Here is a 57671-nt window from a genome sequence, read left to right as displayed (position 1 = left end):
AACAACAGATGCATCACAATCTACATTTGGTTTACTTCCAAATAATGAAGACAGAAATCCACCTGATTGCCCAATTGGATCCCAGCCTAAGCCAACCTGTAGTTTTGCTACTTTTGGTTGTCCTTTCGTTAAATCGATCTTTTGACCTTTTTCTAAAATAATAGGCATGAAGTTTCTCCCTTTCTACAAAGCATTTTCCAAATCGGAAAATATTGTATTCTTCTCTTATATTGTAGCATTATTTACCTAGCGATAAAAAGGATAAATTCTCAGTTATATGAAAACATTCATATAACTTACTTATGATGATGTAAGAAGTGGTAAATAGCACCAATCATTCCTGCACAATTACCGTTTTGCGCAAGTTCAATCTCACAATTATTATAAATCTCTTGATTTAAGTATTTACTGATTTCTTCTTTTACTTCTTTTAAAAACTCATTTCCTCTATCGGTAATTCCTCCACCAATAATAATCGTTTCTGGATTAAAAATATAAGCAAGATTACTAATTCCGATTGCCAAATGTTTAAAAAAAATCCCAACTGCTTGAGCAACTTCTCTATCTCCTTTATCATACAACTCAAAAATTGTTCTCCCATTCCACTCGCCTTTGCCTTTATATTTTCTTACAAGCCGAATTAATCCTGAAATCGAAGCAACCTCTTCAAACGTTTTTCCTTCTATTAACATATTCCCCCATTCACCAGCACTAAATGAATGTCCTCGGTACAATTCTCCATCTATAAAAATTGCTCCCCCAATTCCTGTTCCAAGGGTGAGCATAATAAAGTTCTCTTTCTCTCTTCCACTACCATTCCACTTTTCTCCAAACGCTGCACAATTCACATCATTGTCAATCGATACTGGAACTTTTAATATCTCTTGCAATCTATCAATAATAGGAATAGTACTATATCCCGGAATATGATCCGCACCTCCCGTCACAATTCCTTTATTAATATCAACAATTCCCGTAGTGCTAATACCAATTCCTGCAATAGTATGTTCATTCATTATTTTTTTGGATACATATATAAGTTTTTGAATAATTTGTTCTCCGCCTAAATGAATTTCTGTTGCAACTGTTTTACACTTTAATACTCTCCCTATTTCTGAAACAATGCCATACTTAATTTGCGTACCGCCAATATCAAACGCTATGTACTCTTTCATCTACTGCCACTTCCTCTACCGTTATGAATGTAAATTCCCCGCCTCTACTATTTGTAGGAAATCTACATTAACTCTTTTCTGCTTTGACAAATACACCACCTTTTTCTATATATAGTTTTTTTTGCATAAAACTCTTTTTCCTAAGAAATATTACAAAGGGATGTATTTTAGATGGAATATTAATTTCTTAGGAGGAAAACCATGACGAAAATCTTCATTTTAGCATCAACACTCTCATTATCTTTTTTTAGCGGTTTAAATATCGGTAATGCTGCAACTGAAAACTTCCAACCATTAACAAACGCTATTGTACAAAATAGCGATCATTTTGCCGAAGGAAATTTAAAGGATAATAATAAACCTCCAGGAAATAACGGTTCTCAGGACGATAGTGATTCTGGCGGCAATGATTCCGGCGGTAACGGTTCTGGTGGCAGTGGCTCTGGCGGCAACGGTTCCGGCGGTAACGGTTCTGGTGGTAGTGGTTCTGGTGGCAGTGGCTCTGGTGACAATGGTTCCGGCGGTAACGGTTCTGGTGGTAGCGGCTCTGACGGCAGTGGTTCCGGTGGCAACGGTTCTGGTGGTAGCGGCTCTGACGGCAGTGGTTCCGGTGGCAATGGTTCTGGCGACAGTGGTTCTGGTGGCAACGGTTCTGGTGGTAACGGTTCTGGTGGCAGTGGCTCTGGCGGCAATGGTTCCGGCAGTAACGGTTCTGGTGGCAGTGGTTCTGGTGACAATGGTTCCGGTGGTAACGGTTCTGGTGGCAGTGGCTCTGGCGGCAATGGTTCTGGCGGCAATGGTTCCGGCAGTAACGGTTCTGGTGGCAGTGGCTCTGGTGACAATGGTTCCGGTGGTAACGGTTCTGGTGGCAGTGGCTCTGGTGACAATGGTTCCGGTGGTAACGGTTCTGGTGGCAGTGGCTCTCACGGCGGTAATGGCTCTCACGGCGGCAATCGTGTTAAAGGTGATAGCAGTTCTCAAGGGGGTAATGGCTCTCAAGGTGGCAATCGTGTGAAAGGCGATAGCAATTCTCAGAAGGGCAACGGTTCTCAAGGGGATAATGTAAAAGATAATACAAAAAAACAAGGTGATAAATTACCTAATACTGCAACGCATTACCCTATATCTATTTTAATGGGTCTTTCAACATTCCTAATTGGTATGTTACTGTTTATTCGTCGTAAAAACGTAAAATAAGAACAACATCCTTCCATCTAAAGAATACATGAAATACTGTATAAAACCAAAAAGGGCTTTGGATTGCATTTTATTATGCAGCCCAAAGTCCTTTTTATCACCTATCAAAAGAGTATTAATATGCTTTTCCCCAATACACCATTTGTTTAGCTTCTTTACCACAACAAATACATTCTTTAGCTAAATGCTCTTGCTCAAAAGGCATACAACGTGAAGATACTCCCACCTCTTCTTTTAGTTTCTCTTCACAAGCCAATTCCCCGCACCACATTGCTTTAATAAAGCCTTGCTTTTCGTCAGCTACTTTTTTCATCTCTTCGAAATTTGTCACAGCATACGTATTCTCATCGCGAAATGCTTTTGCTTTATTAAATAAAGCAATATGAATTTCTTCAAGTAATGCTGGAATACGTTCTTCTAATTGATCCATTGGTACAAACTCTTTTTCCTTCGTATCTCTTCTTACAAGTACAACTTGATTCTTTTCAATATCTTTAGGGCCAACTTCTAATCGAATTGGAATACCCTTCATTTCATACTCATTAAATTTCCAACCAGGCGTTTTATTATTAGCATCTATTTTTACTCGTGCAACCTTTTGAATATGTCCTTGTAACTCTGTTGCTTTTGCTAAAACTCCTTCTTTATGCTGAGCAATTGGTACAATAACAACTTGCACTGGAGCGACTTTTGGTGGCATTACAAGTCCACTATTATCGCTATGAACCATTATTAGCCCACCTATCATTCTTGTTGATACACCCCAAGATGTTTGGTGCACATATTGCCATTTACCGTTACGATCTAAAAACTTAATATCAAATGCTTCTGAGAAATTCGTCCCAAAGTTATGAGAGGTTCCTGTTTGAAGCGCTTTTCCATCATGCATTAAACTTTCAATTGTATAAGTTGCCTTTGCTCCAGCAAACTTCTCTTTTTCTGTTTTTTGTCCTTTAATAACTGGTATCGCTAAATAATCCTCACAGAAAGAAGCATATAAGTTTAAAATATTTAATGTTTCAGCCTGCGATTCTTCTGCCGTTTCATGGATTGTATGACCCTCTTGCCATAAAAATTCAGTCGTACGAAGGAATGGTCTAGTTGTCTTCTCCCAACGAACTACTGAACACCACTGATTATATAACTTTGGCAAATCATTATAGGATTGCACAATTTTTGAAAAGTGCTCACAGAATAAAGTTTCAGATGTAGGACGTACACAAAGTCTTTCCGCTAACTTTTCATCCCCGCCATGCGTAACCCATGCTACTTCAGGAGCAAATCCTTCAACATGATCCTTCTCTTTTTGCAATAAACTCTCTGGGATAAACATTGGCATATATACATTTTCATGGCCAGTTTCTTTTAACTTCTCATCCATCACCTTCTGCATATTCTCCCATAAGGCATAACCATACGGACGTAAAATCATGCACCCTTTTACACTTGAATAATCAACAAGTTCGGCTTTTTTTACAATATCGGTATACCACTGCGCAAAGTCCTCTTCCATCTTCGTAATGGCTTGCACTTGTTCTTTTGCCATAGTCAGTCTTCCTCCTTCTAGAAAATACAAAAAAGCCCGCGTCCCTAAATAGGGACCGAGCTTTGCCGGCGTTACCACCCTGATTCATGCACAAAAATTGCGCATGCTCTCTTTTTGATAACGGGAAATTCCCGCTGCATATGCAGAACTCAAAGGCAGGTTCCATATTGCCTTTTTAAGAATCTTTCAGCCTGGCGGATTCTCTCTCTGCTAAAAAGGTTGAATATGTACTAGTCCTTTTTCATCGTTATAACGAAATAAATTTGTTGATTATCATAATACAAATTCTTTTTTAAAACAATAGCTAATTTTCTTATTATTATATATTCTTTTCATTTTTTACAGTTTTATACGTAGCTTTTTCGAGAGATTTTTACAAGTTGATGTGCAATCATACCAATAAGTGTACCTAGTAGAACGAAGAAACCAATAAATCCATATCCCATTCCTTCCCACCCACCAATAACCATCATGGTAACAGGAAATGATGCTAAGCAAAGAAGTATTACAATCAGTGCAAATATAATATCAAACTGTTTGTCTGGAAAACGTTTCTTTAGTAAATATGAAATAGCAAATACAAGGAGAATTGTGATGCCACCAATGATGTAAAATATACCGAATCCATCTAACCAGTCCATACTATTCCCTCCGTCCATAGATTCCCTTATACTTATTATATGTTTAATTTTTCTGAAAATAAACAATAAATTTTATTCAGAAACATATTTTTATCACTAGGTATTAATAGTAATATATAAGAATAGGTTTTATATAATTAGGAGGATTACTTTATGGATAAAGCATTAACGAATCGTGTCATTATTTTATCATTCGACTGTTTATCAGCTTTAGATTTTCCTATACTACAAAAACTACCTCATTTCCAATCTCTAATAAAAAAGGGCACGGTTGTCGAAAAAGTAGAACCAATTTATCCTTCTGTAACATATCCAAGCCACTCAACAATCGTAACCGGTAATTACCCTAACAAGCACGGTGTTGTTAGTAATACGTTACTTCAACCGGGACGTGAATCACCTGATTGGCATTGGTACCGAAAATCGATAAAAGGAACAACATTGTATGATGAAGCGCGTAAAGCAAATTTAACGACAGCTGCCCTTCTATGGCCTGTTACTGGGAGAGCAAACATTGATTACAATTTACCAGAAATTTTCCCCAATAGACCGTGGCAAAATCAAGTGTTAGTTTCCTTATTTAGCGGTAGCCCACTATACCAATTAGATTTAAATCGTCGTTTCGGCCATATAAGAAATGGTTTATCACAACCAGAGCTGGATGATTTCGTCCTCGCCTCTGCTGTACACACCATTCAGACGAAAAAGCCTAATGTTATGTTCGTACATTTCACTGATTTAGACACGCAAAGACATTATCATGGCTTTGAATCTAACGAAACAATTGCTGCAATTCATAGACATGATGAGCGGCTCGGGAAAATTATTCAAACTTTAAAAGACAGTGACCTATACGAAGAGAGTACAATTATCGCTCTTGGTGACCATAGCGCTTTAAGTGAAAACAAAGCAATTCAATTAAATGTGCTATTCCAACAAAAAGGCCTCGTATCTATAAATAAAAAAGGGCTATTAGTAGATTGGAAGGCCTATTGTCAAAGTTGCGACGGGTCTGCCTATGTATATGTGAAAGACAAAAATGATACGGATACAATTCGAGAAGTACAACTACTCCTTGAAGAACTGCTGCAAAATAAACAGAATGGAATTGAATTTATACTTCATGATGAAGCTGCGAAAGACTGCGGTGCAGATGGTAATTGTTTATTTATGTTAGAAGCGCAAGAGGGGTATTATTTCACTGAAAACTATACAGGAGATTTTATAAAAGAAATTACTGAAAAAGATGTTACTCCTAGTAAAAAATATACATTTGGTACGCATGGATACTCTCCAACAAAACCTAACTATGAAACAATTTTTATCGCTGCTGGAAAAGGAATAAAAACCGGCGTTACCGTCCCGTATATGAGACTTATTGATGAAGGTCCAACTATCGCTAGACTACTCGGTTTACACTTAGGCGAAACAGACGGATCAATTGTAGAGGATTTACTCCAATTGTAAAGAACTGTGTATATATGTAAAAGTTCTGTAAAAATCATCACTGTTTCTCTTTTTATAATTTTTATTTTTGTACACTGTTAGTAGAACAAATTTAAGGGGGAACACTATATGAAAAAAATGTCCAGACAAGAAAAAAGCTGGATATTATACGATTGGGCGAACTCGGTATATTCGCTCGTCATTACAACTGCATTATTTCCAATTTACTTTAAAGCAGCTGCAAAAGAAGCCGGGCTATCTGGTGCAACTTCAACAGCATATTGGGGATATGCAAACTCGTTCGCTACACTTTTAATTTCTATACTTGCTCCTATTCTCGGCACAGTTGCTGATTATAAAGGATTTAAAAAACGATTTTTCACATTCTTCTTTGGACTTGGTATCGTATTTACAAGTATGTTAGCAGTCGTTCCAACATCTCAGTGGTACTTATTATTAGGATGCTATATGCTCGCCTTAGTTGGTTTTGCTGGAGCCAACATTTTCTATGATGCATTTTTAGTAGATGTCACTTCTGAAGATAGAATGGATCGAATTTCTACAAGAGGTTTCGCTTTAGGCTATATTGGGAGTACTATTCCTTTTATCGGTTGTATCGCTCTTATTATTCTTGCTCAAAAAGGAACTATCCCTTTATCAGTTGGCATTGCTAGTCAAATTTCATTCGCGATAACTGCTCTTTGGTGGGGGTTATTTACAATTCCAATGCTTAAAAACGTAGAGCAAACACACTATATTGAGCGTCATCCAAGGCCTATTAAAATGAGCTTCAAACGTCTTGCTGATACTTTTAAAAATATTAAAGAATATAAAACTGTATTTATGTTTCTAATTGCTTACTTTTTCTATATTGACGGAGTCGATACAATTATTACTATGTCTACAGCTTACGGAACCGACCTCGGTATCAGTGCAACGAATCTATTAATCATATTATTTGTAACACAAATTGTCGCTTGTCCATTTGCGTTACTATACGGAAAACTATCTGAAACATTTACTGGTAAAAAAATGTTATATGTCGGTATCATTATTTATATCATTATTTGCACATATGCTTATTTCTTAAAAACGACACTTGATTTTTGGATTTTAGCAATGTTAGTTGCTACATCTCAAGGTGGTATTCAAGCACTAAGTCGTTCATACTTTGCAAAACTAGTACCAAAAGAATCTGCTAATGAATTCTTCGGATTTTATAATATATTTGGGAAGTTTGCCGCAATTATGGGTCCGGTATTAGTCGGTGTTACAACGCAATTAACAGGAAAAACAAACGCTGGTGTTCTTAGTATTATTGTTCTGTTTATTATCGGAGGATTCTTACTAACTAGAGTTCCAGAAAATAATACATCCGTTACACCACCTAGTCCAAAGACTAAAACGCTCTAAAAAAAGATCCTCTTCTCATAAGAAGAGGATCTTTTTTATTTTTAAAGGTGCGCCTTATAATGAACGACTCTACTGCTTGTACAAAAATAATTTATCAACAGTTGTTCCTAATACTTCAGCTAAACGGAATGCTAACGCTAAACTTGGATCATATTTATTATTCTCAATTGCATTTATCGTTTGTCTAGAAACCTTACATTTATCAGCTAATGCGCCTTGTGAAATATTATTTTCAGTGCGTAATTCATAGATTTGATTTTTCACACCATTGCTCCTAACCTGTAAAATCGTTTTTACAACATCAGTATATAATTGGCTCATATAGTTGTCAAAAGTTCCTCAAAGAAAAAGGGAGCAATATTGCTCCCTTACAATAGTTATTTTGAAGCTAATGAATTTGTTAGTGCCTCTTTATTAGCAATATCTTCTTTCTTTATTTGCATACGTAGAACTGGCCCTATCGCTAATAAAATAAGTGCCATTGCTATACAAAACACAGTAACTAGCGAAGTTAGTTCCTTTAATCCTCCAGCTAATGAAGTTCCAATTAGCATTGCCCCCATAAACAGTGGTAAAATCGTCCCATTTACTCTTCCAACCATATTTTCTGGTACAAGTTGAATCATAAGCGTACCGACAACAATATTAACACAAGCTAAACAAATACCTGTTCCAAATCTCATGAAACTAGTAATCCAAAATGATGTAGATAGCCCTTCTACTAAAAACGAAATCGCTAATATACCCATACCGAATACAAACATCTTTTTCGGATTCACTTTTGAAGCGAAAACTGCAGCAACAATACCACCAAGTAACATACCTATTCCATCAGCTGCCGCTAAATATTGAACAGCTTCTTTTTCCATGCCTAAACGTTCAATTACAAGGAATACTTCTAATGGATTCGTTAATCCAACAGCTAAACCCATAATTGTAAAAGTAATCGTAATCATACGTAAATTTTTCGTATGAAGAACATACTTCCAACCTTCTTTTATATCATTTTTTAATGAATCTCTCGCCACTTGCTCTTTTTCAACCCATTTTGGTAAAAATGAAAGGGCGATAGCAGATAACAAAAATAAAATGATTAAGCTATATAGTGACGTAAATAAACCAAGTTGTGTATACACAAGCGATCCTACCACTGGCCCAAAAATTAGAAATAATGACTGTAATGTTTGGTTAAATGCAATCGCATTTGCTACCTGTTCTTCTTTTACATAGCGCTTAAATATACGCGAAGATGAGGGCTGAGAAAACTGACCTACAATCGCGGAAATGAGTGTTGCAAAAAATATAGCCTGCCAATAATCCAGCTTTAACAACAGGACAATTCCTATAATAGACAGTACACTCAACACATCTCCAGCGACCATTGTTCTTTTCGGATTCCAACGATCTGCTAATGCACCACCAATGAACGAGAAAATAAAGATAGGTGCATACTCCATGACAGATAATAGAGACACTGAAACTGGATCATTATTTGTCCGCTCCATTATGAAATATAAAAGAGCCATATTTCTGATCCAAATTGCAAATTGTTGTAAAATATCAGATGCCATAACGAGCATAAATGCTCGGTTTTTAAATAAAGCTTTCACTTTCATTCCCCTTCCATAAACCGACCGTTCGGTCTAATTTGTTTTGTAAGAAAAGCAACTGACTTATTATTCAGCTGCCATTCCTTTTAACAATACATCTATTGCCTTTTTATAAATACGTTTCAGCTCTTTATAATCTAACTCGTAGTAAAGTACTCCAAGCCCTGATAATAATCCGTTCACAATATACATAAGATCACGAGTATTATCTTCACGGAACTCTCCAGACTGTATACCTGCTTCAATTAATTTCTCAAACATAACATATGATTCTCTAGTTAAAGCTAACAGTTCATCCAGAATCTCTTTACTTACAACTTGGCTCATAGAGAATTCCTCTATTGCATTTGAAATTGGTTGCTGTATGTCCTCTACATGATATTCCGCGAGACCATATAGTTTTTCAGTACTAGTACTATACAACTTCTCTTTTTCATTCCATTTTTCAACCCAATCATACGTATGCTGTTTCACTACAAATAAAAATAATTCTTCTTTACTTTTAAAGTGATAATAAATGCTTCCTTTACTTCGCTCTGTAATTTCACAAATCTCTTCCATAGATGTAGCTGCATAGCCCTTCTGTGAAAATAGACTTTCTGCTTTATATGCAATTTCTTTCTTTATCTCTTCTGCGCTTCTTCTCATATTCACACCTCTTTAAACCGACCGTTCAGTCTAATAATAACAAATCAAAAACCTCTATCGCAAGAGGATATATTCCTTATTTAAGAAAACGTACTTTCAAACCAAGTTCGAATCATATGTATCGTTCCAAATTTAAATGCTAATTTAACAAGAAATACGCCTCCCGCAGCTAATAAAAATAACACTACTTTCCCCTTATTTTTCACTTTCGGTTCCCTTTTCATTTCCATTCCCCTTAGTATATTAAAAATATTAAACAAACGTTTGTTTAACTGTGTTTATGCAATATGTAAGCCAACTAATCAAACGTTTGTTTAAAAAGAAATACGCCTATATAAGGCGCATTTTCATCAATCACCACCGCCACCGCAGCTTCCTCCGCTATCTCCCCCAAAAGACCCTCCACAATCATGTGAGCCACCATCATGCGAGCTATCATTATCAGATCCAGCAAAGAAAAATAATGGTGATGAGCTGTTAGATGAATTATGAATGTTATTTTGTTTTGTAAGATTTACCTTCTTTTTGTTCGATCGAACTGCTGTTACGATTATTCCAACTACAACAAATAATAGTATGACAATAATAAATTCCATATAAAAGCCTCCCTTATTCCTCGAATAATTGAATGGTTCTCTCTAGATTTTCAATTGAAATGAAGCGCGATTCCCGAAGGATCTCTTTTCCATTATAAAATAATAAAATTGTCGGTCCTGTAAATACGGCATATCGCCCCGCAATCTCTTGCATGTCTTGTAGTAATATCTCTATTTTCTCTAAGTAATCATAATTCTCTAATACGCAATTTACTTTTCTTAGCATAACATCACAAACACCACAATTTTCCGTTTTAATAAACAGAAGTACCAATTGTTGTTCTTCGATATAGGTCGCTAATTCTTCTATCGTTTTAAATGTAGTCATCTTATCCCTCTTAGCGTAGTTTACGAAATACTTTGTCTTGATACATACGAAAAGCTGAACTATCTTTAATCTTTCTCTTTTCCATTACCTGCTGAAAACGAAGCGTTTTTACTGTTAACTCTTCTCTTAATTTCTTTCTCTCTTCTTCATCATAACAGCAAGCAATTAGATCCTCTATTTTTAATATATCTTTTTGTAGTTCCATCTCTGGTGGAATCATTCCCGCATTTTTTAAAATTTTATAACTCATTCTAAGTTCTGGAGGTACCATTGAAAGATCTTCTAATTGTAGTGGTTTTCCTTTTCCCGGAAGATAATCAAGATCACCATTCCGTATCGCTTGTCGAATTTTTTCTTCAGCAATGTTCAAAAACACATCCACACTGTTCCCTCCTTTACATATTTTTACTATTATTTTACATGATATTTCCTTATCTTTCTACGTCTTTAATAATTGGCTCCATACAATTTTTTCTCAAATTTATTTATAATGAGCTATTTCCTCCCATACCGACCTTTCGTTTTCATATATAGTTTGTATTCAAGCCTTTTTGTATTGAGAAAGTCTTTTACAACTGAATAAAGCGTTTACACTAAATCTTACATTTGTTACGATTTAATCACCCCCAGCTCCCTTGTATAGACTTCGTGATGTCTGATCATTTTATCTAGACGTTTCATACGTCTAGATTCATTTTGATTTATTGGCGTATGCCTTTAAATATATCTTTTATTTTGAAAGGAGAAATGGCTATGAGGTCTCAAAAATTCACACTGCTATTACTATCTCTACTACTTTTCTTACCTCTTTTTCTCACAAATTTTATTACTCCAAATCTCGCATTAGCAGATTCACCAAAGCAAAGTCAAAAAATTGTTGGGTACTTTCCTTCGTGGGGCGTTTACGGACGTAATTATCAAGTTGCTGACATTGATGCATCAAAACTTACTCACCTTAACTATGCTTTCGCGGATATTTGTTGGAATGGAAAACATGGAAATCCTTCTACCCATCCGGATAATCCAAATAAACAAACGTGGAACTGTAAAGAATCTGGTGTACCATTGCAAAATAAAGAGGTTCCTAATGGTACTCTCGTACTCGGTGAACCATGGGCTGATGTTACCAAATCGTATCCTGGCTCAGGTACAACTTGGGAAGATTGCGATAAATATGCCCGTTGCGGAAATTTCGGAGAACTAAAACGATTAAAAGCTAAATATCCTCATTTAAAAACAATAATTTCCGTTGGTGGCTGGACTTGGTCTAACCGCTTTTCTGATATGGCCGCTGATGAAAAGACAAGAAAAGTATTTGCCGAATCTACAGTAGCTTTTCTTCGCGCATATGGATTTGATGGCGTAGATTTAGACTGGGAATATCCGGGCGTTGAAACGATTCCTGGTGGTAGTTATCGTCCTGAAGATAAACAAAATTTCACTCTTCTTCTTCAAGACGTCCGAAATGCTTTGAATAAAGCAGGTGCTGAAGATGGCAAACAATATTTACTAACAATCGCGTCAGGTGCAAGTCAACGCTACGCTGATCATACAGAGCTAAAGAAAATTTCTCAAATACTCGATTGGATTAATATTATGACATATGATTTCCACGGTGGATGGGAAGCTACTTCTAATCATAATGCAGCTCTATACAAGGATCCAAATGACCCAGCAGCAAATACGAATTTTTACGTAGATGGTGCTATAGACGTTTATACCAATGAAGGTGTTCCAGTGGATAAACTAGTATTAGGCGTACCTTTTTATGGACGTGGCTGGAAAAGTTGTGGAAAAGAAAATAACGGACAATATCAACCTTGCAAACCAGGTAGTGATGGGAAACTTGCTTCTAAAGGTACTTGGGATGATTATTCTACCGGTGACACAGGTGTGTATGATTACGGTGATTTAGCAGCCAATTACGTTAATAAAAATGGTTTTGTACGCTACTGGAATGACACAGCTAAAGTACCTTACTTATATAATGCGACTACAGGCACATTTATTAGCTACGATGACAATGAATCTATGAAATATAAAACAGACTATATAAAGACGAAGGGTTTAAGTGGAGCAATGTTTTGGGAACTAAGCGGGGATTGCCGTACAAGTCCAAAATATAGTTGTAGTGGTCCAAAATTACTTGATACGCTAGTAAAAGAATTACTTGGTGGACCTATTAGTCAAAAAGATACTGAGCCACCAACAAATGTTAAAAATATTGTAGTTACGAATAAAAATTCAAGCTCAGTTCAATTAAGTTGGACTGCATCCACTGATAACGTAGGCGTTACTGAATACGAAATTACTGCCGGAGAAGAAAAATGGAGTGCAACAACAAATAGCATTACAATTAAAAACTTAAAACCTAATACGGAATACACATTTTCAGTAATTGCCAAAGATGCTGCTGGAAATAAATCACAACCTACCGCTCTTACTGTCAAAACAGATGAAGCTAATACGACACCTCCTGATGGAAATGGCACTGCTACATTTTCAGTCACTTCGAATTGGGGCAGCGGTTATAACTTCTCGATTATAATCAAAAATAATGGAACGACCCCTATTAAAAATTGGAAATTAGAATTTGATTATAGCGGCAATTTAACACAAGTTTGGGATTCTAAAATTAATAGTAAAACAAATAATCATTATGTAATTACGAACGCAGGATGGAATGGCGAAATTCCTCCTGGCGGATCTATTACAATTGGTGGTGCAGGAACAGGTAATCCTGCCGAACTTTTAAATGCCGTCATTAGCGAAAACTAGACGTAATATCCATTAATTATTTCACTAAAGTTTGAATTTAGGTTCGAGCAATACCTCCTAAATTCAAACTTTTAATTTTACGAAAAATAAAAAACATTACAATAACTTATTATAATTATATTTAGTTTCTAATATGAAGTTTATATGAAGTTCATTTGAATTTTACATGAATTTCCTTTAATTTCTATTGTCTTCCTATAATATCCACATTATCCTTTACATATAGGAATTATTTTCATTCCATTTTGAACTATCTATATATATAAAGAAAGATAGTCACCTGTTAGGGAAAGGCTTTCGTATTATTATAAATATAACAAAAGAAAAAGCACGCTTATAAGCGCACCATAAGAGTGCTTCTTCATACAATTCTCATGTAAGAGTTCTCGAAAATCATGTTAATCACAAAGAAAAGGCATTAGCTCATAAAAGCTAATGCCTTTTCTTTATTCATATTGTTCAGCATTCCAATCTTCTATATTCCACACTTTTGTTATCCACGATTCATAGAAAGAAGGTTCATGTGAGACAATTAAAACTGTTCCTTTGTATTGTTGTAACGCTTCCTGTAAAGCCATCTTAGTTTCTACATCCAAATGATTAGTCGGTTCGTCTAAAATTAAAACATTGCTTTTCGTTACGATAAGTTCACATAAACGCACTTTCGTTTGCTCTCCACCGCTTAATAAACGAATAGGTTTTAATACGTGTTCTTCTTTCAATCCACACTTCGCTAATGCTTGGCGCACTTCTTTCTTTGTCATATCTGGTCGTTCTGTCCAAACTTTCTCTAACGGTGTTATTTCTGAAGCAAACTCTTCCTGTGCAAAATAAGCAGGATTTACTCGTTCCCCAACAAAAATTGAACCGCTTAGCGGCTTTATTTGACCTAATAACGTCTTTAACATTGTCGTTTTTCCAATACCATTATGACCAACAACAGCTATCTTTTCTCCTTTTTTCACTTGTAAATTCAAGTCTGGAAATAACGGCTCACTATAACCCACTCTTAGTTTCTCAGCCTGTAATATACGACTTACTGGTTCATTATAAACAGTAAAAGCAAAACGGGACCGAGGTACATTATTAACCTTTTCAACCCTTTGCATTTTCTCCAATACTTTCTCTCGACTTTTTGCCTGTTTTGCTTTTCGAATTTTATTTTTTTGAATAAATGTTTCTAACTGAGCAATTTCTTTTTGTTGTTTCGCATACGCCGATTGTAATTGTTTCCTTTGCAATTGATAACTTTGTAAAAACTTTTCATAATCCCCTACATATCGCTTAACTTTTCGTTCTTCTAGATGGTAAATGACATTCGTAATATTGTTCAAAAATACTTCGTCATGCGAAATGATAATATAAGCTTTTTCATACAACTTCAAGTACGATTGCAACCATTCTATATGTGCTGTATCTAAATAGTTCGTTGGTTCATCTAGCAATAAAACATCAGCTTTTTCTAGAAGAAGCTTTCCTAGTAATAACTTTGTCCGCTGTCCTCCACTTAACTTTGAAACATCCTTTTCCAATCCTATTTCAAACAGCCCTAAACCAATTGCCACTTCTTCAATTTCTGTATGAATTTGATAGAAATTAGAGTTTTCCAATATAGTTTGTAACTCTCCATACCTTACTAACAATTTTTCTACTTCTACTGCTTCAGCCATCTCTTCTGCAATTTTTAACATTTCGTATTCAATCGCATACAAGTTAGAAAATGCACTTTGCAAGTATCCTTCAATTGTTATTCCTTCTTGTAAATCTATATGCTGCTGCAAAAATCCAACCTTCACATGTGGAAACCATTCAATGTTCCCATCATCATGTATAAGTTCTCCTGTTAAAATTCTTAGCAGTGTTGATTTTCCAATCCCATTTTTCCCTACTAACCCAACATGCTCCCCCTTTAATAATCGAAAGCACGCATTATATAAGATGGTTTTCTCACCATACGAATGACTTAAATTTTCTACTGTTAATATACTCATTTTTTTCTCTCCTTTACTTATCGTCCATAAGCTAAATAGAGAGACCAACAGTATGAAGCCTTATTTAATTATGCATATAAAAATGGGTAAGGTGAATACACCTTACCCATTACATATTATCGTAAAAAAGGATTAAGGTTCTTTACCTGCTGTCTTCAATTTAGCTTAATCTTAAAAAATGGGCAGACTTCTCCCATATCAAGCTAAAACCATTTGAAGAACAGTTGATAAAGTCATTTTATCCTTTCACTCCTTTAACATTTGTTATATTAAGAGTATAAACTACTCTGTTATATTCTATTCTCTATTTTCCCTTTTGTTCCTTCTCCATCTTTTCATATTCTAAAAAAAGCCTCTTAACAGTAATTATACTAAAAACTGTTAAAAGGCTTTTTCTATTTTTTCATATAAGGAGCTAACACACTTAAAATCTCTTCTTTATCCTTTTTTAATTCGAGTGATGTTAACATATCCATCGTTCTCGGTCTAGGTAATTTCACTTGTACCTCGCCAACAATTGACGCTGGTCTTTGAGATAAAATAAATACGCGATCTGAAAGTAAGATTGCCTCATCTAAGTCATGTGTCACCATAACGATTGTTTGCTTCTCTTGATGCCAAGAGTTTAAAAGCCAGCTATGTACTTCCATTTTTGTAAATGCATCTAACTTTCCAAAAGGCTCATCAAGCAGCATAATTGGCTTTTCACATAAATATGTGCGCAGAAAACTAATTCTTTGACGCATACCACCAGACAATTCATCTGGATAATGGTCTGCATATTCATCTAGTTCGAACTGCTTTAATGCTTCCATTCCTTCTGTCAGCCTTTGTTTTTTCGGCTTTCCTTCAATTTCTAACGGAAGAACGATATTTTGCAAAGCTGATCGCCACGGTAGTAATAAATCTTGTTGTGGCATATAACTAACAACATCTTGCTCTTGTACTTGCTTATCTTTATACATTACGTTCCCGCTTGTTGGTTTTTCAACATTTGCAATCATGTTTAATAATGTGCTTTTCCCGCAACCACTCGGTCCTACAAAAGAAACAAACTCTCCCTCTTGTATAGAGGCACTAATATTCTCTAATACATTCTTTCCGTCGAAAGATTTCACTATATTTTTTATTTGTAATCCGCTCATTTTTCACTTGGAAGGAATTCATTTGTAAAAGCATCTTTTACATCGATTTTCTTTTTAATAACTTTGTTGTCATATAAGAAATTCATGTAATTCGTCCAAATTTCTTCCTTCTGTACTCCCCATGCTTTCGCATCATCTTGATACTTCGTACTTAACCATTTCTGGCTTTCTTGAACTAAATCTTTATTTACATCTGGAACAGCTTTAATTAGAATATCAGCAGCTTCTTTCGGTTCCTTAATTGCAAAATTATAACCTTCTGTTGTTGCACTCATAAACTTTTTCACAAAGTCTTTATCTTGCTTCGTATGTTTTTCACTCGTAATAATAACAGGACTATAGAAATCAAGCGCTGGATCTAAGTCCTTCACCATAATCGTATTTAACTCTTTTCCTTGGCGCTTCGCTTCAATACCATCCCAACCGTAATAAATCCATTCGAAATCTGCATCACGGCCGATTGATTTAAAGAAATCTGTTTGTCCTAAGATAATTTTTTCAACTTTATTAAAATCAGCTTGATGCTTATCCATAATCGTCTTTAATGTCGCTTCTTCCGCTGGTCCTCCCCAGCCGCCATAACGTTTACCTTCAAAATCTTTTGGTGACGTCATATTATCTTTCTTAAGCGATGCAAACGCTGAAGTGTTGTGCTGAATAATCGCTCCTACAGATACAACAGGAATTCCTTCCACACGAGCTAATGTTACATTTTCTTGTGCGCTTATTGCGAAGTCTGCTTTTCCTGATGCTATCATTTGCTCTGCTGTTACATTGTCACCTGGTTGAATAATTTCTACATCTAATCCTTGCTTTTTGTAATAATCTTTCGTTTGCGCTACATACAAGCCAGTATGATTCGTATTTGGAAACCAATCTAATACTACTTTTACTTTTTGATCTTTACTTGCACTTTCTTCTTTCTTCGCCGGATTACATCCAGCCACACCTACCGCTACTAAGGCAGCTAACATAACTTTCAAACCTTTTTTCATTTTCTGCCGTCCTTTCTATATATCCATGGTGCTGTTATTCTTGCCATAAACTCTACGATAAAATACAGGCATAATGTCACTATAACGATGATTGCTGCAACACCAAATACTCGGGCAGTCAAAAAGGATTTTGTAGCCCTCGTAAGCATAACGCCTAATCCTTCACTTGCACCGAGCCATTCTCCGATAATTGCCCCCATTACGCTATATGTAACTGCAATTTTTAAACCGGAGAAAAAGTATGGAAGCACTGCTGGAAATTTTACTTTCTGGTAAATTTGCCATTTTGTCGCCTTCATTGTTTGTAACAGCTTCAACATGTTTTTATCTACTGTTTGAAAACCTTCTAAAATACTAAGCGCAATTGGGAAGAAACAAACGAGTATTACGACCATTACTTTCGGCAACATCCCATATCCAAACCAAATAATAAATAGCGGTGCAAGTACAACAATTGGAATTGTTTGCGAAATAACGAGCAATGGATTTATTAAAATACGAAATAAAGGTATAACGTCCATAATAATTGCGATGCTCGTCCCCAATAAAATTGCAAAGAATAGTCCAATTATAACTTCCTGCAGTGTTTGCATCGTATTTGGTAATAGTAAATCTTTCATCCCAATTAATTCTTGAACAATGGCAGAAGGCTTTGGTAAAATCCACGGTTCGATTTTAAATAATGAAACCGATCCTTCCCATATCGCAATGAGAAGGATAAGCCAAATAGTTGTAATAAGTTTAGATTGCTTCTGGTTTTGCATATTCATCACGGTACTTCCAAACCTTTTCATCTATCGTTACACCAGTGCTTGGACGATAATGGATTTTAATAGAAGTAATCACTTCTTCTGCTCCAGCATCGACGCAAGCTTGTTGCGCACGTTTAACGACATCAAGAAGTACATCTAATTCTCCTTCCAAAGTTGTTTCCATTGCCCCTACTTCATAACGAACTCCCGATTGTTGCACAACTTCAATTGCTTTATCGACAACAGAATATACATCTTTCGTTTTCGCTTGTGGTACTACTGAAAATGACATTGTAACTTGTTGTGACATAATAAAATCCCCCTTATAAAATTAGATTTCAAAAATAAGAAAAGGCTTTCCTACTGCGTAGGAAAGCCTTGTATGCAAGTTATTATAGAATAACATATGCTACATCACTTTAAGTAACTCCCTACGCTGGCATTATCCAGATCAGGTTGAGGGTCGATGTTTACTTACATCCTCTCAGCCAATTGGCTCCCCGGTCCTTAATTCGTTTTCATTGTAGCATGATTTATTTTATTGAACAAACAAAAGCATGCATAATCATTTCATTATTTTTGGAAAATATCCAACTTTTTCACCATGAGCTAATAACTGCTGTATAAATTCTTTATTGATTGCTGGTACTATCAATTCTTTTTTCTTAATCCATTCATTCGTTCTACGCGTACCCATTACAATTTCAGATTGCTGCGCTCCATCTCCTGCAACTTGAGAAGCAATTAACTCTGCTATTACTTCATTTTCCTTCGCTAATTCAAGTCCGGTATTTACATATTCTGAAAGTGGAACCATTTTAAGATTGTATCCACACTCTCCAATTAACTGTATAAATTGTTCAAACTCAATTTGATGTGGATGACAAATATGTAACGTCTCTCCTACAATTTGCGAATCTTTTAAATACGATACAATTGATTTACTAGCAAAATCAATTGGTGTGAAATCAACTTTCCACTTCACATTTGGTGCTTTCCCAATTAATAGCATTGTTTTAATAAGACGATAAAATGCGTTTCCTTCAATATTTTGTTGGAACGAACCTGTTTCTGAATGACATGCTAAATTACCTGCACGATAAATATTTCCGCGCAAACCATTTTTCATTGCTTCACGAACAATGTTTTCCGCTTGTAGTTTACTATTTGAATATACATTCTCTAAGTCTACACTGTAATTAAAATCACCAGTTTTCATGTATGTATCCCATTGATCTACCGCTAATTCTAACGGGATACCAATTGTAGAAATAAAATGGAATGTAGCACCTTTCTCCGCTAATGCTAGCATACGGCTAGTTCCTTGGACATTTATATTTTCAAATTGTTTTCCATCTCCAAAATGTCTTACATCTGCACCGCAATGAATTATCGTATCCATCTTAGAACTGATGAACATAAATTCTTCTTCGCTCATCCCAAGATACTCTTCCCCCAGATCACCAGCTACGGCCTGTATACGCTGTAACCATTCTTCACATATATCACTAAAGTAGCCTGTTAATGTATCTATAATTCTTTGTTGCACATCTTTGGTTGGTCTTACTAAACAATAAATAGTAGCAGATGTATCTCTCAACAATTCATATAATATGTGTGATCCTAAATAACCAGTAGCTCCTGTTAAAAAGACATTTAAAATCTGGGTTTCTTCTAAAACGTTTGCATACGTAATAGTATCTGGTTCGTGAATCACTTTATATTCACGAAATACTTCTTCTTTCTCTACTTTTACTTCTCGCTCAATTCGAGCTAATCCATATATCGTTCTTTCTTTAAAGAAATCTTGAATTGTTAAATGTGAAAAATCTTCTTTTAACAATGTTAAGACTCGTAATACTTTTAATGAATGTCCACCAATTGTAAAGAAATCATCATGTACTCCAACTTTTGAAATTCCTAATACTTCCGCCCAAGCGCGCGCTATTTGTTTCTCTGCTTTATTACAAGGTGCAACATATTCTTGTAGACGAACCGGTTCATACTTTTCTTCTAGCTGAGCTAACTTCTTAACATCAATCTTTTTATTAGGTGTAAGTGGCAATTCATTAATATAAATTAGTTTAGATGGCACCATATAATCTGGTAATTGCTCTTGTAACTGATAAACTAATTCTGGTATTTCTTTTTTATTTAAAGTTGTATAGAACGCGATTAAATATTGGCTACCTTCCTTACTCTTCTTAGCAAAAACAGCATTTTCTTTTATATTATGATTTTGAGAAATTTTACTTTGGATTTCTCCTAGTTCAATACGATGTCCTCTAATCTTTACTTGATCATCTTTCCGATGTAAAAATTCTATATTTCCATCCTCTAACAACTTAGCAATATCACCTGTTTTATATATATTAACTATAGGATTGAAAGGGTTCTGAATAAAAGCTTCAATTGTTTTATTAGGCTTATTAAAATACCCTTTTGCTAATCCTACTGAATCTATATATAATTCACCAGGTACACCAATTGGACAAAGATTCATATTCTCATCCAAAATCATAACTTGATAATTAGCACATGGTTTACCAATGGGAATACTCGCAACATCCTCATTTAACTGACTAGGTATTTTATAGGTTGTCGTCACTACAGTACATTCTGTCGGTCCGTATACATTATGAATTTCAACATTTGTACCTATTCTTTCTCTCCACAATTTAATAACCTCTACAGGCAACATTTCACCGCCAATCGCAATTCTTTTTAGGGAAGCTAGCTTATATATATCTTCTTCTGCTAAATAAGTTGCTACTTGTCGAACAAAAATTGTTGCTAATGCCAAGATCGAAGTTGCTTTCACTTTATAGATTGCATTTGCAAATGCTTCTACAGACAATCGCTCTTCCTCTAATAATACATACAAGTTTCCTCCGCAGAATAAAGAAGCAAATAACTCCCATACAGAAGCATCGAAACTAAAGGAAGGAAATTGGGCAAATACATCCTCTTCTGTCAATTCATATTGCTTTTGCATCCAAGTGTACAGATTAACAACGCCTCTATGTGCTAACATCGTTCCCTTTGGATTCCCTGTTGAACCAGATGTATAAATCATATAAGCTACATCATCACAATGAATAGACAACTTTACATCTATATCTTCACAAGTTTCACTATCATACATTGAAACTGTTTGAACCCCATCACATGTTATAGGTGTCTCTTTCATCAATATAACTTTCGCTTGGCTATCTTGAATAATGTACTGTATTCTACTTTCCGGATAATCTGGATCAATCGGAACATACGCTGCACCAGCTTTTAATATAGCTACCATACTTACTACTGTGTCTATGCTACGTTTCATAAATATTCCAACATAGTCTCCTAATTGGACGCCGTTTTTAATTAACATATGAGCTATTTGATTACTTTTTTTATTTAGCTCCTCATAAGTTAAAGTACCTTCCCTTGAAGATAAAGCTATACGATTTGGAAATTGAGTAACAGTATTATAGAACATATCGATGATACTTTTCTCAGGATATACCGCTTTCGTATCATTCACTTGACTATAAAGTGCCATCTCGGCCTCTGTAATAATATTAAAATTATTTATATGATTATTCTTATTTTTAGATACACTAATTAAAACACCTTGTATTTGCTGTACATAACGAGTAATCGTTGTTTCTTTCCAATTAATACTATTAAATATTATTTCTACACTTTGCATATTTTTACTAAATACAAATTGTAATGTACTCGTGTCTTGTAGCTCATAATATGTTTCACCAATAATAATAGGTGACATTTCATATAATGTATTACCGTTTTGAAACTCTTCTATTTCTTCCTCATTCATTTCTTTAATTTGTTCCAGTTGCCCTTCAATCTGTAAATTCAAACTTTCATAGGAGAGAAAATTAGAAACTTCAATAGTAATTGGAAATAAACTTCCTCTTACATGATAAAGCACGACAATATGTTTTTCTTTAGAAATATGATATAACCACGTTGCAGTCGCTCCTATTAAATCTACAATGTGAGTCAAATTTGGAAATAGTTCAGTTTTCCTTTTTATCCTAAGTTCCGTTCCTTGCACATCTTTAGGTATTTTAATACTTCCTTCTACTTTCCCTAAAAATTCTTTTACCATCTCATTATAAGAAATTGCTAATTTCATATTTATGTAAATTCCTCTCTTAAATATAATAAAGGTGTGAAAATTCACACCTTTTTCATCCCTTATTAACGGGCAGATTCGTTCAATTCATAATCAGTAGCGGAGATATCCCCTTTGATTAGAATTGAACTTTCTCCTTATTCGCTTTTAAACTCACCAATAAGCTCTTGTAATTCCTGAGAAAGCCAACTTAAAGAAGTCGCTAATTCTGCAATATCTTGTACTGATATTTCTTGCTCTTTCATGCTTTCTTCAACATTACTACTGCTGTTGGCATAAGTATTTGCAATATGTGATAATTCATTTACGACTTGAACGATATTCTGGCTATTTTGTAAAATGTCACTCGAATTACCCGAAACAGCTTTTACTTGATCTGTAACAGATTGCGCTGATTTGGAGATTTTTTCGAAGAAATCTCCACTACTTTGAACAAGTGAAATTCCAGTTTCTACTTCTTTTGAACCTTTTTGCATTGAAACTACAGCATCTTCTGTCTCAGCTTGTGTTTCACCAATTAATTTCGCTATATCTTTAGCAGACGCTTCCGTTTGTTCTGCTAATTTTCGTACTTCATCAGCAACAACTGCAAACCCTCTCCCAGCTGCTCCAGCACGTGAAGCCTCAATAGAAGCATTTAAAGCTAATAAATTTGTTTGATTTGAAATACCTGTAATTACAGTTACGATATCACTAATTTCTTTTGACCTTGTTTCTAACGAATAAATGATGGAAGATAAATCTTGTACTGCATTTTGAATTAAACTCATTTGATTAATAATTTGTTCAATCACTTCATTACCTTCAATTGAATGTTGCTCCATACCTTCAGAAGCAACCGCAACTTGTTTCGCAGCCCCAGTTATCTCTTCTACCTTATCTTCCATTCCATGTACAATCCCTAAACATTGTTGTACTGAAGTTTTTTGAGACTGTGCCCCTACTCTTAAACCTTCAATAGAACTTGCAATCTCTTGAACTGCCATGCTGTTTTCCTCTGTACTCGCCGACAATTCTTGTGAAGAAGAAGAAACTTGCTCAGCAGTTTGCCTTACTTTATCTATAATCCCTTTAAACTTTTCAATCGTGTTATTGAAATAAACATTAATAATTCCAATATCATCTGGTCTTTCTTTTAATTTAATACTCAAGTCACCTTCACCAATTTTACGTAACCCTTCTCGTAAATCTTTTAATGGCGCTAATGAGTGACGCACGATAAAGAATTGAGTAATAGTCGCAATCGCTAATGAAATAATGATAAAGAGTAAGCCCTGTATCATAAACTTCTCTTTTGTAATAGGAACAATGGAAGCATCTAAGTCAGCCGCAATAATTGCAACAATATTGTTTTCTCCATCTGTAATTGGTTCTAATATTGTCACCCACGAACCTATTTCATCTTCATATACTTCTGTCATTTGGGCCTTTTTCGTATCAATGACTTTATCGTATGCCTTCATCCAATGAGCGGGTTGTTCATAATAATCTCCCGGCTTTATAGGGAACGCTTTTGTTAACTCTGTAGTCAAACCAACGAGTTGTAATTCTCGCTTTTCATTCGGCTTTGCTCCTGTAACATACGTTTGTCCAACACTTTTCAATTCTTTTGACACTTCATCTAATTTCTCTGTTAACTTTTCTTTTTTCACTTTTTCGGCTGTAGGATCTTTCGCCATGTCTCTAACTAATTCTACATCCAATTTTTTCAATACTATTTCTCCTGTTTCAATAGACTGCCTTTCAAATAAAGACATCATACTATTTTGAAACATGTTGAAACTTAGTGCACCCATACTTCCAACAAGTGTCAAAATAACTAATACGGTTAATAAGACGTTCTTTTGAAGGAACGATAACTTATGCCAATATTTTTTCATTAATATCCACCTTCCTTAATTAACATAAACAAAAAAACAAAATATATGAATATTTTGTTTGAAAATGTTTCTCAATATGTTCGAGAATAAAAAAAAGCCAATGTAAAAGCATTGGCCAAGACCAACCCTATCCGTCCGGTAACTGGCTAGCGTAGCCTTTCGACCTTAGCTCCTGTAGTTTTGCGTCCTCATGTTTCCATCAGTTTGCCTTTCTCGCTGAACGAGTTGAACGATATGGGAGTTCTATGAGAATTAATTTATTCTCTTTCAAAGATTACAACATATAAATCAAAATGTCTACTTATTTAGAGATATAAATACAAATTTTCGATGCATTGCTTTTTCAAAATAATTTCAAAAAGTACGTGAATGTTACTTTTTTTGTGTTATATAATAAAAAATGTATAAACAACAAGGATTTCTTCGGGTATTTATTTAATTTTCATTCAAATTAAACTATTCGAATATATCTTAACTAATGAATTTCGGAGGTAGTTTATCATGTTTTGGCTACAATTTCTTACCTTGTTACTCTGTATTTTTATTGGTGCACGCCTAGGCGGAGTTGGTTTAGGAGTAATGGGTGGAGTTGGTATGGCAATACTCGTTTTTGTCTTCCACTTACAACCAACCGCGCCTCCTATCGATGTAATGCTTATGATTTTGGCAGTAATTACTGCTGCTGGTGCTTTGCAAGCTGCTGGAGGAATGGACTATCTTGTTCATCTAGCTGAAAAGGCATTACGAAAAAATCCAAAGCGTATTACTTTTTTTGCTCCAATTGTTACTTATTTATTCACACTATGTGCAGGTACTGGTCACGTTGCCTATTCTGTACTTCCTGTTATTGCAGAAGTCTCTCGTGAATCGGGGATTAGACCGGAACGCCCAATGTCGATTGCCGTAATCGCTTCTCAACAAGCAATTACAGCTAGCCCAATTTCAGCTGCCACAGTTGCTCTTTTAGCAATGTTAGCTGACTATAAAATCACTTTATTAGATATTTTAAAAGTGAGTATTCCTTCTACTTTCATTGCTTGTATGTTAGCAGCATTCGTTGCTAGTAAGATGGGACAAGAATTAAATGAAGACCCTGAATACTTAAAACGATTAAAAGAAGGAATGATTCCTAAGCTTGAAGAGAAAAAAGAATTTGTAGGTGTAAAGGGCGCAAAATTATCAGTTATCCTTTTCCTTGTAGGAACCTTCCTTGTTGTACTTCTTGGTTCATTTGAAGCACTTCGTCCAGGATGGATAGTTGATGGGAAGTTAGCCCGTCTTTCCATGCCGAACACAATTGAGATGGTTATGTTAACTATCGCGGCTCTTATTATTATTTTCTGTAAACCAAATGTAGAAAGCATTGTGTCTGGTAACGTCTTTAAAGCAGGAGCAACAGCAGTTGTTGCTATTTTCGGTATCGCTTGGATGGGAGATACTTTCTTTAATGGAAACTTAAATATGATTCAAGGATCCATTCAGCATTTAGTAACAAGTGCACCTTGGCTATTTGCCATCGCACTATTCATTCTATCTATTTTACTGTACAGCCAAGCAGCAACAGTACGTGCCTTAATGCCACTTGGACTATCCCTTGGTATTCCACCAGCACTACTGATTGCGATGTTCCCTGCAGTAAACGGATATTTCTTCATTCCAAACTACGGGACAATCGTTGCTGCCATTAACTTTGACCGTACCGGTACAACAGGTATTGGTAAATACGTATTAAATCATAGCTTTATGATTCCAGGCTTAATTGCAACATTTACTTCTATCGGAATTGGAATGCTCTTAATTTCAATTATGTTTTAAAGAAAAAGCACAAACCTTTATTTAAAAAGGTTTGTGTTTTTTTAATCAAACGTTTGTTTAAATTTTTTGGGCAGTCTACTTCTCGATGTAGCACTTAAAATACTACATGTCCTTTTCTACAAACTTCTCTTTACTTCTTCAGCTAATTTTCTCGTACTTTCATATGCAGATTCAGCTAAACTAATTGCTGAAACAACTGAAATACCATCCGCACCCGCTTCTATAACTGCCGCTGTATTTTCAATTGTAATCCCACCAATACCAACGATTGGCACTGTAATTCCTTGTTCTCTAAAATAAGCTAATCCTTTCGTTCCTTGAACCGCTTTCGTATCTTTTTTCGTACTCGTTGGGAAAATAGGTCCAACGCCTAAATAATCTGCTCCGTTTTCGATTGCAAAGCGTGCTTCTTCAATTGTATGAGCAGATACGCCGATAATTTTATCTCCCATTTTTTCACGAACAGATGTAATTCCTTCATCATCTTGTCCTACATGAACACCATCTGCATCTAATTCAATGGCTAATTCTACATCATCATTTACAATGAAAGGAACACTATATTCCTTACAAAGCGTCTGCAATTCTTTTGCAAAGCGCACTCTATCTTCTCCGATTAAAGAACCTTCCCCCTTCTCGCGAAACTGAAAAATTGTCACTCCACCATCTAACGCTTCTTTCAATACAGCTAGAGGATCCCTCGTGCAGTTATTACTTCCCATAATAAAATACACTTGTAATAACTTAGACATCTTCTTTGTTTCAATGCGCATCATGTGTTTCATCCCCCTTACTCTAACTCCTCAATCTTTCCATACTTCTCAATATCACCAGCAGTAGTATTCGCTAACTGATTTAAAAATTCAATTTGGAAACTACCAGGTCCCTTTTCCACGGTCTTAGTAGCTGCCAGTTCCGAAGCTACACCATAAAACGTTAATGCTGCTACTGCTGCTTTTACATAATCTTTTTCCACTGCTACAAATGCTCCTATTACAGACGTTAGTAAACAACCTGTTCCCGTAACTTTCGTTAAAATAGGGTGACCGTTTCGAATAACAATAGTTCTCTCTCCATCTGTAACAACATCTTCTTTTCCAGTAATAACCGCAACTGTATTTAATTCGTCTGCTGCCTGCCTTGCAATACCTACAACATTGCCATTTCCAGTACCAGCGTCTACCCCTTTAATTTCCCATTTCTCATTAATAACGTTTGCTATTTCAGCCGCATTGCCGCGGATAATTGCTAAATCTATTTCGGCTGGAATATGTCTCGCAACTTCTGTTCGATACGAAGTTGCTCCTGCACCAACTGGATCAAATAGTACTGGCACATTGTTCACATTTGCTGATTTACCAGCAAGTAACATCGCTTCTACTTCCTCAGGACGAAGTGTTCCCATATTTAATACTAACGCTCCAGCAATGCTAGCCATTTCTGCTACTTCTTCTTTTGCATACGCCATTACAGGCGATGCCCCAAGTGCCAACAAACCGTTAGCAGTAAAATTTGTTACAACAACATTTGTAATATTATGAACAAGCGGATTAGATTCTCTCACCAAATCCACTACTTTACTAATTTCTTTCATATTCATCCTTTTCATCTCCTAACTATAATGATGGGAGATACACAAAAAGACACTTTGCGCGTACGCAAAGTGCCTGAACATGTGCTTTTACACTCTCCCTACGCTGGCATTATCCAACAGGTTCAAATGGTCAATGACGGACTAGTAGCCATACTCTCAGTTTGTATCCACAAACTCCCATGTGTTTCTTATTCATCTACTTCAAAGTCTACTCTTATTCTAGTAAAATAACAAGTTCTTTACTTTTCTATTTAATATAGAAGCAACTGATAAAGTGAAACTTTAATCAGTTGGGATTTTGTTCACTCCATTAAAAACAGCTCAAATATGGAGCGAAACTGAATCTCAAGAAGATGTATGCTATATTTAACTTATGGAAATTTGAAAGGATGTTTTTAATATGTCAAAAAGCGTTGTAATCGCTGAAAAACCTTCCGTTGCACGAGATATTGCTCGTGTACTGAAGTGTGATAAAAAAGGAAACGGCTATCTTGAGGGTAATAAATATATTGTAACTTGGGCTTTAGGTCATCTCGTTACATTAGCAGATCCAGAAAGTTATGATGTGAAATATAAAAAGTGGAATTTAGAAGATTTACCGATGCTACCTGAGCGTTTAAAATTAACGGTTATTAAACAAACTGGTAAACAATTTAATGCTGTAAAAAGTCAGCTACTTAGAAAAGATGTAAATGAAATTATTGTAGCAACAGACGCTGGACGTGAAGGGGAATTAGTCGCACGCTGGATTATCGATAAAGTTAAGCTAAATAAACCAATCAAACGTTTATGGATTTCTTCTGTAACCGATAAAGCAATTAAAGATGGTTTTGCAAATTTAAAACCAGGTAAAGCCTATGACAATTTATACGCTTCAGCAGTTGCACGTTCAGAAGCTGACTGGTATATCGGTCTTAATGCAACTCGCGCTTTAACAACTCGCTTTAATGCCCAGTTAAATTGCGGCCGTTGCCAATTGTATCCTGTCAATTGCTAGGGTGAAATTAATTTTTCTAGTATTTATAAGACTTGTAAGAATTGCGCCCAAACAATTCTGGTTGCAATTATTATTTCATGCATTAAAATATTATATTTTTCTTCCTCAATCCGTCCCTCTTATATAAATATAAAATATTCGTAACTACTCAATCCATAGTTAAAAACGGGTGTAGCATTCTTTAATTGAAGAGATAGTCACATCTTTATTCAAAACTTCGCTTCTTTCTTACAAACATCATGACTTTATTTTAGATGCACAGTATGGCGATATGGCGAAGCTTTTTTATTTGCTATACATTAAACATATAATATACCCTAATATAGGGATTTAAGGAAAAAGACAGTAACACCCGACCTTTTGCGGAGTGTCACTGTCTTTCTTATTATACGATAACGCTATGCTCTTTATCGTACAAAACCTGGATAATTCTGCTCTGCTGCATTAATCCACTCAGCAACCTCATTCAGCATGTTTTGTACCTCTTCATGAGATAATCCACTATCAGCTGCTTGTTCCCATATATCTTCAATAACGCTACCTAGATTTCGTGGATAAGATATGCTGTCGTGCATTAAGCTAGGCTCTAATACTTCAAGAGCATTTTTTCCTGCTTGTCCCTCGTACGATAAATGCGAAACATGCCATCCATCTACGTTTCGAATTAACGTATACCGGTCTTTACCGCTCCATCTACGTGAATAGATGTCCATATAAAATTCGGCACCTAAAGTAGAATCAACCGGATCATCGTTTGCACTTGTATCATCTAGATATGCTAACAAGTCCTCAACAGGATGCACGTGTGCATAAAACTCAGGATGATCTGCTTCTAATTCACGGTTTGAAATCATATACCCGCGATGCTTAGGACGTGGTGTTAACGACATATGCAGTTCGTGTGCTGCTTCTGCCATTTTACGAAACGCCTCATCATGATTCTCATGTGGTCTTCCATGAATAGCTTGATTTACGATTTCTAAATTTCCTTCAATGTTTTGTCGTAATTGCTGTTGTTGTTCGTTTAGTTCTACATTCACTAAAATCACTCCTTTAAATTATTTTGCAACAAAGATTGCAGAAATCAAAGGTGTTGTGTTACGGTCCTTACAAACGTTACATTTACCATTGTTTTCTAGTTTCAGTATATGGTCAAAGATGGTCAAAAGTCAAACTAACTGCTTACTAATTTTCCGAAAATATCTCGGTACAATAAAAATCAGTATGTTAAACCAATCCGAATCGTACAGGCACTCCTTCCCGACCTATCTTCCTCTTTGTTCTTTTTATTTTGGGGTGGGGCCTACTGCTCACAAGAAGTGGGATATATTTCAAAAGCCCTACATATGAATTTTTCTCTTTAGTTAGCTTCTATATCTACCATTTTTTATTTTAATATATATTAATATTACACACTCTTCTTCATTCATAACTCTCAGTTCATTTTGTGATATATCAAAGTAATGTATGTAGCCAATAATGGAAGCAAATCTTTGATTTTTATGGTACACGATTGTAGGTTTGAAATACAGTTTGATCAAAAATTGGTTACAAGTGTTAATTTTATAATAAAAAAACCTACACATTTTGAAAAAGGATTGATCAAAATGCATAGGTTGGGCTTTAATGTGAAGTTCTTTTTTATAAAAAAGATTGATTAAAATATCGAATTGTTTACTAATGTACATAACGTCAAGTACTGCTTAAGGCAAATATTCATTTAATACTTGAGTTAATTTCTTTTATAAAAGCTACATAATCAGATTTTTTTAATTCACTTAAATTAGTATTATTCCAGTCACTTATATCAGATAAAAATTCACTTATATTACTTGAAATATTCTTTATTCTTTTTAATTCTTGTAAAGGTTGGATTTTACTTGTTTCTTGTGTTATTTTACTAATCATTTCTAAATACTCTGCCTCTTTATTTTCCCAATAAGTAATATATTTTATTTGTTCTTCTAGAGAATAAACATTTGCTGCAATTTGAGACGGCACAGCAGATTCCGAAGGTAAAAAGTTAACATCTGAATCTTTTAGAATTACTAACAACATCTTTTCCTTATATTCACGTAAACGCATTACCTCAGATATTTCATACATACAGTTTACTGATTTTAAATAGTTGTCGCTAATGATGCTAATTACAAAATCATGTTTGCCAATCGAGTGCATAAAGCTTTTAATACTATCTTTAAATTTAAGCCCCCGAATATCTCTAGTTAAAGTATACCCCATATCTTTAAAGTCATTGTCAATTAAATCAGCAAATACCGTATCATCCCAACAATATGAAATAAATATCTTCGGTTGTTGTTCTTCTTCAACAATTTCTAATGCAACAGGCGCAATACCAAAAGTTATATCTTCAAGGTATTCTCTAATATGGTTAACTAAATGAACTGTCACCTCATGATTAAAAGCATCAATATGGTTTTGATACTTCTTTCCGGTCCCATATCCCATGCTAACATTAGTATATGCCTTATTAGTTTCAATATATTTTAACAACTGATAAATATACGATACTTCCTCTTTAGAGTCTAATGGCAACTCTAATTTATCATTCCAGCCTTTATTACCTAATAGAGCTTCAAAATTTATAGTTTCTTGCGTACATTCATTTATATATTTCATTATCAATGGGCTGTTTTCAGTAAATAATAAAAATCTTGATAAATCTTGTTGTTCAGATCCAAATTTCGTTGAAAGTAATCTAGACGAATTTGTTCTAAAATCCCTACTTAATTTATTAATTTGTTTTAAATCCATATTCTATTTCCCTCCACAGTAAATACAATAAGGTATAAGCCACTTATCTAGCTCAGCTACTTTAAAATGCGAATCACAGCATTTTTTCTCAACAATTACCAAATGGTTATCAGTTTCATAGAGTTCAGGTTCATAGGTACTCGGTTTTTTACCTGTTTTAATTTTCACAAATTTATTCCCTCTATTTTTTCTTTCTAACCCTTTAAACATTTGATATATCATATCTTCAACATAATTTTGTGCTATAGAATGTGCTTTATCGATAACTTCGTCTGTATAAAAAGAATTAAACTCATCTACCAATCCACAAATTGGACAATAGATATTCACTATAGCTGTTTCTTTAAATTCCGATGCTAAAATCTTAAATTTATTTCTACAATAAGGACAACATAAATTAAAATAGCCATCAGAATCCGTGGGTATATTTATTGAAAATGAAACATTACTCATTATCTTAGCTCCTTCTCCTTAAAAAGGCACAAATTATCTGTCATCGGTTTATGATGTATATTTAAATTTTCAACATGTTAATTGACTTCCTAGAGATTCTATAATTAAACTTATAGGATAACATCCTATAACCTAAATATTAAATTTAAAAAACAATACTGCTTGCATTAATATAAATATCATGTAAGAAAGTAACGCCCTTTCATTTCATAGTATTAGAGAGTATCAGACCTGTGTTCTAAACCACTTTTATAAATCTTTGGCTAGTAAAGAATACACTGTGTTGTAATAATTTTCATCTGAGTCAACCAGTTTTCTAAATAACTCCACTAAGTCATTTTTTGCATATGAATTAAAAACAAGCATATCTGAATCAGTATGTTTAACGAATGAAGTGGTACCTTGTTTGGCTGCCTTAAGATTAATTCTTACATTTCATCTGAAATATCATCTCGTACATACGTCATAAATTTACCTACATTATCTGTTTCTTTAAATGTGTTAGTACCTTCCCAACATCATCCACCCATCTTACGACTTACTAATTTCATCTTTCATTTATCTTCTCCTCATTTCTTCATAATTAATAGCTTAATTCGGTTGGTGATAGACCTAAAACTTTATGTACTCGGTCTAATTACGGATCATCTGATTCATTATAAACATATCCAATGTATTTAATTTACTTCGGCTATTAATATATAGTCCTGCATATATAAGCCCCTTTAGATAAAAATATCCAATGGAATAAAACGTAGTAACTTTTTCAAAACGGTTAAACTTTATTTCAAATGTACAGCAAATACTTTTTCAATTCTATAAGGTGCGGTAATAAAACTTTTCCTCTTCATTCTTATTACTTATAATGAATTTCACAAAAAATAGTACTAGCACTATTCCACCTAAAATAATCCAAGGTATGCATTCCGGAACCTCTATTTTCGAATACCCCATTAGAGTAGCCCCTTCTTCAATTACACGAATTGTATAATTAGATAGCTCTACATTAAACAATCCAACTAGAGATATACCAGCAGCTATCCAAACTGGAGCTTCTATACTTATATTGTAAAACCTAACAGCTCTGATACTTTTAGCTTTTTTATTAAAATTAGCCCTTACAAAAGGGATTAAAGCTGAATACACAAGCATAATTATAAACCATGCAAATTTAATTAGAGCATCTGCTTTTTTATAATCATGAACACATAAAACTATTAACCCTAACATAGTCAGAAGCAAAGGGGCACACCATGTCTCCAAAAAATTCGGTTCAGAGCTTTTCTTCCCTTCGTATTCGAATGTACTAAAGTATCCCCCGAATCCCGCTAAAGGAAAATGTTTATTCCATTTAAGCTTATATTTCGTTTCTGTAGCTTTATCCATCAACTTAATGTTCATTTCTTTGTTAAACTTACCATTCAACGTTTTTTGCTGTTTTAAAAACTCTAATGCTTCTATTTGAGCATCATTGAAATTCTTTGCTTCAAGTTCTTTCTTTGGAGGAATATCCTTTAATTGAGTAATTAGGATATAACCTTTTTTATTCTTCCTCATAACATTCTCCTCATGCTCAATAATAGTAGCTATTTTTATGTAAAATCTTATAACATCATTTCTCTTAAAAAAAATTAAAGTGTTCTTCAATACCTTTCAGAAAACAATACTTCCATCACTTCAACAGTTAGTATCCATCCTCCACGCATTTAAAAAAGGTTAATTAAAATCCACTTGAAGTTCTTTAATTGAAAAGAAATGAAACAGTGCAACTTTATTTCAAATTAACTACCAAAAAGCCTTATTAACTTTCACACTGTACTCTTGTTCAAGTTTTTCTAACTCTTTTATTAAATCACTATGAATTTCGTATTGCTTCTTTTGAAACCACGCTTGAAATTCAAAGACGATTTTTGTATATTCATTTATTAATTGAAGTAACTCTATTTTCTCTCCTTGTGTATTTAAATACTCCTTTCCTTTACTTTTCCGTCCGCTCCAATCTATAAGCTCATCCTTTGGCATGAAAATGCTATGCGACATTCCAGATTCATCATAGTTAGTGTAGTACCAATAATTGGAGGTGTTCGGTGTAAACTATAATTTCTGAGACCCTTAATAAAACTTGAAACTGGAGATTGAACAAATGATTGATCCTTTTTATCATCATACTCTTTCTCAAACTCAATGCCTTTATATTCATCCTGAAATAGCTTTCTGGTGTGATCAGCCAAAGTCATTGAAGAAGCCAAATAATTATGTAGTAATCTTGCGACCTCAGATGAAAAAGCCACAAAAGCCTCTCTATTATCAACTGATGAAAGTTTAAATGCTAAGCTAGTATCAGTTTCATATAGGTTTAATAACGTTATAATTTCATAGTTTTTTGAAATGTCTAAATACTAACACTAAAAATTTCCAGTTTACTCCGTATACACCATCCCTCTGTAGCACGCATTTTTTCCTGTAATTTTCTAATCCAATTGTGCTCATAGATAACCTCCCTTCCAATTAAATATTACCACATTTTACTAATAACTTTACTAAATCGCTTTCAAAGTCTATTTAACTGAATGTATCTAATTCCGGTACATCTTTTTTATAAACAGTACAACTTTGTTTTAAATCTACATCCAGTAGAGCGTATTAAATAAGAGCATGTCTTGAACACCCCTTTTCAAAACATGCTCTTCATATTTGCTTTTAAATCAAAGTTCAAAAAGTTAATTTAATCAAATATTATTTTAAAACTACATAATTAGTGTTAAAATAATTGGATTTTATTTGAAATCTACGGTTATACTTAGCCTTTTATTAGTCAAACTTAAATCCTTTTAGAGCTTCTGCCAATTCATTATTTATTGGTTCTTCTTCTTTTTTCTGTTGTTTCATATACTTTTGAACATCGCGTTTATCAGCTTTGTTTCGAGATTCTTTTTTACGTCTTTCCTGGAATGTCGATAATTTCTTGCGATAGCCACATTTACATGCAAAAATTTGGCCTGCACCTTCACCACGTAATTCTAATTTCTTTTTACATTGCGGACAACAAGCGTTTGTTGTACGAGATACATTTTTACGATGAAATTTAATTTTAAAGCTACAACAACATAGTTTAGAATGTATTTTAAAAAATAAATTAGTTTACAAAAGAGGAAACCAAATGTTAAATGTTAGGTTTCCTTTTTTGCAAGTTTTATATAAAATTTATTAATCTATAAATAAAGAAATATCTATACTACCACTTATTTCTTTAAATCATTCAGTATATCATCAATATACTCTATACCTTCATATTTTAAAGAATTCTCTTCATAGTTGTTCATGAAAATTCAGTTCATTTTTTCATTTTGGGAACAATTAGTCTCTTAAGCTGATGGGCATGTAAGGTGACCCCCGGTAGCGATTAAAAACAGGTTCCTCACTTGAAGTAATCCTATCTCTACACTAAGTCATCAAGTGAGTCGAGACCTCCATGGATTTTTTCCAAGAGCGAGACACCCTGTATATACGCTGAAGACACCTATTGGATTTGCTTGTTAAACTAGAGCTATTTTTGGTTTTTAGCGAAAGATAGTTCTGCCTTTTCCAGATCATTTGTAGTATCTATCTCTAACCACTGGGAAGAGTCAGTGAAAACCGGTAGGATAGGCATATTTTTAGCAGCATCCCTTATAGCGAATTCATACCAGACATTTGTGTGTCCAGCCTCGAGTAACCTGTCAATCATTTGCGAAAGATAGTTTGAACCATTTACAGTCCACCGGGAAAGACCGAAAAATTCTCCACTAATTAAACTCCTCGGCATTTCTTTGTCCATATGCCAAATTAAACCGTCTCTTAGCTGGACTTTCATATCGATTTCGTCTGATGTCTTTGTGTTGTCTATCGCCAAGCAATTTCCCGGTTGATTCATTAGACACCGAAGTAAACTGGACTTAATATAGACGTCCGAATCGATCACGATAAAATCCTCATCCCACCACGGACGAGTGAGTGACAGAGAGAAAATACTGTTCGTTGACTGATAATATTCATTTCGAACAAAATGTACTGATGGACGCTTATCCCATGACTCTACCACCTGCTCTAGAAAGTCTGCCTGATATCCAGATACACATATCACTTCAGATACACCTGCCTCATAAAGCAACTCCATAGTATGCATTAGCAATGGTTTTCCTCCGACTTGCACAAGCCCCTTCGGATATAATTTTGTCAGAGGCAGTAGGCGTGAACCTACACCTGCAGCAGGAATTATCACACGCATTTTTTACCCTCCTAAAAAGGTGATACCAACCTCGTTGGCCAGTTTATCAAGTTCTTGAAGAACAGTATTTTTTAGTGGAATCCCCATGTCCCGTCGCCTTTCTGCTTCCTTAGCCTCCTTATCACCAGGTATATAAATGATTTCCTGACCCTGTATTTTTCTTGCTGATCGAATCTCGTGTAGAAGTTGCTCGCTATCCTGTTTAAATTCCTCATGCATTCGAAAACAATCCGGACGTAAAGCTATGAAACACTGCCCTAAATTAGCCCCGTTTGGACCATAAACATGTCGTCCCCACGCAGAGCCAGTCAACGGTCCGCATAGAAGATCTACAAGAAGCCCCAGTCCAAACCCTTTGTGTCCACCGAACAATTCTCCCATTCCCCCAAGTGGTAATAGAGCATACTCACGTCGCTCGACTAATCCTTTAATGAGTTCCTTGAGGTTTGTTATCGGGAAACCATCCCCATCAATGGCCCATCCCTGTGGAATCGTACTGCCTTCACGTTGAAGACGTTCCAACTTTCCACGAGGTACTGTACTAGTTGCCATGTCCAATACAAAAGGGGTTGGACCACCGGTGGGAATGGCTACTGCTATTGGATTGGTCCCATACATTGCCTGAGCACCGAATGTAGGTGCCACTTGAGGTGAAGCATTCGTCGTGGCAATACCGATCATACCGTGTTCTAAAGCCATCATTGCGTAGTAGCTAGCAATGCCGAAGTGGTTTGACCTACGTAATGTCACCATACCTATACCGAATTCTTCTGCTTTAGCAATAGCCATACGCATGGCAGTAACCGCCGCTGGCTGACCTAAACCATTACAGGCGTCTAAAGCAACCGTTGCTGGCCCGTTTAATAGTGTGACCGTATGAGAATGGGCCTCAATTTTCCCATGACGAATCCCATCTACATAGCGGCGAAGCCTTGCTATACCATGGGAATCAATTCCTCTTAAGTCTGCAGCGTTTAGGACGTCGGCTACAATACCGGCATCGTTTTCAGTGACTCCTACCTTTGTGAGTATTTCCCTAACAAAACGGTGTAACTCGTCAGCGAATACATAAGTCTGTTCATCTCTAATCTCCATGTCAAGTCACCTCTCCCTTTCGTCCTGAAAGATAGATACGCATCACTTGCTCAGCTGCGGTAGCAATTCTCTCCGTTCCTCCTGATACAACCTTTTCCAGAGTACCAACTCCAAAAGTAGTGCTAAAATAGGATACTCTTGCTGGTAGAGGTTTTATCTCCTCCCAAGCTACTTGCCCGGCAATTATAACAGAGACAACACCTTTATCTGCCGCCATATTGGTCACCACAACCGGTAGCTTACCCTGAAAAGAGGTTGCATCGAAACACCCTTCGCCAGTTAATAGTATTTCAGCTCTATCAAGCAAGTTTGGAAGCCCCGCAATATTTAAGATAAACTCGGCGCCCCCAACGACTTGAGCACCTGCCAAGGCCGCTAACCCTCCTGCCAAACCGCCTCCTGCCCCAAACCATGGGGTTTCTAAAATGTCATCATACCCCCTTTTCCGAAAGATATTGTCCAACCGAATCAAAACTTGATTTAGAACTTCAGAAGTCTCCAATTTAACCCCTTTCTGTTGACCAAAAACAGTAGAGTTGCCTACTAGGGGTGTAAAGACATCACTTAAAACAGTTATCTTCACCTCTTTCAGTCTTGGGTGTAACCTCTTTAAATCACAGTCAACCACATCAATAAGCCCCGCTGGTGTAGGATCTAAGGGGTGCCCCGCCTCATTGAGGAAAACAGCACCAAGTGCTGAGAGAGCACCTGCCCCCGCATCAATAGTAGCGCTTCCTCCTGCCCCTAGAAAAATATTCGATACACCCATATCTAACACAAATCGGATTAATTCTCCTGTTCCATAACTAGAAGAGCGGAAAGGGTCACGGTCTTCATTTGCAACTAGTCGCAGTCCACTGGCTTCTGCCATCTCAATCACAGCCAAGTTTTTCTCAGTATCAATGAAGAACTTCGCCTTGACTGGGCGTCCCAACGGATCCTGAACCGTAATATCATGTATGCTCCCCTTAAAGATCCTAGCCAACACTTCCAAGGTACCGTCACCACCGTCTGCTAGAGGAAAGATATCTATTAAAGCATCGGGGAACACCCGATTAATACCTGATGCCATAGCTTCTGCAACCCTAAATGCAGAAGGACCATCACGAAAACTATTTGGTGCCAAAATAACGCGCATATTATATCCCTCCTTTACCAAGCAAGATTATAAAGCGAAACCAAGTCAGATTCGGACATTGGACAAGGGTTCGCACTTAAATGTCGTTCATCTGTAGCCGCTAGAGCTGCCAAAGAAGAAATGGATGATCTCTCAATCTCAACTTCACGTAAACGGATAGGTAGCCCTATTCCCTTAATAAAATGGGTCAGTGCGGCAGGCAGATCATCTTCTCCAAGCAAAGCACGGAGTTCACTATACTTTGCACAGCTCTTTTCATTAAAGGCAACTACATGTGGCAGCATCAGTGCATTAGCTTTACCATGTGGAATATTATAACGACCGGAAAGGGGATAACCACAAGCATGAACAGCTGCTGTGCCAGTAGATGAGAATGCCATACCTGCGATTAGAGCTCCCATAGCCACTTGAAGTCTTGCATCCATATCATTTGGTCGTATAAATGCCTGAGGTAAGAAATTCCATAAGAGATTTATCGACTTTGCTGCATACATATCTGTGAGTTGGTTCGCACGTTGAGCCGTGTAAGCCTCAAAGGCGTGCGTAAGGGCGTCAATTCCACTTATTGCTGTCAACATAGGGGAACATGTTGTAGTAGTCACCGGATCTACAATAGCCATTGTCGGCACTAATTTTGGGTCCTTGACAGCCACTTTTGTTCCCAACTGACGATCGGTCATCACCGCATCCTGGCTTACCTCGCTACCACTTCCTGCCGTAGTCGGAACCATCACTACAGGGAGGCTAGGCTTTAACACGCGGTTAGTTCCATAATAATTGGACACCGGCCAATCATTTCGAAGTAGCATTCCTACTAATTTTGCCACATCCATGGCACTTCCCCCACCGAAGCCAACTATTACATCCGGATTAACCACTACAGCTTCAGCAAGCGCTGATTCTAAATCTGCCAATCCCGGCTCTGCAGGCACTCCTGCCCAACAAGTGACATTCAAACCTGCTTCGTAGAGACTGGACTTGAAGCTATTAAAGAATGGGCGATTTTGCATCCCTGGTGTTGTCACCAAGTAAACCTTCTGACCGCCTAGTTTACTAATCAATACCCCAGAATCTCTCAGTACTCCTGCTCCGAAATGAATTATGGGTGGTGTGTACAAAACAGTCATGAATCAGACCTCCAAGCATGTTTTAGTAAAACGACGAGCAATCTCAACAGGTTCGTAAAAAACTCTCGAAAAGGCACAAGGTTCCTCTTTACTAACCTTTACATGAAGTAGTGAAGGGCCCTCCTTAGTCATCCAGTCCTGTACCTTTTCTTGAATTTCGTATAATGTATGAACAGAAGCAGCCCGCCGATAGCCGCTTGCCAAAGCTAGCTTAGGGAAGTTGACAGCAGTGGAGACTGTTGGCTGAGATCCGGTAGAACCATAAGTACCGTTATCTAATACGACATGAAGAAAGTGATTTGGTTGCCACATACCCACCATTGGTAACATACTAAGACCCATAAGAAGATTCCCATCACCATCCAGTACTATAACCCGACTCTTTGGCTTTGCGAGGCAAATCCCAAGACCAATAGAACCAGCATGCCCCATGGAACCGAGCATATAAAAACGCCGCGGAGAATCGCCATAATTGAATCCATCTCTCGAGATGTATCCGTTCGCAAAAACTAATAATTCCTGATCTGTCATGACATTAAGTACTGTTCTAATAGCTTCATGACGTAACATTATGATCACTCCACTCCTTTCTTTTCTGTATATTAAAATAAAAAATTTTTATTCTACTTCTGCTGTTTAAATATTATTCTTTTGGAGGTACCATGATTAAAAAACAGTTATTTCAAATCAATACATATAAGCGTAGTAATCAACAGCTAAAATGTACATGAATAATAGATTAATTGTTTTGTGCTGTCCCGACCTTCTTCTTTTTGTATCAAAAAAGTTTAATGTGAATGGGTATCACAGGCTTATTTCCGTTTTTTCTACTTATATAAAAGGTTTCATTGAAAATCACCTTGTCGAATAATCAATGCAACTGGGGTGGTACAATTATGAAACTCCGGTTCTATTGCATCTTTTGTCGTAGCCATACGATAAGGAATACCTAACGTCTCGAGTAATGGGATCATGCAGGAGCCCGCCTCCACATGTTCTGGTGCATCTGGCCCTTGACCTCTCCATGTAATTATAAGTAAAACAGGTAAATGATACATTTTCTGAAGAGAAAGCAGCGTATTTATGGATAAACCTAGTCCAGAGTTCTGCATGAAAACCACTGGTGAATGCCCAACGAGAGCCGCTCCAGCGGCCAGCCCTAGCGCTAAATCCTCTCGCGTAGCAGGATAATAATTCCCTCCTTGTTCCAACAATGGATAAAGCCCCTTTAAAAAGCTGCACGGTACACCAGTAAAAAAGTTGTACCCCAGTTCTTTTAACGAATTGTAGAACATTTTAGCCTGATGTGAAGTCATAGTAATTTATTCTCCCCCTCAGATCAGTAATTTTAGGAATCGGTCTACAGCAGCATCTAGTTTTTCCTCAGGAGCGACGAAGGATAGCCGGACATAGTCTTCTCCAGATGGCCCAAAACTGTTTCCTGGCACTACCGCTACCCTACATTTGTCTAATAGGTACCACGCCGTAAGTTCACTTATTATCCCATCAGAATTTCTCTTAGTTAGATACTTTTGGAACAAAGGAGATGGTCGGAGAAACAAATAAAACCCTCCCTTAGGAAACTCGCTTAGCTTTTCAAACAACTCGAGATCTAATAACTTTTGCATAAAGCGTTGACCACGTCCCTGTATGTCCGTTACATTGTTAACCAATTGGGTGTCTACATTTGGGTCGTTTAACACTGTAGCTGCTGCTTGCTGAACAAGCGTTCCAGTCGAGAGGCTAAAGTAAGTATGTGCTTTGGCAGCTTGGCTTACTACTTTACTCGGTCCGACTAGCCACCCAAGACGCCATCCTGTCATTCCGAACCGCTTGGACAGACTATTAATCATGATGGTGGTGTTTCCCCCAATATCTAATGATCGAATAGGAACATGCTCTCCACCATAAGCAAATCGGTCAAATACCTCATCGTGCATTATACGTATTCCCCACTCCTCGGCCACTTTCAAAATAGCAACCATGTCTGAGCGAGTATATAACGCCCCCGTTGGATTTTCTGGAGAATTCAAAATCAGTAACCGTGTTCGATTGGTCATTGCCCGCCGGATGTCGTCAGGATCCATCCGGAATCCACGTTCAATCCGTGTTGGTATGCGAACAGGACAACGTCCTAATGATAGAGTAATCATCTCATAGAGTATATAACTTGGGTCTGCAATAATAACTTCGTCACCCGGATTAGTTAAAGTAAAGATGGTTAACCAGATAGCCTCCGCTCCGCCGTGGGTAATCAACACCTGCGTCTCGGGATCCACGGTCATCCCGTAAAGTCGCTGGTAATACCTCTCAATGGCTATACGCATGTGGGGATCGCCCAGCGAATGGGTATAGCGGTGGAGATGCTGATTTGAATTATTACTGGATAGCTGAGTTAGTTTTGTAATCTCTTCAAGAAACTTAAGTGGCGGACCGTAGGAAGGCTCGCCAACGGTTAAATTTATTATAGTTGGATCATGAGAAACCAAGTCAGATATCTGTTTAGAGGAGTGAGGTCGTGTTTTTTCAAGATCTATATTCACGAATGAATCACCTGCTTTAGTGCATTTAAAAAATAGAGAATGTCATTTGATTGCACATGTCCCATGTGACCTATACGAATCATCTGATCTTTCCAAATGCCGCGCCCTTGACTCACTGTTACACCATGTTCATCCTGAAGACGGCGACTTAGTGTGCTTGCAGATAGCCCTTCCGGCGATAATGCGGCTGTGACTGTTGCAGAAGGAAATGACTTGTTAGCAAAACAATGTAATCCGAGTTCCCGAAGACCTTTCCTGCAAATGGAAGCAATTCGCTGGTGGCGATCAAAGACGGCAGGCAATCCCTCTACCATAATTAGGTCGAGCGCCATATCCAAAGCAAAAATAGCGCTCATGGCAGGCGTAAAAGAAGTTGTTCCACTCTCTACCTCTCTTGCCATACGAACGAAATCAAAATAGTATCTTGGCACTTTGTGACAGTGGGCTGCCTTCATAGCACGGGGACCAGCTGCAACTATAGCAATTCCGGGTGGAGCCATTAAAGCTTTCTGGGTAACAGTGACAACCACGTCGGCCCCCCACATGTCCATCTCAACTGGCATACCTCCTACACTACTAACTCCGTCTACTAATACGAGTGCGTCACTTTCTTCTCTCACTACAGGAACTAAATCTGAAAGTGGATTGCTGACCCCGGTCGAGGTTTCGTTGTGTATAAAGAGCACCGCAGCAAGCTGTTTGATTTCCCTTACTCGTTGTCGTAGTTCGTCTGGGTCAACTGATTCACCCCAGGGAACAGAAAACGGTATTACTTCTGCTCCTACTGCACTTGCGATTTCAGCAAATCTCTCACCGAAGTAGCCGTTTTGTACAGAAAGTACTCGGTCACCTGGACTTATTGTGTTAACTAAGGCCGCTTCCAATCCACCAGTCCCTGAGGTTGTGAATGGGAGTAATAAGGCTGTAGTCGTTCCAAACAGTGGGAGCATTCGTTGAATTACACTAGCAAAGAGTTTCCGAAACTCTTTGCTACGGTGGCTTATCATCTGTTTATCCATGGCTTTCATAACCTCAATTGGCAGTTGCGTTGGACCTGTAATTCTCATATTCCACTCCATAGTTACTCCCAAAAAGTGCGCATGCTTATTTTATTACAATGCGCCTCATACTTAGAGAAAGCATCAAGAACATCGCAGGTCATTAACAAAGACGAACGTCTACCAGGGAATATCCCCCATCCCCCATCCGGATTAACTGTACTCTGAAGACAGACAATTCCACGTTCTATTACCTGAAGGATCCGTAAATCCGCAATTACACTGTATGTCAGGAGTAATGCCCTAATTGAATCACAGGTATGGTCAATGTGCTTATCATCCCAGAACCCATCTTCATCTTGGGAATTGATTAAGAAATCAATGGCATTTCCGATGGTTGAGGTGTTCTTTGACTCAACTAACACTAATTTCGGTAGAAGATGAGCAGTTGAACCTACCGCTTCTTCTTTTCTCTTATCGTCAATCCATGATCCATTCGATGCTTGTGTGTGCTCTAAATACAGCTTTGCACGGTTAAGACAGTCATTTGCAGCTGCATGTATCTCTTTCGTGGCAGTTCCAAAATATTCTTTTCGTGTATAAACTAAAAGCCCTATAGCAGAACTGGTCGCGTCTAGTGGTCCCCAGGTGCGGTCCGGCCAAAAACCTTCTGGATCCTGCTTGGATATCACATACCGCACAGCACGTTCAATTCGGATAGCAAAATCTTTTTTGTTCAGCACTCGGTTTGCTCTGATCAAATTTCTAGTTGCAAAGCAAGTATTACGGATGCCGCTGCCCAATTCATTGGGATGATTACCCCAGCCCCCGTCGCTATGTTGGTGATGAGAAAGAGCTTCAAACTCAGAAATATATTCCCCCAAGTGACCTAGCTGGAGTATTACACGCAACACGTGATTAATGACATCATATGTAGGGGTTTTTCCTTCCAAAAGGCTCCATTTCGACCTATTAGCGACGATACCAGTCTTAAAATAGTCATCAATCAACTGAACTGTAATATTTGACATACCAACTCTCCTTTAACATTTTTTTGGAATTTTTATCCTATAGTTAAATCTATTAACTTATAGGGACATTTAGTCTAATAAATTTAATTCATAATAGGAGAGTGAAATGAATAAATGGAAGAAAAAAGAAAACTCCGTACAATACTAAATAGTAGTAATCAACTCTCCTTTAACATTTTTATTTTTTGGAATTTTTATCCTACAATTAAATATATTAAATTGTAGGGACATTTAGTCTAATGAATTTAACTTATAATAGGAGAGTGAAATGAATAAATGGAAAAAAAAAACAAACTCCGCACATTACTAAATAGTAGTAATATTTCAATTCTAGGAGGGGCACACGATTCTCTCAGCGCAAGGCTTGTAGAAGAAGCAGATTTCGATGGCGTCTGGGCTAGTGGTTTCGGAATTTCGCTAGCAAGTCACTGTCTACCAGATGCAGATCTTCTTACTATGTCAGAGATTCTTAGTGTAGTCAGAAATATGGTCCATACAGTTAAGCTTCCGGTACTAGCAGATTGTGACGCCGGATACGGAAATGCAATGAATGTAATGCGATTAGTGAGGGAATATGAACGCACTGGTGTGGCTGGTATCTGTATTGAAGACAACATGTTTCCAAAACGATGTAGCTTGTATGAAAACTGGAAGAGGGAACTCATCCCTCCACATGAGATGGCTGGGAAGTTACGTGCAGCAAAAAAAGCCCAACAAGATCGGGATTTTGTAGTAGTTGCTAGAGTCGAAGCTTTAATTGCAAATCACGGATTGGAGGAAGCAATTTACCGGGCTAATCTCTATGCGGATGCTGGTGCGGATGCTATTCTTATTCATTCCAAGGAATTCGCACCTTTGCGGGAGTTTACCCAGTCTTGGCATGGAAACATTCCTCTTATTGTTGTACCCACCCTATTTAATGATGTACCCTTGTCCGAACTTGAACAATGTGGCATCCGATTAGTAATTTATGCTAATCAAGCCGTTCGGGCGGCGATGCGTGCTATGCGCAACACATTACAAACCATTAGGTCAACGGGCATGAGCAATTTCACTGATGACCAGATTGTTCCTTTGTCGGAAGTCTATCAGATTGTTAATTTGGACATGCTGAGGGATGCAGAGGAAGAGTTTTTGCCTCATAATGTTGAATCCTTTACCGAAAAGTAATTCAAAATACAAAACCTAAAACTAGGGAATTAATAACAGGGTAGTACCCTAGATATTTGAAAAAACATACCTAAGATATATTTAGAATCGAAAAAACAGATTTTTCCTACGCTTTGGAAGGAGGAAAATCTGTTTTTTTCGTTTATAGCAATATTAAACCTGTTAGCAACAAGGAATGTCAGGTTTAAGCAGTTCACTCTATACCAGAGTAATTATCTTAATGGGACCTTAGCTGTTTTCGATAGTGCAAGTTCGAGTGAACAAGTATCTGGAATTCACAAAATGGTAGCCATTAGGAATTATACTAGATTTAGGATTACAATGGGGGCTTTCCAGTTATGGTCCTCGTTGGTTATGGAAATTACAATCTCGCGATGTGACCCATACAGTTGCCCCCAAACTCTGGTAGTGGAAAAAAACGGCCAATTTTTCCTACGCTTCGAATCAGCGGGCGGAATGATAAAAGACTCGCTTCACGAGCTTCACTGAATACACTTGATAGACTGCTCAAAGGATAGCTTTACTAATACCGTTACCCTTTTCCAATGTGAAAACTTTAAACATAAGCATATCTCTTGTAGTGGCATTTGTGTGCTTTATATGTCATATCTTGTTGGAAATTGGTACAAGTGTCCTTTTCCTATTCTTCTCACCAATGGTCAACCAATTTCATTCCTAACTTACATTGCATGTTTTAATACAATAAAACTCCTTTTGATTTAACCAAAGCATTTCCCTTTATGTTAATTATCGAACAAAGGAGAAGTATCATTCAGGAGTGAAGCATCTCTCAATGGAGATGCACCCTTCAGTGAAGATCACCTTTCAATGGAGATGCACCCTTCAATGGAGATGCACCTTTCAATGGAGATGCACCTTTCAATGGAGATGCACCTTTCAATGGAGATGCACCTTTCAATGGAGATGCGCCTTTCAATGGAGATGCACCTTTCAATGGAGATGCACCAGATAATTGTGAATCTCTTTTTTGATAATCCTTTTCAAAACTCATAATTTTTTCCTCCTTATAATACTTTATAGTTTTTACGTTCAGCCTTGTAATACAAAATTGATGCGATGATCCATGCGAGATTTGATACACACGCCCAGATAGTTAAAGATGGAAATAAATACCCTGTTAATCCACCAATTGCGAGTATGTTTGTGTTAAGTGGCATAAATAAGATTAACCCTTTAGTAAGGTTATATAGCCAGCCATAGCTTACTTCAGGATTAGCTTTTTCTAAGATTCGGGCATACCCAAATTCGAAAATTAGCCCTCCACAAATTGCCGCTATACCGATGGGCCAAGCAGTCAAGAAACCTTGCTTTGACGCTCCGTATGTAGCTCCAAGCAACACGATTGAACCGCCGACAAAATGAACGATTTCTTCTAGAGCACCACCTGTAAAGGTACAAAGTTCTTTGCCACGTGCAAGTTCTCCATCCACACAATCTACGACATATGATGTAAATATAAAGCTAACTCCTACCCACAGCCATGGTTGCCTCCCTTGCGCTAAGCATATACTTGCTGCTAACAGAAACATAAAGTGAAATCCTGTTACCATATTGGGTGTTACAGAAGTTGAAAGAAGCACCCTTGTTACATAAATTGAAATCCAGCGTGTAGCTCTCCACGTAGGTGCCTCGGACACGTCTTGGAGTTCTTTCCGTAATGCTTTAATGTTTTTTTCTTCCATAGTAGATGCCACCATATCACAAAATATATATTTATGATTAACTTCAGCATATTTATGGAAAGGTATACATAGATGATAGTCTTTTTTTATAATTATTTTTAAATTGATGGATAGGGAGATGAATAATGTTGTACTTTCAAGGAACAAGTTTCACAAAAGTTGGGATATTAAGTGGACATAAACGGCTACCACTTGCGCTCAGTATGTGGTATCCTCTAGTGATTTGGTTGTGCCGAAATTCAATTTTTCGTAATTGGGGTGCCGATAACATAATTTTACTACAAATAGTTTTCATTTTGTTAGGAGCCATTGGGTTAGCTACTGGTCAATTAGCATGGGGGATAGCCGGATGTATTGCTATCCTTCTCTCCAACTTATTTGCTGTCGCACTCCGTGAGTTACCTGGTAAAGCGGGTAATGGCGGAACTGTATTAGTAGCAATAGTAGACTTATTTTGTGAGCAAATTGTAGTCATAGGTGCGGCTAAAGGTACCATGCCACAGATGGGTGCTTCAATATGGCTTTGGGCATCTTTCGCCATTATTGGCAGTGGAACGGTCCTTATGGTAGCTAACCGGATCTCTTTACTTGTGCCTGAAATTACATACGAACCTTTACCACGCTCCATAGTTGGTGTCTTTTACGAACTTATGCCACTGCAACGGAATTTAGCAATAATTGGAGTAATAACATCCCAAAAGCTGCTGACAATTATTCTGGGAGCCGTTATCCCTAATTTTTTTTGGATAGCCTGGATTATTGCCCTATATCAAAAAGAAAAAATATACTCCAGTAAAGTTTAAACAAAATAGGGATACGACAACATCGCCATCAACTTAAGAAATTAATTGTTCCTCAAAACAAAAAAATGAGCCGAACTCTCATACATAACTGTGAAAAGATAAATTTTTCGTTATGGGAGTTTTCTCAAATATTAGCTTGAGGGGCATGGAACGGTTCTCCTAAGGGCATTCTTTTTGAGAAGAAAATAGAATTTTAACGGTTTGCTAAAGGTGTGTGTTTAAAATAGTTACGGTGTAATGTGAATATTAATATTTAGCCGGTACAAAAGTAAAAGGGTGATACATATTGGTCATGTATCACCCTTTATTTTTTTATTACCTTTTACAGATTAGGTCTTAATAAATTGTAAATGTCCAAAATAATTTAGAAAGAATGGAAAAGATACTGCAACTAAATAATAAATACAGATAAAAAAGCTAAGTCATGTTGAATTTCTTGCATGCTCAGGCTTTTTGTTAGTCGAACTTAAATCCTTTTAAAGCTTCTGCCAGTGCATTATTTATTGGTTCTTCTTTATTCTGCTGCTTTAAATATTTCTGAACCGTACGTTTATCGACTTTACCACGGGATTCTTTCTTACGTCTTGCTTCAAAAGCTGATAGCTTTTCACGATGGCCGCATTTACATACAAAGATTTGCCCTGCACCTTCACCACGAAGTTCTAGTTTCTTCTTACATTGCGGACAACGAGCATTTGTTGTACGAGATACATTTTTACGATGACCACATTCACGATCTTGGCAAACAAGCATTTTTCCTTTTTTTCCACTCACCTCAAGCATAGGTTTACCACAGTCAGGACATGACTTTGTAGAGATGTTTTCATGTTTGTATTTTTTGTCACTTGCTTTAACTTCTGCAACGATTTCTTTAGTGTGCTGTTTCATTTCATTGATAAAGACATCTTTTTTCAGCTTACCTTTTGCAATTAGTTCAAGTTTTTGTTCCCACTCTGCTGTCGTAGCTGGTGAACGCAATTCTTCTGGAACTAAATCTAACAGTTGACGACCTTTTGATGTGATGTAAATATCCTTGCCACCACGTTTTTCGATTAAGAATGAATTAAATAATTTATCAATGATATCTGCGCGTGTCGCTACAGTACCTAATCCACCAGTAGATTTTAACGTATCAGCAAGTTGTTTATTTTGCGTATCCATATATTTTGTAGGATTCTCCATCGCTGAAAGTAATGTTGCCTCATTAAAGCGTGCAGGTGCCTTCGTTTGACCTGATGTTTGGGCAATTAGTTTTACGTTTAATGTATTGCCTTTTTCGATGCGAGGTAAGATTTGTTCTTTTACATCATCGGTTGCATCATCATCTTCAAATCGATTTTCATAAACTTCCTTCCAACCAGCATGTAAAATTGTTTTTCCGCGTGCAATGAACGTTTCATTACCAATCTTTGTACGCAACGTTAGTTGCTCGTATTCGAATGCTGGGAATAAAACTGCTAAGAAACGTTTTACAACTAAATCATAAATTTTACGTTCTTTATCTGTAAAAGCTGAGAAGTTTACATAGCTTTCTGTTGGAATAATTGCGTGATGATCGCTTACTTTACTATCATCAACAAATGATTTATTAGACTTTATCGGTTTATTTAAAATTTTATGTGCTAAAGGACGGTATTCTCCAACTCCACACGCCTTCAGACGTTCTGGAAGTGTCCCGATGATATCTGATGAAATGTAGCGTGAATCTGTACGAGGATACGTTAGCACTTTATGTTGTTCATATAATTTCTGCATAATGTTTAATGTTTCTTTAGCAGAGTAACCAAACTTTTTATTTGCATCACGTTGTAATTCAGTTAAATCATAAAGACCAGGAGAGAATAACTTCTTCTGTTTCTTATCAATTTCCACAACAGTAGCATCTTGCTTATCTAAGCTCTTTACGATACTATCAATTTTTTCTTTGTTAAAGCTTCGATTATTCCCGTTAACATCTTGCCAAGTTAGTTTGACTGAACCAGTTTGTGCTTCAATGCCATAGTACACTTGTGGTTTGAAGTTTTTAATTTCATCTTCACGTGCAGCTATCATGGCTACAGTAGGCGTCTGAACACGCCCACAATTTAACTGTGCATTATATTTTGTCGTTAAAGCTCTAGTGGCATTTAGTCCAATGTACCAATCTGCTTCAGAACGAGCTACGGCAGCAAAATATAAGTTTTCGTATGCTTTACCAGGTTTTAAATTATTGAATCCATCTTTGATTGCCTTATCTGTTACGGATGAAATCCATAAACGTTTGATTGGTTTATTTACTTTAGATTTGGCAATAATCCAACGGGCCACTAATTCACCTTCACGCCCCGCATCTGTCGCGATAATGATTTCATTTACGTCATTACGATTCAACTGTGATTTAACGGAATTAAACTGTTTACCGGATTGTTTGATTACTGATAGTTTTAAACGATCGGGTAGCATTGGTAAATCTTCTAAATTCCATTTTTGATATTTCTTATCATACATTTCTGGATCAGCTAGGGTTACTAGATGTCCTAGTGCCCATGTCACGATATATTTATCGCCCTCTAAAAAGCCGTTCCCTTTTTTATTACATTTCAGTACATTCGCAATATCACGAGCTACTGATGGTTTTTCTGCTAATACTAAGCTTTTTGCCATATCTTCATGCTCCTTCAATATCTTGTACTTTATACTATAACACAGTTCTAATACATGAAATATGGATAAAGGATTAGTTCTATTTTGAAGTCATTATTGTCATTGCTTGTTTAAGTATTTCTACTTCTTGTTTTAAACGTTTATTTTCTTTTTGAATAGCACTGAATTCTTTAAAAGAAATAGCCGATTCATCAGCATATAGTTTTATCCAAGAATAGATTGCGGTGGGTGACACTTTATATTCCTTACCCAGTTCAGTTGTTGCCCTTCCTTCAAGATGTAATTGAACAATTTTCTTTTTAAAACTTTCGTCATATTTCTTACTAGACATAAAAAATCTCCTTCAAAAAATGTTTATTAATATTGTAGCATCACCTCTTTATGATGACTATAGTCGGTCGATTAAATTAGTGGATTTCTTAGTTAATTAACTAAGAGGTGAGCTTATGGAGATATCAAAAGCTTTTGGTACCGTGTTAAGAAAACACAGAAAACTAGCTGGTCTTTCCCAAGAACAATTGGCGTTACAATGCGACCTAGATAGAACTTTTATTGGATTACTAGAACGCGGACAAAGGCAGCCTAGCATTACTACGATATTTATTATTTGTGGGGTACTAAAAATCATGCCTCATGAATTGATTAAAGAAGTTGAAAGTTTATGCGTTATTTAAATGATGTATTTCACAAAACATAGAGGGAAATTGAAGAGCGAATATACTATACAAAAGTATGGACTAAATTAAGAGAACCCCTGCTAGTAGCAGTAAGGTTCTCTTAATTATAAGCAAAATATATTTTTCCACTTTATCAGAAGACTATAAGTCTAAGTCTTCGATAAGTGTATTTTTTGTCTTCGTTATAGTTACTACATTATCAATTGTATTATCAGTATTAAGCTCTAGTATAGCCTTATTAGGCTGTTCTTTAAATATATCCTGAAATAGTTGTTCCACTGTAGCAGATCTAGTTTTTCCAGTTGTAATTAGGTTTATTAAATCAAGCTCTTTAATACTTGATAAATTTGCCCATTGAAAAAGAACATTTTGATAGATTTCGTTATTGTCCTTAAGATTTGCAATCTCAGCCTTAAGTTCGACAATTTCTTGTGTCATCTTAGCTTCTTTTTCTTTGAGTTGCTTGTAGCGAGTAGATATTTTTCGATAGCCATACTCATTTACCTTCAGTTGATTAATAATTTTCTTTTTAGTAGCTGGAGTGTCTTGTGATAATCTGTTTATAACATCATTTGTTGAGATAATTTCAATGTATTGATTATTGTTTTCTATTAAAGTACTTCTCCTTTTATTGATTTCATCAACTAGCAGTTTTCCTTGACGACCAGGTTTTCTCCAAAAATCTTCACTCAGTTTAAAATCTAATATTCCTTTGTTATATTCTTCTAGCGCATAAAGAAAGATTTCTTTATACCTTATAATTTGAACATTTGCCTGATTTCTTAAGAAATCATCAACAATCTTTAGAAGAATATCTTTAGGATATATTTTAGGCTTACGCCCTCGACTTTTCATACATTTCAAACCTTTCCTTTAGTTTTGCTAATTGGTATAATGCATCTTTTACTTTCTTAGAACTTTCAATTAATTGATAATTGAATTGCGAATTTTTTTCATCATATGCATCATTTTTATGATGTATAAGGCCGGTTTTATGAAGTGCTAATAATTTATCGATGCATAATTTAAGAACAGACTCTTGATTAACAAGGACGTTTTGTAACTTATCATAATGTTTTAGGTAATCATCTAAGGTTATTCTCCAATGCTTACAGAGATAATGTTCATCTACAGGACAGTCTTGTAAAGGATCTGTACAATAACCGATTTCTAATGGGATTTTAGCAACTTCAGAAACTTCCGTAGTGGTATTCATCGCATTTTTGAAAATAATTTCTTTGAAAAATTTGTTTGAAAGGTCCCCTAAATGTCTTTTTTGATTTGTTAATAATTTTATTAGGTCTGAATCAATCCAATATTCCAAGTGGTTATGATAAGTCATTTGAGAATAAACAGAATTGTGTCCCCCTAATCTAGCAATCTCACTCGGATGATAACCTTGCAACATTAAATTCAAAAATGCAAAATGGCGAGTGTCGTTCGGTCTTACTTTCCTATAGATATTGTAAGGTGATTGGGTATGGGGCTCTGAACTGTGCTCTAATAATTTGAGGCCATACTTCCCACAAACAATTTCTCTATAAAACTTGTCTAATAAATTCCTGAAATTTCTGTAATTAAAGATTTCTGGTTTTATATTTCTAACCACACTAGACGTTTGTAATAATGTTTTAGACGGTTTAACGGAATATATTTTTTGTTGATATAATTTGATTGAGTTGGCAATTTTATCCGAAACCAAAATTTTGTCGTAAGCGATTTTACAATTCCTTAGATTTTTGCTTCGAGGTAAAGATAAAAAACATCCTTCTTTATTAAAAGTTAAACAATCAAATTTCAAATTACAAAATTCGTTAATACGTATCGGAATAATATTTGTTAAATTCCACCATAAATGAATCGGATAGTAGTCCAAATATTCTTTATCAATATCCTTATTAGAAAAGTATACTTCAACTATTAAAGAAAATTTAAGAACATCTTGGCTTGATGGTAATTTTCTGATCGCCGCTAACTTCTGTATTTGATAATATTCTAAAATTAGTTCCAGGTACTCTTCTGGCACTATCAAATCTTGGAGAAAATCTAGAAATTCTAATAGTAGAGATGCTTTATTTTGTAGAGAATTAGGTTTAAGATTTTTAGAAAAATAGTTAAGTTCAAATTCTTCTATTGCTTCTAGGTTAAATCCTTTACTTAGGATCAATGCATCCTTTGCTCTCCTTATTTTATATGTTAAATGCTTGAAACTACCTCCGCCCTCTAAAAGTAAAATAAACCAAGATTTTAATAGCAAGATAAATTGGTCAGTATCAAACTTCTTTGATGAAAAAGAATTGAAGCTAAAGTCTACAAAATATGTTTGTGAAAAATATTCATCATAAATATTCCACCTGTCATTGGATGCTTCGGCTGTAAGATTTACCCCCATGTCTTTAAGACTGTTTATTCTATCTTGTAAGTTACCACGGAGACTCTCATTATAATGGGTTGAGGTAGACGAAAAATCTAGACTATGATTATTCTCCATCTTAAACACCTCCAATTGTTAGATTTTCATGTATACTATCTAAGCTACGTATGTTATTCAAGAAATCTGAGTAGTCCTTTCCTAAAAATGAGCTTAGTACATTCTCTCCAAACTGTTTTTTAGCAATACTTATTAATGAAAGGTTTTTGTATAATAAATTAGCTAATCTAACTCTTTCCCCTTTATAAGGAATGTTTTTAATCTGCTCTAATTTAGGTATCAAATTATTTAGGTTGTAAACAGTCTTTGCTAGTACATAAAAATGTGGAATTGCAAATGGGCAACTGTTACATTTTCTATCTAGATATAAACAATCACCGAGAATACATTGCCAAAAGTTTTCTTTGGCTGGCAATTGATTCATATCTATTAAATCTAATACTTCTCTCTGTTGTTCCTCCGATAAACGCTTAACGAACTCGTATAAAGGTTTCTTTTGTTCTTCAATTGCATTTAACATTATTGAGAAATTTTCAATCTTATATATGTCTCCAAAAACTGTGGCTAACAATTTTTTTTCATTGTTTTCAATAGAATTATTTTGAGATTCACCAATAACAATTTGTTTTAAATAATCATAGGTATATCCAAAATAGCCTTTATCAAATAATTGCCTACTAATTTTGTTTAGATGTTCTTCACTTATATGTACATATCTATTGGTAGTGTCTAAAGAATCATGATTTCTAATGAATTTAGTAATCTCCAAAGGATTACGATTTGTTTTTTGTTTTAGGATTGAATCCACAAAGGTTATAAATGTACTGTTAGCCATTAGCGATTTAAATTTAAATTCTTTTTTAGGAAAATTTTTAAAAAATTTATCATGCATGCTAGTAGTCAATTCGTTTGAATTACCTAAATCAATCAAGTTATTTCTTTTTGAATGTATTAATTGAGCCTTAAGTTCACATAAAACGATAGCATTAGCTACAGGTACAATCATATCTTCAGAAATAAAGAAAAAAGCCTTTTTACCATTTTTGTTATGATAAATATTCATTAAGTTCGATGTTAATTCCCAGATAATTTTTGTAGATTCTTCTAAGGTTAAATTGTAGTTTTCAAATGATTTATAATCCAGCACAGGGATAGACAAGGGGATACGAGGTATCTTTTCAATAAAATCAGTACTTCTCCATCCGTTATTTAAATGAAGCATTACGTATAACCAAATGGATTCATAATTCCCCTTTGTCTCACACATTGATTTTGTCTTATATTCAGAAAGGGCATTGTCTTTATGGCGTTGAATGTCTTTAACATAGTCCAGTAGTGTTAAAAACTCATTAGTCGAATAAATTTGCTTATTGTGTTTAGAGTTTGCTAAACGCTCGTTTTTTTCCACATATGGGTTATTAAGCTCTGAAACCAAGTACTTACAATTAGAAAACCTTAAAAGTAAGTGATTAAAGAAACCATATAAAACTTCTTTGTAAGTACTTGGAACTTTATTGTTTAAAAATACGAAATTAATCTCATTAGAATTCATGTCCATAATTTCTTTTGCAATTAATGTCGACTGTAGTAATTCTGTTATTTTAATAAATCGAACAAAAAGTTTCTTGATCGTTTTAATATTTCCATTTGAACTTAATAATTTTTTTGAAACAAAATTATGCCATGCTATTTCTGTATTTTTAACTAAGTTTGGAAAATACAAATCTAATTCTTTGACTGTTTTCAAAAAGATTTTATCTGGGAGAGTATTATATTCTAATTCATTTTTATATTGTTCAATTAAACTAGAAACTTTTAATGAATTTAAATAATTATCAATAACTTTCTTAGAATATACATGTTTAAGTTTTTTTAGACGACCAAATCTTAAAGGAGGTGGTATCTGGAATTTTGCTTTATTTTTATTTAATACAGTGATAGGGACTTTGGCAATTGCTTCAACATGAGTATAGTTTAAACTTAATAAATTGTTTTGCTCTTCATATAACTTTTTTAAAAGATTAGAACAATCCTCTAGCAAATAATAATTAATATTTCCGTACTCCAACTTTAAGATACGAAAGTGTTCTTTATTTTCATCAAATTGTTTCTTTGAATAGTCTAATTGGATTATTAAATCTTTTTCGGAAATTATGGTTTTAATTTTGTCATTTATAGAGGGCGTTGAATAGTTCGCTATTTCCTCTAAAATTGGTACGATTTTTTCATCATCTAAATGCCCAAGCACTTGAAGTGAACTCTTTATTTCTGAGGTGGTGTTTGAATTATGTTGTGTATCATTACTAGTTTCCAAAACATTGGTCGTTTGATGATTAGTAGTACTTTGCCTTTGTTTATCATTGATTTCGGCAACAATGTTATCAATTTTATCCTTTGGAAAACCTAAGTGAGATTTAGTGAATTTATTAAACTTTACCTCAATCGGTAATTCTTCAGCAATAATAGGAATATTAAAATCTGAACAAATACTGTAAAACTTACTTATGTTAAATCCTAGTAAATATTCCACGTCACTAATTAAATAATAATTCGAATCGTAGTAGTTATATAAATCATTTCTTTTTTTAACAAAATCATCGATCTCTTCCTTGCACCAATAATTCTGACGTGATGGTGGGATTTTTATAGGAAAAACTCTAAATTTAGCCATATATCTTTCCACATTATTTGGTATATTGAGTAATTCCATTAATTGTTTAGAAGTATAATATTCAGTTAAAACATTATTAATTTCTGCTCGATCACTATATTGTTTCTTCAGATTGAGAAATTGTTCCTTATCATAGAAAATAACAGCGCTCGCAAACTTATATACGTTATCAATAGGTCTTGTATGGATAGGGGTTAATTTACGAATAAGTTTTCTAGAATATCCTAAGGCTTTTATTTGACCACTGGTTATTTTAGTTTCAAGGTTATGTTCATAATTTTTATCTATAATATTTTTCAAATAATCTATACTTGACTTATCATAATAATTAATTTCATATTTCCCATTTGACGTTAATGTGATGCCATATTCTCGAATCATTTTTTTGAACTTTTCAGTATTTTTATAGCCCAAATGTTCTTTAGCATCTTTTTCGCAGATAGTATGAGTTAGGAGTTTTCTGGATTTTAACTTTCTCTCCACTTCAGTTTTATCATAAAAGGCAATCCCCCCAGCGTCAGCATACTCATTAATTCTATCAATAGGTTCTGCCTTAAACTTTTGAAGTACTACCCTACCATTTTTTTTAAATCCTAGTTCCTGCACTTGCTGAGTACTCAAACGATTGGCTTTATTAAATAAATACCTTTTTTTAACTAAGTCAATAAAGGGCTTTATATCTGATTTCTTATAATACTTGAAGGAGCTATATCCTCTTTTTACTTCTTTAATATTGCAATCATTTAATGCTTTTTGAAGTTGTTGGGGTGTTTTAAAACCCACTAATTCCATTATTTGCGAAATTGATAATAATTTAGAATCACATTTTTTTGATGCTAAATATGCATTTACTTCTACTTTGTCGTAGAAGTAAGAAGCTCCAGTAAAAGTCTTATATCTATCAAAAGGCTCAGTAGGTTTGCTCTTAAGAATATTTCTATCGTATCCAGTACATCCTAACCTAATAAGTTCTTTAGAGGTATATTTATTTAAGCAATTTTCTTTATAGCGTTTTTCAAGAATATCCTGTAAATTATTTATAAGATCGGTATCATAAATGATTTCTCTAGAATTATCTATACCTACTTTTTGTATTAAGGCTTCTTTAAGAACTAATCTAGTTTGATATATTGATAAGTTAAGGTGGCTTGAAACCTCTTTTAATGTCATATAATTAAGCAAATCCTACACTTCCTTTAGTATGTCAAAATTATTGATTGCTAAATTCATAGAACTAATTAATGTATTTTCATCTACATAACTTAATGCGGACTGTAAGCTTCTATCACCTCTAGCTAATGCAATTTGGGTAGGCGTTAGGCCCAAATCTATTAATATGTTCGTAAAAACACCTCTGCCAATATGCGTAGACCATTTATTGTTTGTTAACAGTATATAATCTTCGACTTGATTTTTTGCTAATAAGTCATTTAAAAACTGTTGTTTAATCTT

Annotated in this window: 50 protein-coding genes, 2 pseudogenes, 3 riboswitches and 1 other annotated feature (2 of these 56 cut by a window edge); of the genes and pseudogenes, 9 read left to right on the top strand and 43 right to left on the bottom strand. The window is 35.6% G+C overall.

Features of this window, described 5'->3' with window-relative positions:
* Both AC1Q8M_RS24580 and AC1Q8M_RS24575 read right to left on the bottom strand, forming a co-directional pair.
* A protein-coding gene (locus tag AC1Q8M_RS24580) for a TerD family protein (RefSeq protein ID WP_001121581.1) crosses the window boundary here: on the bottom strand, nt 1-168 show its 5' end (the start). Its footprint begins 429 nt before the window's first position; only the first 168 of its 597 coding nucleotides appear in the window; it begins with the start codon at nt 166-168; its stop codon lies beyond the left edge, outside the window.
* 128 nt (nt 169-296) lie between these two features.
* Nucleotides 297-1175, bottom strand: a complete 879-nt coding sequence (locus AC1Q8M_RS24575; protein ID WP_098361336.1) for an ROK family protein — start codon at nt 1173-1175, stop codon at nt 297-299.
* A gap of 201 nt (nt 1176-1376) precedes the next feature.
* Between AC1Q8M_RS24575 and AC1Q8M_RS24570 the strand changes: the two genes are divergently transcribed.
* Nucleotides 1377-2372, top strand: coding sequence for an LPXTG cell wall anchor domain-containing protein (locus AC1Q8M_RS24570; RefSeq protein WP_144469639.1), 996 nt, complete (start codon nt 1377-1379; stop codon nt 2370-2372).
* 115 nt (nt 2373-2487) lie between these two features.
* Here AC1Q8M_RS24570 and proS read toward each other — a convergent pair whose 3' ends face one another.
* Both proS and AC1Q8M_RS24560 read right to left on the bottom strand, forming a co-directional pair.
* The gene (gene proS, locus AC1Q8M_RS24565) at nt 2488-3918 is read right to left on the bottom strand and encodes a proline--tRNA ligase (protein WP_098855524.1); all 1431 of its coding nucleotides are present in this window, start codon (nt 3916-3918) and stop codon (nt 2488-2490) included.
* 47 nt (nt 3919-3965) lie between these two features.
* Nucleotides 3966-4172 (bottom strand) — a binding site (T-box leader).
* A 93-nt stretch (nt 4173-4265) separates the two neighbouring features.
* The gene (locus AC1Q8M_RS24560; RefSeq protein ID WP_000383860.1) at nt 4266-4559 is read right to left on the bottom strand and encodes a YesK-like family protein; all 294 of its coding nucleotides are present in this window, start codon (nt 4557-4559) and stop codon (nt 4266-4268) included.
* 153 nt (nt 4560-4712) lie between these two features.
* Between AC1Q8M_RS24560 and AC1Q8M_RS24555 the strand changes: the two genes are divergently transcribed.
* Complete coding sequence (locus tag AC1Q8M_RS24555) at nt 4713-6026, top strand: alkaline phosphatase family protein (RefSeq protein WP_000356442.1); 1314 nt, start codon at nt 4713-4715, stop codon at nt 6024-6026.
* Between the two features lie 108 nt (nt 6027-6134).
* The gene (locus tag AC1Q8M_RS24550; protein WP_000738820.1) at nt 6135-7418 is read left to right on the top strand and encodes an MFS transporter; all 1284 of its coding nucleotides are present in this window, start codon (nt 6135-6137) and stop codon (nt 7416-7418) included.
* Nucleotides 7419-7487: 69 nt separating this feature from the next.
* On the opposite strand, the gene AC1Q8M_RS24545 is transcribed toward AC1Q8M_RS24550, so the two are convergent.
* From AC1Q8M_RS24545 to AC1Q8M_RS24515, 7 genes are all read right to left on the bottom strand, one after another.
* Nucleotides 7488-7739 (bottom strand): helix-turn-helix transcriptional regulator, encoded by a 252-nt coding sequence (locus AC1Q8M_RS24545; RefSeq protein WP_002023181.1) that lies wholly within the window; start codon nt 7737-7739, stop codon nt 7488-7490.
* A 56-nt stretch (nt 7740-7795) separates the two neighbouring features.
* A complete protein-coding gene (locus tag AC1Q8M_RS24540; RefSeq protein ID WP_000645358.1) occupies nt 7796-9028 on the bottom strand; it encodes an MFS transporter in 1233 nt (410 codons plus the stop codon).
* A gap of 66 nt (nt 9029-9094) precedes the next feature.
* Nucleotides 9095-9676, bottom strand: coding sequence for a TetR/AcrR family transcriptional regulator (locus AC1Q8M_RS24535; protein WP_001254448.1), 582 nt, complete (start codon nt 9674-9676; stop codon nt 9095-9097).
* An 80-nt stretch (nt 9677-9756) separates the two neighbouring features.
* The gene (locus AC1Q8M_RS24530) at nt 9757-9900 is read right to left on the bottom strand and encodes a hypothetical protein (protein WP_000817981.1); all 144 of its coding nucleotides are present in this window, start codon (nt 9898-9900) and stop codon (nt 9757-9759) included.
* 126 nt (nt 9901-10026) lie between these two features.
* A complete protein-coding gene (locus AC1Q8M_RS24525; RefSeq protein ID WP_000394364.1) occupies nt 10027-10272 on the bottom strand; it encodes a hypothetical protein in 246 nt (81 codons plus the stop codon).
* A gap of 13 nt (nt 10273-10285) precedes the next feature.
* Nucleotides 10286-10600 carry a thioredoxin family protein gene (locus tag AC1Q8M_RS24520; protein WP_071714727.1) on the bottom strand — a complete coding sequence of 105 codons (315 nt, stop codon included), beginning with the start codon at nt 10598-10600 and terminating at the stop codon, nt 10286-10288.
* A 10-nt stretch (nt 10601-10610) separates the two neighbouring features.
* Nucleotides 10611-10982, bottom strand: a complete 372-nt coding sequence (locus AC1Q8M_RS24515; RefSeq protein ID WP_000382378.1) for a DnaJ family domain-containing protein — start codon at nt 10980-10982, stop codon at nt 10611-10613.
* 371 nt (nt 10983-11353) lie between these two features.
* On the opposite strand from AC1Q8M_RS24515, the gene AC1Q8M_RS24510 reads away from it, so the two are divergent.
* Nucleotides 11354-13378: a glycosyl hydrolase family 18 protein gene (locus AC1Q8M_RS24510; RefSeq protein WP_072941102.1), complete on the top strand. Its 2025-nt coding sequence runs from the start codon at nt 11354-11356 to the stop codon at nt 13376-13378.
* Between the two features lie 446 nt (nt 13379-13824).
* Here AC1Q8M_RS24510 and AC1Q8M_RS24505 read toward each other — a convergent pair whose 3' ends face one another.
* The 7 genes from AC1Q8M_RS24505 to AC1Q8M_RS24475 all read right to left on the bottom strand — a co-directional run bounded on the left by AC1Q8M_RS24505 (nt 13825) and on the right by AC1Q8M_RS24475 (nt 24288).
* Nucleotides 13825-15369 (bottom strand): ABC-F family ATP-binding cassette domain-containing protein, encoded by a 1545-nt coding sequence (locus tag AC1Q8M_RS24505; protein ID WP_000025948.1) that lies wholly within the window; start codon nt 15367-15369, stop codon nt 13825-13827.
* A gap of 395 nt (nt 15370-15764) precedes the next feature.
* The gene (locus AC1Q8M_RS24500) at nt 15765-16514 is read right to left on the bottom strand and encodes an ABC transporter ATP-binding protein (RefSeq protein WP_000016079.1); all 750 of its coding nucleotides are present in this window, start codon (nt 16512-16514) and stop codon (nt 15765-15767) included.
* Nucleotides 16511-17509: an ABC transporter substrate-binding protein gene (locus tag AC1Q8M_RS24495; protein WP_000715573.1), complete on the bottom strand. Its 999-nt coding sequence runs from the start codon at nt 17507-17509 to the stop codon at nt 16511-16513. The genes AC1Q8M_RS24500 and AC1Q8M_RS24495 overlap by 4 nt, the downstream gene beginning before the upstream one ends.
* Nucleotides 17506-18279 carry an ABC transporter permease gene (locus AC1Q8M_RS24490; protein ID WP_141532457.1) on the bottom strand — a complete coding sequence of 258 codons (774 nt, stop codon included), beginning with the start codon at nt 18277-18279 and terminating at the stop codon, nt 17506-17508. The genes AC1Q8M_RS24495 and AC1Q8M_RS24490 overlap by 4 nt, the downstream gene beginning before the upstream one ends.
* Nucleotides 18251-18571 (bottom strand): MTH1187 family thiamine-binding protein, encoded by a 321-nt coding sequence (locus tag AC1Q8M_RS24485; RefSeq protein ID WP_000082906.1) that lies wholly within the window; start codon nt 18569-18571, stop codon nt 18251-18253. The genes AC1Q8M_RS24490 and AC1Q8M_RS24485 overlap by 29 nt, the downstream gene beginning before the upstream one ends.
* Before the next feature lie 101 nt (nt 18572-18672).
* Nucleotides 18673-18774, bottom strand: a riboswitch (TPP riboswitch).
* Between the two features lie 52 nt (nt 18775-18826).
* A complete protein-coding gene (locus tag AC1Q8M_RS24480) occupies nt 18827-22408 on the bottom strand; it encodes a non-ribosomal peptide synthetase family protein (RefSeq protein WP_098855523.1) in 3582 nt (1193 codons plus the stop codon).
* Between the two features lie 137 nt (nt 22409-22545).
* Nucleotides 22546-24288: a methyl-accepting chemotaxis protein gene (locus AC1Q8M_RS24475; RefSeq protein ID WP_098361342.1), complete on the bottom strand. Its 1743-nt coding sequence runs from the start codon at nt 24286-24288 to the stop codon at nt 22546-22548.
* 134 nt (nt 24289-24422) lie between these two features.
* Nucleotides 24423-24507, bottom strand: a riboswitch (cyclic di-GMP riboswitch).
* A gap of 282 nt (nt 24508-24789) precedes the next feature.
* Between AC1Q8M_RS24475 and AC1Q8M_RS24470 the strand changes: the two genes are divergently transcribed.
* Nucleotides 24790-26103 (top strand): anaerobic C4-dicarboxylate transporter family protein, encoded by a 1314-nt coding sequence (locus tag AC1Q8M_RS24470; protein WP_098400396.1) that lies wholly within the window; start codon nt 24790-24792, stop codon nt 26101-26103.
* A 116-nt stretch (nt 26104-26219) separates the two neighbouring features.
* Here the strand turns inward: AC1Q8M_RS24470 and thiE are convergent, their stop codons facing one another.
* Both thiE and thiM read right to left on the bottom strand, forming a co-directional pair.
* A complete protein-coding gene (thiE, locus tag AC1Q8M_RS24465) occupies nt 26220-26879 on the bottom strand; it encodes a thiamine phosphate synthase (RefSeq protein WP_061666200.1) in 660 nt (219 codons plus the stop codon).
* A gap of 14 nt (nt 26880-26893) precedes the next feature.
* The gene (thiM, locus tag AC1Q8M_RS24460) at nt 26894-27703 is read right to left on the bottom strand and encodes a hydroxyethylthiazole kinase (protein WP_098365599.1); all 810 of its coding nucleotides are present in this window, start codon (nt 27701-27703) and stop codon (nt 26894-26896) included.
* A 72-nt stretch (nt 27704-27775) separates the two neighbouring features.
* Nucleotides 27776-27888: riboswitch (TPP riboswitch) on the bottom strand.
* Between the two features lie 209 nt (nt 27889-28097).
* On the opposite strand from thiM, the pseudogene topB reads away from it, so the two are divergent.
* Nucleotides 28098-28673, top strand: a pseudogene (gene topB, locus AC1Q8M_RS24455) (DNA topoisomerase III); the annotation flags it as partial.
* A 428-nt stretch (nt 28674-29101) separates the two neighbouring features.
* Here the strand turns inward: topB and AC1Q8M_RS24450 are convergent.
* The 15 genes and pseudogenes from AC1Q8M_RS24450 to AC1Q8M_RS24380 all read right to left on the bottom strand — a co-directional run bounded on the left by AC1Q8M_RS24450 (nt 29102) and on the right by AC1Q8M_RS24380 (nt 44121).
* A complete protein-coding gene (locus tag AC1Q8M_RS24450) occupies nt 29102-29734 on the bottom strand; it encodes a hypothetical protein (protein ID WP_098855522.1) in 633 nt (210 codons plus the stop codon).
* Between the two features lie 676 nt (nt 29735-30410).
* A complete protein-coding gene (locus AC1Q8M_RS24445; RefSeq protein ID WP_098855521.1) occupies nt 30411-31469 on the bottom strand; it encodes a toll/interleukin-1 receptor domain-containing protein in 1059 nt (352 codons plus the stop codon).
* Between the two features lie 3 nt (nt 31470-31472).
* Entirely contained in the window at nt 31473-31922 is a 450-nt protein-coding gene (locus AC1Q8M_RS24440; RefSeq protein ID WP_098855520.1) for a hypothetical protein, read from the bottom strand.
* 816 nt (nt 31923-32738) lie between these two features.
* The gene (locus AC1Q8M_RS24435; RefSeq protein WP_098855519.1) at nt 32739-33479 is read right to left on the bottom strand and encodes a hypothetical protein; all 741 of its coding nucleotides are present in this window, start codon (nt 33477-33479) and stop codon (nt 32739-32741) included.
* A 228-nt stretch (nt 33480-33707) separates the two neighbouring features.
* Nucleotides 33708-33962, bottom strand: a complete 255-nt coding sequence (locus AC1Q8M_RS24430; RefSeq protein ID WP_255291848.1) for a hypothetical protein — start codon at nt 33960-33962, stop codon at nt 33708-33710.
* Between the two features lie 771 nt (nt 33963-34733).
* A pseudogene (locus tag AC1Q8M_RS24425) lies at nt 34734-35006 on the bottom strand (DNA topoisomerase III); the annotation flags it as partial.
* Between the two features lie 463 nt (nt 35007-35469).
* Nucleotides 35470-36189, bottom strand: a complete 720-nt coding sequence (locus tag AC1Q8M_RS24420) for a phosphocholine cytidylyltransferase family protein (protein ID WP_492334204.1) — start codon at nt 36187-36189, stop codon at nt 35470-35472.
* A gap of 3 nt (nt 36190-36192) precedes the next feature.
* A complete protein-coding gene (locus tag AC1Q8M_RS24415; RefSeq protein WP_098855517.1) occupies nt 36193-37284 on the bottom strand; it encodes an Ldh family oxidoreductase in 1092 nt (363 codons plus the stop codon).
* 1 nt (nt 37285) lies between these two features.
* Nucleotides 37286-38422 carry a glycerate kinase family protein gene (locus AC1Q8M_RS24410; RefSeq protein ID WP_098855516.1) on the bottom strand — a complete coding sequence of 379 codons (1137 nt, stop codon included), beginning with the start codon at nt 38420-38422 and terminating at the stop codon, nt 37286-37288.
* A gap of 14 nt (nt 38423-38436) precedes the next feature.
* On the bottom strand, nt 38437-39549 hold the full coding sequence (locus AC1Q8M_RS24405) for an iron-containing alcohol dehydrogenase family protein (protein ID WP_098855515.1): 1113 nt from the start codon (nt 39547-39549) through the stop codon (nt 38437-38439).
* 3 nt (nt 39550-39552) lie between these two features.
* The gene (locus tag AC1Q8M_RS24400) at nt 39553-40119 is read right to left on the bottom strand and encodes a thiamine pyrophosphate-dependent enzyme (protein WP_098855514.1); all 567 of its coding nucleotides are present in this window, start codon (nt 40117-40119) and stop codon (nt 39553-39555) included.
* A 275-nt stretch (nt 40120-40394) separates the two neighbouring features.
* Complete coding sequence (locus AC1Q8M_RS24395; protein WP_098855513.1) at nt 40395-40865, bottom strand: thiamine pyrophosphate-binding protein; 471 nt, start codon at nt 40863-40865, stop codon at nt 40395-40397.
* Nucleotides 40866-40883: 18 nt separating this feature from the next.
* Nucleotides 40884-42092 (bottom strand): pyridoxal phosphate-dependent aminotransferase, encoded by a 1209-nt coding sequence (locus tag AC1Q8M_RS24390; RefSeq protein ID WP_098855512.1) that lies wholly within the window; start codon nt 42090-42092, stop codon nt 40884-40886.
* Nucleotides 42089-43171 (bottom strand): pyridoxal-phosphate-dependent aminotransferase family protein, encoded by a 1083-nt coding sequence (locus AC1Q8M_RS24385; RefSeq protein ID WP_492334203.1) that lies wholly within the window; start codon nt 43169-43171, stop codon nt 42089-42091. The genes AC1Q8M_RS24390 and AC1Q8M_RS24385 overlap by 4 nt, the downstream gene beginning before the upstream one ends.
* Before the next feature lie 2 nt (nt 43172-43173).
* Entirely contained in the window at nt 43174-44121 is a 948-nt protein-coding gene (locus tag AC1Q8M_RS24380) for a prenyltransferase/squalene oxidase repeat-containing protein (protein WP_098855510.1), read from the bottom strand.
* A gap of 276 nt (nt 44122-44397) precedes the next feature.
* On the opposite strand from AC1Q8M_RS24380, the gene AC1Q8M_RS24375 reads away from it, so the two are divergent.
* Nucleotides 44398-45291 carry an isocitrate lyase/PEP mutase family protein gene (locus AC1Q8M_RS24375; RefSeq protein ID WP_098855509.1) on the top strand — a complete coding sequence of 298 codons (894 nt, stop codon included), beginning with the start codon at nt 44398-44400 and terminating at the stop codon, nt 45289-45291.
* Between the two features lie 808 nt (nt 45292-46099).
* Here AC1Q8M_RS24375 and AC1Q8M_RS24370 read toward each other — a convergent pair.
* Both AC1Q8M_RS24370 and AC1Q8M_RS24365 read right to left on the bottom strand, forming a co-directional pair.
* On the bottom strand, nt 46100-46303 hold the full coding sequence (locus AC1Q8M_RS24370) for a hypothetical protein (protein ID WP_492334202.1): 204 nt from the start codon (nt 46301-46303) through the stop codon (nt 46100-46102).
* Nucleotides 46304-46316: 13 nt separating this feature from the next.
* Nucleotides 46317-46994 (bottom strand): CDP-alcohol phosphatidyltransferase family protein, encoded by a 678-nt coding sequence (locus AC1Q8M_RS24365; protein WP_098855508.1) that lies wholly within the window; start codon nt 46992-46994, stop codon nt 46317-46319.
* Nucleotides 46995-47119: 125 nt separating this feature from the next.
* On the opposite strand from AC1Q8M_RS24365, the gene AC1Q8M_RS24360 reads away from it, so the two are divergent.
* Nucleotides 47120-47797, top strand: coding sequence for a hypothetical protein (locus AC1Q8M_RS24360; RefSeq protein WP_098855507.1), 678 nt, complete (start codon nt 47120-47122; stop codon nt 47795-47797).
* A gap of 456 nt (nt 47798-48253) precedes the next feature.
* Here AC1Q8M_RS24360 and AC1Q8M_RS24355 read toward each other — a convergent pair whose 3' ends face one another.
* Together AC1Q8M_RS24355 and AC1Q8M_RS24350 are read right to left on the bottom strand one after the other, a co-directional pair.
* Nucleotides 48254-50440 carry a DNA topoisomerase III gene (locus AC1Q8M_RS24355; RefSeq protein ID WP_098855506.1) on the bottom strand — a complete coding sequence of 729 codons (2187 nt, stop codon included), beginning with the start codon at nt 50438-50440 and terminating at the stop codon, nt 48254-48256.
* Between the two features lie 79 nt (nt 50441-50519).
* Nucleotides 50520-50771: a transposase gene (locus tag AC1Q8M_RS24350; protein WP_002169259.1), complete on the bottom strand. Its 252-nt coding sequence runs from the start codon at nt 50769-50771 to the stop codon at nt 50520-50522.
* Between the two features lie 115 nt (nt 50772-50886).
* On the opposite strand from AC1Q8M_RS24350, the gene AC1Q8M_RS24345 reads away from it, so the two are divergent.
* Nucleotides 50887-51114, top strand: coding sequence for a helix-turn-helix domain-containing protein (locus tag AC1Q8M_RS24345; protein WP_016103240.1), 228 nt, complete (start codon nt 50887-50889; stop codon nt 51112-51114).
* A 144-nt stretch (nt 51115-51258) separates the two neighbouring features.
* Here the strand turns inward: AC1Q8M_RS24345 and AC1Q8M_RS24340 are convergent, their stop codons facing one another.
* The 4 genes in view from AC1Q8M_RS24340 to AC1Q8M_RS24325 are tightly spaced (at most 15 nt apart) and all read right to left on the bottom strand, a layout consistent with a single transcriptional unit that may run on beyond the window.
* Nucleotides 51259-51972: a hypothetical protein gene (locus AC1Q8M_RS24340; protein WP_098855505.1), complete on the bottom strand. Its 714-nt coding sequence runs from the start codon at nt 51970-51972 to the stop codon at nt 51259-51261.
* Nucleotides 51953-53608, bottom strand: a complete 1656-nt coding sequence (locus AC1Q8M_RS24335) for a tyrosine-type recombinase/integrase (RefSeq protein ID WP_098855504.1) — start codon at nt 53606-53608, stop codon at nt 51953-51955. Before AC1Q8M_RS24335 ends, AC1Q8M_RS24340 begins: the two co-directional genes overlap by 20 nt.
* A gap of 1 nt (nt 53609) precedes the next feature.
* Nucleotides 53610-57389, bottom strand: coding sequence for a hypothetical protein (locus tag AC1Q8M_RS24330; RefSeq protein ID WP_492334201.1), 3780 nt, complete (start codon nt 57387-57389; stop codon nt 53610-53612).
* 15 nt (nt 57390-57404) lie between these two features.
* Nucleotides 57405-57671 carry the 3' end of a site-specific integrase gene (locus tag AC1Q8M_RS24325; RefSeq protein ID WP_098855503.1) on the bottom strand. The gene runs 945 nt beyond the window's last position, so 267 of the gene's 1212 nt are visible here — the last part of the coding sequence; its start codon lies off the right edge, out of view; its stop codon occupies nt 57405-57407.

It is taken from the genome of Bacillus sp. GW823-FHT06A10 (genome assembly GCF_058795375.1).
The sequence above is the reverse complement of the archived record's forward strand: the minus strand, read 5'-3'. Positions and strand labels throughout refer to the sequence as shown.

Coding starts and splice junctions, on each gene's coding strand:
- AC1Q8M_RS24575 (WP_098361336.1), bottom strand. CDS start 1,175: ATGAAAGAGTACATAGCGTTTGATATTGGCGGTACGCAAATTAAGTAT.
- AC1Q8M_RS24570 (WP_144469639.1), top strand. CDS start 1,377: ATGACGAAAATCTTCATTTTAGCATCAACACTCTCATTATCTTTTTTT.
- proS (WP_098855524.1), bottom strand. CDS start 3,918: ATGGCAAAAGAACAAGTGCAAGCCATTACGAAGATGGAAGAGGACTTT.
- AC1Q8M_RS24560 (WP_000383860.1), bottom strand. CDS start 4,559: ATGGACTGGTTAGATGGATTCGGTATATTTTACATCATTGGTGGCATC.
- AC1Q8M_RS24555 (WP_000356442.1), top strand. CDS start 4,713: ATGGATAAAGCATTAACGAATCGTGTCATTATTTTATCATTCGACTGT.
- AC1Q8M_RS24550 (WP_000738820.1), top strand. CDS start 6,135: ATGAAAAAAATGTCCAGACAAGAAAAAAGCTGGATATTATACGATTGG.
- AC1Q8M_RS24545 (WP_002023181.1), bottom strand. CDS start 7,739: ATGAGCCAATTATATACTGATGTTGTAAAAACGATTTTACAGGTTAGG.
- AC1Q8M_RS24535 (WP_001254448.1), bottom strand. CDS start 9,676: ATGAGAAGAAGCGCAGAAGAGATAAAGAAAGAAATTGCATATAAAGCA.
- AC1Q8M_RS24530 (WP_000817981.1), bottom strand. CDS start 9,900: ATGAAAAGGGAACCGAAAGTGAAAAATAAGGGGAAAGTAGTGTTATTT.
- AC1Q8M_RS24525 (WP_000394364.1), bottom strand. CDS start 10,272: ATGGAATTTATTATTGTCATACTATTATTTGTTGTAGTTGGAATAATC.
- AC1Q8M_RS24520 (WP_071714727.1), bottom strand. CDS start 10,600: ATGACTACATTTAAAACGATAGAAGAATTAGCGACCTATATCGAAGAA.
- AC1Q8M_RS24510 (WP_072941102.1), top strand. CDS start 11,354: ATGAGGTCTCAAAAATTCACACTGCTATTACTATCTCTACTACTTTTC.
- AC1Q8M_RS24505 (WP_000025948.1), bottom strand. CDS start 15,369: ATGAGTATATTAACAGTAGAAAATTTAAGTCATTCGTATGGTGAGAAA.
- AC1Q8M_RS24500 (WP_000016079.1), bottom strand. CDS start 16,514: ATGAGCGGATTACAAATAAAAAATATAGTGAAATCTTTCGACGGAAAG.
- AC1Q8M_RS24495 (WP_000715573.1), bottom strand. CDS start 17,509: ATGAAAAAAGGTTTGAAAGTTATGTTAGCTGCCTTAGTAGCGGTAGGT.
- AC1Q8M_RS24490 (WP_141532457.1), bottom strand. CDS start 18,279: ATGAATATGCAAAACCAGAAGCAATCTAAACTTATTACAACTATTTGG.
- AC1Q8M_RS24485 (WP_000082906.1), bottom strand. CDS start 18,571: ATGTCACAACAAGTTACAATGTCATTTTCAGTAGTACCACAAGCGAAA.
- AC1Q8M_RS24480 (WP_098855523.1), bottom strand. CDS start 22,408: ATGAAATTAGCAATTTCTTATAATGAGATGGTAAAAGAATTTTTAGGG.
- AC1Q8M_RS24475 (WP_098361342.1), bottom strand. CDS start 24,288: ATGAAAAAATATTGGCATAAGTTATCGTTCCTTCAAAAGAACGTCTTA.
- AC1Q8M_RS24470 (WP_098400396.1), top strand. CDS start 24,790: ATGTTTTGGCTACAATTTCTTACCTTGTTACTCTGTATTTTTATTGGT.
- thiE (WP_061666200.1), bottom strand. CDS start 26,879: ATGATGCGCATTGAAACAAAGAAGATGTCTAAGTTATTACAAGTGTAT.
- thiM (WP_098365599.1), bottom strand. CDS start 27,703: ATGAATATGAAAGAAATTAGTAAAGTAGTGGATTTGGTGAGAGAATCT.
- AC1Q8M_RS24445 (WP_098855521.1), bottom strand. CDS start 31,469: ATGGATTTAAAACAAATTAATAAATTAAGTAGGGATTTTAGAACAAAT.
- AC1Q8M_RS24440 (WP_098855520.1), bottom strand. CDS start 31,922: ATGAGTAATGTTTCATTTTCAATAAATATACCCACGGATTCTGATGGC.
- AC1Q8M_RS24435 (WP_098855519.1), bottom strand. CDS start 33,479: ATGAGGAAGAATAAAAAAGGTTATATCCTAATTACTCAATTAAAGGAT.
- AC1Q8M_RS24430 (WP_255291848.1), bottom strand. CDS start 33,962: ATGTCGCATAGCATTTTCATGCCAAAGGATGAGCTTATAGATTGGAGC.
- AC1Q8M_RS24420 (WP_492334204.1), bottom strand. CDS start 36,189: ATGCGTGTGATAATTCCTGCTGCAGGTGTAGGTTCACGCCTACTGCCT.
- AC1Q8M_RS24415 (WP_098855517.1), bottom strand. CDS start 37,284: ATGGAGATTAGAGATGAACAGACTTATGTATTCGCTGACGAGTTACAC.
- AC1Q8M_RS24410 (WP_098855516.1), bottom strand. CDS start 38,422: ATGCGCGTTATTTTGGCACCAAATAGTTTTCGTGATGGTCCTTCTGCA.
- AC1Q8M_RS24405 (WP_098855515.1), bottom strand. CDS start 39,549: ATGACTGTTTTGTACACACCACCCATAATTCATTTCGGAGCAGGAGTA.
- AC1Q8M_RS24400 (WP_098855514.1), bottom strand. CDS start 40,119: ATGTTACGTCATGAAGCTATTAGAACAGTACTTAATGTCATGACAGAT.
- AC1Q8M_RS24395 (WP_098855513.1), bottom strand. CDS start 40,865: ATGACTTCACATCAGGCTAAAATGTTCTACAATTCGTTAAAAGAACTG.
- AC1Q8M_RS24385 (WP_492334203.1), bottom strand. CDS start 43,171: ATGGAGTGGAATATGAGAATTACAGGTCCAACGCAACTGCCAATTGAG.
- AC1Q8M_RS24380 (WP_098855510.1), bottom strand. CDS start 44,121: ATGTCAAATATTACAGTTCAGTTGATTGATGACTATTTTAAGACTGGT.
- AC1Q8M_RS24375 (WP_098855509.1), top strand. CDS start 44,398: ATGGAAAAAAAAAACAAACTCCGCACATTACTAAATAGTAGTAATATT.
- AC1Q8M_RS24370 (WP_492334202.1), bottom strand. CDS start 46,303: ATGAGTTTTGAAAAGGATTATCAAAAAAGAGATTCACAATTATCTGGT.
- AC1Q8M_RS24365 (WP_098855508.1), bottom strand. CDS start 46,994: ATGGAAGAAAAAAACATTAAAGCATTACGGAAAGAACTCCAAGACGTG.
- AC1Q8M_RS24360 (WP_098855507.1), top strand. CDS start 47,120: ATGTTGTACTTTCAAGGAACAAGTTTCACAAAAGTTGGGATATTAAGT.
- AC1Q8M_RS24355 (WP_098855506.1), bottom strand. CDS start 50,440: ATGGCAAAAAGCTTAGTATTAGCAGAAAAACCATCAGTAGCTCGTGAT.
- AC1Q8M_RS24350 (WP_002169259.1), bottom strand. CDS start 50,771: ATGTCTAGTAAGAAATATGACGAAAGTTTTAAAAAGAAAATTGTTCAA.
- AC1Q8M_RS24345 (WP_016103240.1), top strand. CDS start 50,887: ATGGAGATATCAAAAGCTTTTGGTACCGTGTTAAGAAAACACAGAAAA.
- AC1Q8M_RS24340 (WP_098855505.1), bottom strand. CDS start 51,972: ATGAAAAGTCGAGGGCGTAAGCCTAAAATATATCCTAAAGATATTCTT.
- AC1Q8M_RS24335 (WP_098855504.1), bottom strand. CDS start 53,608: ATGGAGAATAATCATAGTCTAGATTTTTCGTCTACCTCAACCCATTAT.
- AC1Q8M_RS24330 (WP_492334201.1), bottom strand. CDS start 57,389: ATGACATTAAAAGAGGTTTCAAGCCACCTTAACTTATCAATATATCAA.